This window comes from Streptomyces endocoffeicus, from assembly GCF_016741935.1.
GTDB lineage: Bacteria > Actinomycetota > Actinomycetes > Streptomycetales > Streptomycetaceae > Streptomyces > Streptomyces endocoffeicus.
This window is the reverse complement of the sequence record NZ_JAERRG010000043.1, coordinates 1-57,671: the sequence shown is the minus strand read 5'-3', so window position 1 is coordinate 57,671 and position 57,671 is coordinate 1. Positions and strand designations below refer to the sequence as shown.

The 57,671-nt window shown below is 69.8% G+C and carries 43 protein-coding genes and 2 pseudogenes; 12 read left to right on the top strand and 33 right to left on the bottom strand.

Features of this window, described 5'->3' with window-relative positions; translation table 11 throughout:
- Positions 1-38: 38 nt before the first annotated feature.
- The 10 genes from JK364_RS48745 to eccD all read right to left on the bottom strand — a co-directional run bounded on the left by JK364_RS48745 (position 39) and on the right by eccD (position 16,385).
- Positions 39-500: a tetratricopeptide repeat protein gene (locus JK364_RS48745; RefSeq protein WP_201857902.1), complete on the bottom strand. Its 462-nt coding sequence runs from the start codon at positions 498-500 to the stop codon at positions 39-41.
- A gap of 10 nt (positions 501-510) precedes the next feature.
- Complete coding sequence (gene dapB / locus JK364_RS48740; RefSeq protein ID WP_201857901.1) at positions 511-1,263, bottom strand: 4-hydroxy-tetrahydrodipicolinate reductase; 753 nt, start codon at positions 1,261-1,263, stop codon at positions 511-513.
- Between the two features lie 141 nt (positions 1,264-1,404).
- Positions 1,405-2,784: a M16 family metallopeptidase gene (locus JK364_RS48735; protein WP_201857900.1), complete on the bottom strand. Its 1,380-nt coding sequence runs from the start codon at positions 2,782-2,784 to the stop codon at positions 1,405-1,407.
- Positions 2,781-5,030 (bottom strand): polyribonucleotide nucleotidyltransferase, encoded by a 2,250-nt coding sequence (locus JK364_RS48730; RefSeq protein ID WP_201857899.1) that lies wholly within the window; start codon positions 5,028-5,030, stop codon positions 2,781-2,783. The genes JK364_RS48735 and JK364_RS48730 overlap by 4 nt, the downstream gene beginning before the upstream one ends.
- A gap of 405 nt (positions 5,031-5,435) precedes the next feature.
- Positions 5,436-5,723 (bottom strand): 30S ribosomal protein S15, encoded by a 288-nt coding sequence (gene rpsO / locus JK364_RS48725; protein ID WP_201857898.1) that lies wholly within the window; start codon positions 5,721-5,723, stop codon positions 5,436-5,438.
- A gap of 207 nt (positions 5,724-5,930) precedes the next feature.
- Entirely contained in the window at positions 5,931-7,988 is a 2,058-nt protein-coding gene (locus JK364_RS48720; RefSeq protein ID WP_201857897.1) for a serine/threonine-protein kinase, read from the bottom strand.
- A gap of 77 nt (positions 7,989-8,065) precedes the next feature.
- A complete protein-coding gene (locus JK364_RS48715; RefSeq protein WP_201857896.1) occupies positions 8,066-10,258 on the bottom strand; it encodes a protein kinase domain-containing protein in 2,193 nt (730 codons plus the stop codon).
- Between the two features lie 11 nt (positions 10,259-10,269).
- Positions 10,270-12,393 carry an outer membrane protein assembly factor BamB family protein gene (locus JK364_RS48710; protein ID WP_201857895.1) on the bottom strand — a complete coding sequence of 708 codons (2,124 nt, stop codon included), beginning with the start codon at positions 12,391-12,393 and terminating at the stop codon, positions 10,270-10,272.
- A 23-nt stretch (positions 12,394-12,416) separates the two neighbouring features.
- Positions 12,417-14,867 (bottom strand): outer membrane protein assembly factor BamB family protein, encoded by a 2,451-nt coding sequence (locus JK364_RS48705; protein ID WP_201857894.1) that lies wholly within the window; start codon positions 14,865-14,867, stop codon positions 12,417-12,419.
- A gap of 66 nt (positions 14,868-14,933) precedes the next feature.
- Positions 14,934-16,385 carry a type VII secretion integral membrane protein EccD gene (gene eccD / locus JK364_RS48700; RefSeq protein WP_230993694.1) on the bottom strand — a complete coding sequence of 484 codons (1,452 nt, stop codon included), beginning with the start codon at positions 16,383-16,385 and terminating at the stop codon, positions 14,934-14,936.
- Positions 16,386-16,565: 180 nt separating this feature from the next.
- On the opposite strand from eccD, the gene eccCa reads away from it, so the two are divergent.
- From eccCa to JK364_RS48680, 4 genes are all read left to right on the top strand, one after another.
- The gene (gene eccCa, locus JK364_RS48695) at positions 16,566-20,516 is read left to right on the top strand and encodes a type VII secretion protein EccCa (RefSeq protein ID WP_201857892.1); all 3,951 of its coding nucleotides are present in this window, start codon (positions 16,566-16,568) and stop codon (positions 20,514-20,516) included.
- Between the two features lie 102 nt (positions 20,517-20,618).
- On the top strand, positions 20,619-21,068 hold the full coding sequence (locus JK364_RS48690) for a type VII secretion target (RefSeq protein WP_201857891.1): 450 nt from the start codon (positions 20,619-20,621) through the stop codon (positions 21,066-21,068).
- 50 nt (positions 21,069-21,118) lie between these two features.
- Positions 21,119-23,428 carry a hypothetical protein gene (locus tag JK364_RS48685; protein WP_201857890.1) on the top strand — a complete coding sequence of 770 codons (2,310 nt, stop codon included), beginning with the start codon at positions 21,119-21,121 and terminating at the stop codon, positions 23,426-23,428.
- On the top strand, positions 23,428-24,120 hold the full coding sequence (locus JK364_RS48680) for a hypothetical protein (protein WP_201857889.1): 693 nt from the start codon (positions 23,428-23,430) through the stop codon (positions 24,118-24,120). The genes JK364_RS48685 and JK364_RS48680 overlap by 1 nt, the downstream gene beginning before the upstream one ends.
- Positions 24,121-24,187: 67 nt before the next feature.
- Here JK364_RS48680 and JK364_RS48675 read toward each other — a convergent pair whose 3' ends face one another.
- The 9 genes from JK364_RS48675 to eccB form a co-directional block, all read right to left on the bottom strand.
- Positions 24,188-24,499 (bottom strand): WXG100 family type VII secretion target, encoded by a 312-nt coding sequence (locus JK364_RS48675; RefSeq protein ID WP_201857888.1) that lies wholly within the window; start codon positions 24,497-24,499, stop codon positions 24,188-24,190.
- A gap of 98 nt (positions 24,500-24,597) precedes the next feature.
- Positions 24,598-24,972: a WXG100 family type VII secretion target gene (locus JK364_RS48670; protein ID WP_201857887.1), complete on the bottom strand. Its 375-nt coding sequence runs from the start codon at positions 24,970-24,972 to the stop codon at positions 24,598-24,600.
- Between the two features lie 132 nt (positions 24,973-25,104).
- Positions 25,105-26,346, bottom strand: a complete 1,242-nt coding sequence (locus JK364_RS48665; RefSeq protein ID WP_201857886.1) for a S8 family serine peptidase — start codon at positions 26,344-26,346, stop codon at positions 25,105-25,107.
- Positions 26,347-27,973: 1,627 nt separating this feature from the next.
- Positions 27,974-28,432 (bottom strand): DUF2563 family protein, encoded by a 459-nt coding sequence (locus tag JK364_RS48660; RefSeq protein ID WP_201857885.1) that lies wholly within the window; start codon positions 28,430-28,432, stop codon positions 27,974-27,976.
- Positions 28,433-28,750: 318 nt separating this feature from the next.
- Positions 28,751-29,236 carry a hypothetical protein gene (locus JK364_RS48655; RefSeq protein ID WP_201857884.1) on the bottom strand — a complete coding sequence of 162 codons (486 nt, stop codon included), beginning with the start codon at positions 29,234-29,236 and terminating at the stop codon, positions 28,751-28,753.
- 88 nt (positions 29,237-29,324) lie between these two features.
- On the bottom strand, positions 29,325-31,190 hold the full coding sequence (locus JK364_RS48650) for an alpha/beta hydrolase (protein ID WP_201857883.1): 1,866 nt from the start codon (positions 31,188-31,190) through the stop codon (positions 29,325-29,327).
- A gap of 7 nt (positions 31,191-31,197) precedes the next feature.
- Complete coding sequence (locus JK364_RS48645; RefSeq protein ID WP_201857882.1) at positions 31,198-31,662, bottom strand: hypothetical protein; 465 nt, start codon at positions 31,660-31,662, stop codon at positions 31,198-31,200.
- 89 nt (positions 31,663-31,751) lie between these two features.
- Positions 31,752-33,011, bottom strand: coding sequence for a type VII secretion-associated serine protease mycosin (gene mycP, locus JK364_RS48640; protein ID WP_201857910.1), 1,260 nt, complete (start codon positions 33,009-33,011; stop codon positions 31,752-31,754).
- Between the two features lie 21 nt (positions 33,012-33,032).
- Positions 33,033-34,595: a type VII secretion protein EccB gene (gene eccB / locus JK364_RS48635; RefSeq protein WP_201857881.1), complete on the bottom strand. Its 1,563-nt coding sequence runs from the start codon at positions 34,593-34,595 to the stop codon at positions 33,033-33,035.
- 182 nt (positions 34,596-34,777) lie between these two features.
- Between eccB and eccE the strand changes: the two genes are divergently transcribed.
- From eccE to JK364_RS48620, 3 genes are all read left to right on the top strand, one after another.
- Complete coding sequence (eccE, locus tag JK364_RS48630) at positions 34,778-36,121, top strand: type VII secretion protein EccE (protein WP_230993691.1); 1,344 nt, start codon at positions 34,778-34,780, stop codon at positions 36,119-36,121.
- The gene (locus JK364_RS48625) at positions 36,121-36,927 is read left to right on the top strand and encodes a hypothetical protein (protein WP_201857880.1); all 807 of its coding nucleotides are present in this window, start codon (positions 36,121-36,123) and stop codon (positions 36,925-36,927) included. Before eccE ends, JK364_RS48625 begins: the two co-directional genes overlap by 1 nt.
- A gap of 95 nt (positions 36,928-37,022) precedes the next feature.
- Positions 37,023-37,253: a DUF397 domain-containing protein gene (locus tag JK364_RS48620; RefSeq protein ID WP_201857879.1), complete on the top strand. Its 231-nt coding sequence runs from the start codon at positions 37,023-37,025 to the stop codon at positions 37,251-37,253.
- A gap of 72 nt (positions 37,254-37,325) precedes the next feature.
- Here JK364_RS48620 and JK364_RS48615 read toward each other — a convergent pair whose 3' ends face one another.
- A complete protein-coding gene (locus JK364_RS48615) occupies positions 37,326-39,140 on the bottom strand; it encodes a PQQ-binding-like beta-propeller repeat protein (RefSeq protein ID WP_201857878.1) in 1,815 nt (604 codons plus the stop codon).
- A 395-nt stretch (positions 39,141-39,535) separates the two neighbouring features.
- Here JK364_RS48615 and JK364_RS58540 point away from each other — a divergent pair.
- Positions 39,536-39,613, top strand: a pseudogene (locus tag JK364_RS58540) (SCO5717 family growth-regulating ATPase); the annotation flags it as partial.
- Between the two features lie 20 nt (positions 39,614-39,633).
- Here JK364_RS58540 and JK364_RS58535 read toward each other — a convergent pair.
- Complete coding sequence (locus tag JK364_RS58535; RefSeq protein WP_201857877.1) at positions 39,634-39,960, bottom strand: hypothetical protein; 327 nt, start codon at positions 39,958-39,960, stop codon at positions 39,634-39,636.
- A gap of 598 nt (positions 39,961-40,558) precedes the next feature.
- Between JK364_RS58535 and JK364_RS48605 the strand changes: the two genes are divergently transcribed.
- Entirely contained in the window at positions 40,559-42,922 is a 2,364-nt protein-coding gene (locus tag JK364_RS48605; protein WP_307841638.1) for a MinD/ParA family ATP-binding protein, read from the top strand.
- 250 nt (positions 42,923-43,172) lie between these two features.
- On the opposite strand, the gene JK364_RS48600 is transcribed toward JK364_RS48605, so the two are convergent.
- The 8 genes from JK364_RS48600 to rimP all read right to left on the bottom strand — a co-directional run bounded on the left by JK364_RS48600 (position 43,173) and on the right by rimP (position 51,489).
- On the bottom strand, positions 43,173-44,126 hold the full coding sequence (locus JK364_RS48600; protein ID WP_201857875.1) for a bifunctional riboflavin kinase/FAD synthetase: 954 nt from the start codon (positions 44,124-44,126) through the stop codon (positions 43,173-43,175).
- A 229-nt stretch (positions 44,127-44,355) separates the two neighbouring features.
- A complete protein-coding gene (gene truB, locus JK364_RS48595; RefSeq protein ID WP_201857874.1) occupies positions 44,356-45,303 on the bottom strand; it encodes a tRNA pseudouridine(55) synthase TruB in 948 nt (315 codons plus the stop codon).
- The gene (gene rbfA / locus JK364_RS48590) at positions 45,300-45,773 is read right to left on the bottom strand and encodes a 30S ribosome-binding factor RbfA (RefSeq protein ID WP_201857873.1); all 474 of its coding nucleotides are present in this window, start codon (positions 45,771-45,773) and stop codon (positions 45,300-45,302) included. The genes truB and rbfA overlap by 4 nt, the downstream gene beginning before the upstream one ends.
- A 97-nt stretch (positions 45,774-45,870) precedes the next feature.
- A complete protein-coding gene (locus tag JK364_RS48585; protein WP_201857872.1) occupies positions 45,871-46,167 on the bottom strand; it encodes a DUF503 domain-containing protein in 297 nt (98 codons plus the stop codon).
- Positions 46,168-46,289: 122 nt separating this feature from the next.
- Positions 46,290-49,433, bottom strand: a complete 3,144-nt coding sequence (gene infB / locus JK364_RS48580; protein WP_201857871.1) for a translation initiation factor IF-2 — start codon at positions 49,431-49,433, stop codon at positions 46,290-46,292.
- Positions 49,434-49,585: 152 nt separating this feature from the next.
- On the bottom strand, positions 49,586-49,873 hold the full coding sequence (locus JK364_RS48575; protein WP_201857870.1) for a YlxR family protein: 288 nt from the start codon (positions 49,871-49,873) through the stop codon (positions 49,586-49,588).
- 96 nt (positions 49,874-49,969) lie between these two features.
- The gene (nusA, locus tag JK364_RS48570; RefSeq protein ID WP_201857869.1) at positions 49,970-50,962 is read right to left on the bottom strand and encodes a transcription termination factor NusA; all 993 of its coding nucleotides are present in this window, start codon (positions 50,960-50,962) and stop codon (positions 49,970-49,972) included.
- Positions 50,963-50,964: 2 nt separating this feature from the next.
- Positions 50,965-51,489, bottom strand: a complete 525-nt coding sequence (gene rimP / locus JK364_RS48565; protein WP_201857868.1) for a ribosome maturation factor RimP — start codon at positions 51,487-51,489, stop codon at positions 50,965-50,967.
- Positions 51,490-51,626: 137 nt separating this feature from the next.
- Between rimP and JK364_RS48560 the strand changes: the two genes are divergently transcribed.
- The 3 genes from JK364_RS48560 to JK364_RS48550 are packed head-to-tail and all read left to right on the top strand — an operon-like array spanning position 51,627 to position 53,838.
- On the top strand, positions 51,627-52,301 hold the full coding sequence (locus JK364_RS48560) for a hypothetical protein (RefSeq protein WP_307841637.1): 675 nt from the start codon (positions 51,627-51,629) through the stop codon (positions 52,299-52,301).
- Positions 52,302-52,358: 57 nt separating this feature from the next.
- A complete protein-coding gene (locus tag JK364_RS48555) occupies positions 52,359-52,862 on the top strand; it encodes a ferritin-like domain-containing protein (protein WP_201857867.1) in 504 nt (167 codons plus the stop codon).
- A gap of 31 nt (positions 52,863-52,893) precedes the next feature.
- Positions 52,894-53,838: an aminoglycoside phosphotransferase family protein gene (locus JK364_RS48550; protein ID WP_201857866.1), complete on the top strand. Its 945-nt coding sequence runs from the start codon at positions 52,894-52,896 to the stop codon at positions 53,836-53,838.
- 125 nt (positions 53,839-53,963) lie between these two features.
- On the opposite strand, the gene JK364_RS48545 is transcribed toward JK364_RS48550, so the two are convergent.
- The 4 genes and pseudogenes from JK364_RS48545 to JK364_RS48530 all read right to left on the bottom strand — a co-directional run.
- On the bottom strand, positions 53,964-55,679 hold the full coding sequence (locus JK364_RS48545; protein WP_201857865.1) for a proline--tRNA ligase: 1,716 nt from the start codon (positions 55,677-55,679) through the stop codon (positions 53,964-53,966).
- Between the two features lie 212 nt (positions 55,680-55,891).
- The gene (locus JK364_RS48540) at positions 55,892-56,461 is read right to left on the bottom strand and encodes a GNAT family N-acetyltransferase (protein WP_201857864.1); all 570 of its coding nucleotides are present in this window, start codon (positions 56,459-56,461) and stop codon (positions 55,892-55,894) included.
- Positions 56,462-56,486: 25 nt separating this feature from the next.
- On the bottom strand, positions 56,487-57,332 hold the full coding sequence (locus JK364_RS48535; protein ID WP_201857863.1) for a GNAT family N-acetyltransferase: 846 nt from the start codon (positions 57,330-57,332) through the stop codon (positions 56,487-56,489).
- Between the two features lie 128 nt (positions 57,333-57,460).
- Positions 57,461-57,671: pseudogene (locus JK364_RS48530) on the bottom strand (flavodoxin-dependent (E)-4-hydroxy-3-methylbut-2-enyl-diphosphate synthase); the annotation flags it as partial.

The following is a 57,671-nucleotide window of genomic DNA, read 5'->3' as shown; positions in this document are numbered from 1 at the left end:
ATCCGATCCTTATCCGTACCGCCGCGGGCGGCCCGGGGTCAGCCCCCGGCCGCCCGCACCGGCTTGCCGTCGTGCAGGGCGATGGCGCGCTGCATCGCCTTACGGGCGCGCGCGGTGTCCCGGGCGTCGTGGTACGCCACGGCGAGCCGGAACCAGGACCGCCAGTCGTCCGGCGACTGCTCCGTCTCGGCCCGCCGTTTGGCGAAGACGGCGTCCGCCGAGTCCCGGTCGATCCGCCCGCCGGGCGTCCGCACCAGCTCGTCGACCGGGAGGCCGCCCTCCGCCTCCAGCTCCCGGGCCAGCCGGTCCGCGCTCCGCGCGAACTGCGTGGTCTGCCACAGGAACCAGGCACCGATGAGAGGCATCACCAGTACCGCCGCACCGAAGACGACGGTGACCGGGGTGCCCTCCCGGATCAGCAGCACCCCACGGTCGCCGACCAGTACGAAGTAGACGACCAGAACGGCCGCGAGAACGAAATATATGATCTTTGCGCGCACCGCTGTGCCCTCAGTCCAGATCGAGGAAGTGTTCCAGGCCGAAGGTCAGGCCGGGGGTGGCCGCCACTCGGCGGACGCCGAGCAGGATGCCGGGCATGAAGCTGCTGTGGTGGGTGGAGTCATGGCGGATGGTGAGCGTCTCGCCCTCGCCGCCCAGCAGGACCTCCTGATGGGCCAGGAGCCCGCGCAGCCGCACCGAGTGCACCGGCACCCCGTCCACGTCCGCGCCCCGCGCCCCGTCGAGCGCCGTGGCGGTGGCGTCCGGCTGCGGGGCGCAGCCGGCCTCCCGCCGGGCCTCGGCGATCAGCTGTGCGGTGCGCGCGGCCGTGCCGGAGGGGGCGTCCACCTTGTTGGGGTGGTGCAGCTCGATGACCTCGACCGACTCGAAGAACCGGGCGGCCTGGCGGGCGAACCGCATGGTCAGCACCGCACCGATGGAAAAGTTCGGCGCGATCAGCACACCGGTGGTCGGCGAGGCGTCGAGCCAGCCGCGCAGCCGCGCCAGGCGCTCGTCCGTCCAGCCGGTGGTGCCGACGACGCCGTGGATGCCGTGGCGGACGCAGAACTCGAGGTTGTCCATCACCGAGGCCGGTTCGGTCAGCTCGACCGCCACCTCGGCGCCCGCCTCGGCCAGGGCCTGGAGCTGGTCGCCCCGGCCCAGCGCGGCGACCAGTTCCAGGTCCTCGGCGGCCTCCACGGCTCGTACGGCCTCGGAGCCGATCCGGCCGTTGGCGCCGAGGACGGCCACACGCAGCTTGCTCATCGATCCTGTTTCCTTCGATCCGGGAGGCTCTGGCACGGACTGAACCGACGTACGGCCTACGCCGACGTACGGCCTACGCCGACGTACGGCCTACGCCGACGTACGGACTACGCCGGCTGACGGACTACGCCGGCTGACGGGCTAGGCGACGGCCTCGTCGAGACGCGCCGCCTGCTTGTCCTTCAGCGGGCCGATGACGGACAGCGAAGGACGCCGTCCCAGTACATCGCGCGCCACCTCGCGCACCTCGTCCGGGGTGACCTCCGCGATCCGCTCGAGCATGTCGTCCACCGACATCTGCTCGCCCCAGCACAGCTCGCTCTTGCCGATCCGGTTCATCAGCGCGCCGGTGTCCTCCAGGCCCAGCACGGTGGAGCCGGAGAGCTGGCCGACGGCGCGCCGCAGCTCCTCGTCGCTCAGGCCGTTCTCCGCTACCTGGACGAGCTCGTCGCGGCAGATCTTGAGGACGTCGTGCACCTGGCTCGGGCGGCAGCCGGCGTAGACGCCGAAGAGCCCGCAGTCGGCGAAGCTGGAGGTGTAGGAGTAGACGCTGTAGGCGAGGCCGCGCTTCTCCCGGACCTCCTGGAAGAGCCGGGAGCTCATCCCGCCGCCCAGTGCGGTGTTGAGCACCCCGAGCGCCCAGCGGCGGTCGTCGGTGCGCGGGATGCCGGGCATGCCGAGGACGACATGGGCCTGCTCGGTCTTGCGGTTCAGCAGCCCGACCTTGCCCGCCGTACGGATCGCACGGATGCCGGCGCGCGGGGCGACCGGGGCCGCGTCCGCGTTCGACAGGGCGCCCGCCCCGTCGAACGCGGCGTGCACCTGGCGTACGACGTCGTCGTGGTCCACGTTGCCCGCGGCGGCGACGACCAGGTGGGTGGGGTCGTAGTGCTTCCGGTAGAAGCGGGCGATCTGGTCGCGGCCCAGGGCGTTGACGGTGTCGACGGTGCCCAGGACCGGGCGGCCGAGCGGGGTGTCGCCGAGCATGGTGTGGGCGAACAGGTCGTGCACACAGTCGCCCGGGTCGTCCTCGGTCATCGCGATCTCTTCCAGGACGACACCGCGCTCCGCGTCCACGTCCGCGGCGTTGATCACCGAGCCGGTCAGCATGTCGCAGACGACGTCGATGGCCAGCGGCAGATCGGTGTCGAGCACCCGTGCGTAGTAGCAGGTGTACTCCTTGGCGGTGAAGGCGTTCATCTCGCCGCCGACCGCGTCGATGGCGGCGGAGATGTCCAGCGCGGTGCGCCGCCGGGTGCCCTTGAAGAGCAGATGCTCCAGATAGTGGGTGGCCCCGCCGAGCGTACGGGTCTCGTCGCGCGAGCCGACGTGCGCCCAGATGCCGAAGGTGGCCGAGCGCACGGAGGGGAGGGTCTCGGTGACGACGCGCAGGCCCCCGGGGAGGGTCGTCCTGCGGACCGTGCCGATACCGTTCTCGCCCTCGAGAAGCGTTTGGGTACGGGCGACGGCCCGCGCCTCCGAGGAGGTGCGGGCCGTCGTGCCGTCGTCGCGGGACGTCACTTGGTGGCTTCGTCCTTCGTCTGGGGCTTGGCCTCGGCGTTGGCCTCGTCCGCGTCCCCGCTCTCCTCGTCATCGAGGACCGGGATGAGGGAGAGCTTGCCGCGCTGGTCGATCTCGGCGATCTCGACCTGGACCTTGGCGCCGACCTTCAGCACGTCCTCGACGTTCTCCACGCGCTTGCCGCCGGCGAGCTTGCGGATCTGCGAGATGTGCAGCAGGCCGTCCTTGCCCGGGAGCAGGGAGACGAACGCACCGAAGGTGGTGGTCTTCACGACCGTGCCCAGGTAGCGCTCGCCGACCTCCGGCATGGTCGGGTTGGCGATGCCGTTGATGGTCGCGCGGGCGGCCTCGGCGGCCGGGCCGTCGGCGGCACCGATGTAGATGGTGCCGTCGTCCTCGATGGTGATGTCGGCGCCGGTGTCCTCCTGGATCTGGTTGATCATCTTGCCCTTGGGGCCGATGACCTCACCGATCTTGTCGACCGGGATCTTCACGGTGATGATCCGCGGCGCGTTGGGGGACATCTCGTCCGGGACGTCGATGGCCTCGTTCATCACATCGAGGATGTGCAGCCGGGCGTCGCGGGCCTGCTTGAGGGCCGCGGCCAGCACGGACGCCGGAATGCCGTCCAGCTTGGTGTCCAGCTGCAGCGCGGTGACGAACTGCTTGGTGCCGGCGACCTTGAAGTCCATGTCGCCGAACGCGTCCTCCGCACCGAGGATGTCGGTGAGGGTGACGTAGTGGGTCTCGCCGTCGATCTCCTGGGAGATCAGGCCCATGGCGATGCCCGCGACCGGTGCCTTCAGCGGCACACCGGCGTTGAGCAGCGACATCGTCGAGGCGCAGACCGACCCCATGGAGGTCGAGCCGTTGGAACTCAGCGCCTCGGAGACCTGGCGGATGGCGTACGGGAACTCCTCGCGCGTCGGCAGCACCGGCAGCAGCGCCCGCTCGGCCAGGGCGCCGTGGCCGATCTCGCGGCGCTTGGGGGAGCCGACGCGGCCGGTCTCACCGGTGGAGTACGGCGGGAAGTTGTAGTTGTGCATGTAGCGCTTGCGGGTCTCGGGCGCGAGCGTGTCCAGCTGCTGCTCCATGCGGAGCATGTTCAGCGTGGTGACGCCCAGGATCTGGGTCTCGCCGCGCTCGAACAGCGCCGAGCCGTGGACCCGCGGAATCGCCTCGACCTCGGCGGCGAGCGTACGGATGTCCGTGACGCCGCGGCCGTCGATGCGCTTCTTCTCCTTGATGACGCGCTCGCGCACCACGGTCTTGGTCAGCGCGCGGTACGCCGCCGAGATCTCCTTCTCGCGCCCCTCGAACTGCGGCAGCAGCTTCTCGGCGGCCACGCCCTTGACGCGGTCCAGCTCGGTCTCGCGCTCCTGCTTGCCCGCGATGGTCAGCGCCTGGGCCAGCTCGTCGCGGACGGCGGCGGTGAGCGCCTCCAGGACGTCGTCCTGGTAGTCGAGGAAGATCGGGAACTCGGCGGTCGGCTTGGCGGCCTTGGCCGCGAGGTCCGCCTGCGCCTTGCACAGGACCTTGATGAAGGGCTTCGACGCCTCCAGGCCGGCGGCGACGACCTCCTCGGTGGGAGCCTCGGCGCCGTCCTTGACCAGCTGGATGGTCTTGTCGGTGGCCTCCGCCTCGACCATCATGATCGCGACATCGCCATCCTCGAGCACCCGGCCGGCGACGACCATGTCGAAGACGGCCTCCTCCAGCTCGGAGTGGGTCGGGAAGGCCACCCACTGGCCCTTGATCAGGGCGACGCGGGTGCCACCGATGGGGCCGGAGAAGGGCAGCCCGGCGAGCTGGGTGGAGCAGGAGGCGGCATTGATCGCGACCACGTCGTAGAGGTGGTCGGGGTTGAGCGCCATGATCGTCTCGACGACCTGGATCTCGTTGCGCAGGCCCTTCTTGAAGGACGGGCGCAGCGGACGGTCGATCAGACGGCAGGTGAGGATCGCGTCCTCGGAGGGGCGGCCCTCACGGCGGAAGAACGAGCCGGGGATGCGCCCCGCCGCGTACATCCGCTCCTCGACATCGACCGTGAGCGGGAAGAAGTCGAGCTGGTCCTTGGGGTTCTTGGAAACGGTGGTGGCCGACAGCACCATGGTGTCGTCGTCCAGGTAGGCCACGGCCGAACCGGCGGCCTGACGGGCCAGGCGGCCCGTCTCAAAACGGATGGTGCGGGTGCCGAAGGTGCCGTTGTCGATGACCGCTTCGGCGTAGTGGGTCTCGTTCTCCACCAGGAAAATCTCCTCTTCTGCGTCCCTCGTCCGTGTGACGGTGGACGGTGGTGGAGCAGCGCCCCGGGCCTTACTGGCCGGCAGCCGGGCCGGTCTTCGATCGAAGCCACCGGAATTGCCAGTTCCGGGAGCCACTACCGAGGACCGGCTCCTGTGGCGCCGGTGCGGCGGGAATGAGGCGCTCCTCCTCGTTCGTTATGGCGTTGTTGGGACCAGACTACAAAGCTTCGGCCGTCATCACGACGGCTGTACTGTCCGGCCCCTACGGTACGTAGCGATGGCGCTACGCACCGGCGCGAAGACCGTACGGGTCAGCATTGGCTCACCTTTGGCCGAAACCGTACGGCGCCACGTATGGCAAAGGGAGCGGCCCCCGTCGCGGGAACCGCTCCCTGCCTTGGCGTCTTACTTGGCGCCCGCCGCACCGCGACGGATGCCCAGGCGCTCGACCAGCGCACGGAAGCGCGTGATGTCCTTCTTCGCCAGGTACTGCAGCAGGCGGCGGCGCTGGCCGACCAGGAGCAGCAGACCCCGGCGGGAGTGGTGGTCGTGCTTGTGGGTCTTGAGGTGCTCGGTGAGGTCGGAGATGCGGCGCGTGAGCATCGCGACCTGGACCTCGGGGGAGCCGGTGTCGCCCTCCTTGGTGGCGAACTCGGTCATGATCTGCTTCTTGGTAACGGCGTCGAGCGACACTCGGTACTCCTTGTTCTCGTCATCAGCCGCCGAGTGCCCCTGGTCGATGTCTCAGGGGATCTTCCGTGACTCGGGAGGCGGGGTCCGCTGGGCGCTGTCTCCCGAGACTCGAGGCCTCCGGGGACGCGTACGCAAACGGCCAGGACATAGGGTACCAGCGTCTTGGTGGGGGGCGTGTGGGGGTGGGCCGGCGGGGAGTGTCCGGGGCTAGAAGACGGGCATGGCGGTGAGGGTGCCGGACTGCAGAGCGAACACGCGGTTCCCAGCCGCCGCGAGCCGCCAGCCTCCCTCGGTCCCCGGACCGTACGGCCAAGCGACGCTTCCGCTGCGGACATCGACCGCCACCACGCCTTGGTTCCCGCGCTCATCGACAGCCGCCCACACACTGCCACCCTCGGCGACGGGGGCGTCAAGCGGGTGGTCGTCGGACGCGAACGGCAGCGTCCACATCTCCGCTCCGTCCCCCGCCCGCCGTGCCGAGAGGTCGGTGCCGTCCACGGCGTACACCACGCCCTTCCGCACGGCCGGCGCTGTCCAGCCGGTCCCGCCCTGACCGGCATGGGCCCACTTCTCCTCACCGCTCGCCAGGGCGAGCGCCCTCAGGCTCTTCCCTCCGAGGTAGACGACACCGTCCACGACGGCGGGGGCGAGGGCGGTGGGGGACCCCTGCTCACGCGGGCCCCAGGCGGTCCTGCCCGTTCGGGTGTCGAGGGCGGCCACGCCGCCGTCCGATCCGTGGATCACCAGGCGGCGGTCGGCGACCGCCGCCTGGGCCGGCGCCTTGGCGGATGTGGCCACGGGCGCCGGGACGGTCCACAGCGTGCGGTGCGAGGTGAGATCCACGGCGCGTATCCGACCGCCGCGGGTGGCGAGGTAGGCCGCGCTCTCGTCGGCGCCGAGCAGCACCGCCGCGTCGGCGCCCGGCACCGACCACCGCTTCGTGCCGTCCTTGGTGTCCAGTCCCAGCAGCGCCCCCTTGGCGTCGGCGGTAAGGATGACGTCGTCGGACGCGACGAGCACGCGGGCGGTGGTGGCGGCCGTGCGCTCGGAGGTCCACCGCCGCTTCCCGCTCCGCACGTCGTACGCGCGCAGCGCACCGCTGGAGGTCGCGACGACCACCAGGTCGTGGACGGGCAGCGGAGCGGGCAGATCGGTGCCGGAGCTCTCGGCGACGCGGACCGGACCCCACAGCGGCTGTGGCGCTGTTCCTTCGTCATAGCGCGACAGCGGCTCGGCCTCCCAGGGCCGCCCGCCGGACTCCGCCGCGTCACCGCGCAGCAGCCACCACGCGACGCCTCCCCCACCCGCCGCGAGCACGGCGCCGCCCGCGGCGAGCGTGCCGATGAGCCGCCGCCTGGAGGTGCCCGGCCGGTCGCCGGGCAGGGCGGCCATGCGCCGGGCGTCCGCCTCGCGCCGCGCGATGTCCTGCGCGAGCGGTCCGCTCCGCCAGACCCGGTCCGCGCCCCGGGGCGGCGCCAGTGCCCGGCCGATCCGGTCGAGACCGGGCCGGGCCCCGGGGTCCTTGGCCAGACAGGGCGCGACCAGGGGCCGCAGCGCCCCGGGCACCGCGCCCAGCTCCGGCTCACCGTGCACCACCTGGTACTGCACGGCGGCCACATGGCCGCCCTCGTAGACCGGCCGCCCGCCCGCCGCGTAGGCGAGGACCACTCCGAGGGAGAACACATCGCCCGCGGGGCCGGTCCGCTGGCCCAGGACCTGCTCGGGCGGGGCGTAGCCGGGGGTGGCGACGGTCTGCCCGGTGGTGGTCAGCGTCAGCCCGTGCTCGGGCCGGGCGATCCCGAAGTCGATGATCCTTGGGCCGCGGGAGGTCAGCACGATGTTGGACGGTTTGAGGTCCCGGTGGACCAGCCCGGCACCGTGGATATCGTGGAGCGTACGGACCAGCGCGGCTCCCAACGCCCTTACGGCGGGCTCCTCCAGGGCGCCGTACCGCTCCACGGCCTGGTCGAGCGTGGGTCCGGCGAGGAACTCCGTGGCGATCCACGGCCGCCCGCCCTCGGTCCGCGCCGCGAGCACCCGCGCCACCCCGTCGCCCCGCACGGCCTGGGCCGCGTGCGCCTCGCGCACGAAACGCTGGGCCATATGGGGGTCGTGGGCCACTTCGGGCCGCAGCACCTTGATCGCCGCGATCCGGCCCTCGGAATCCCGCCCCAGGTAGACCTGGCCCATGCCGCCCGCGCCGAGCACGCCGGTGAGGCGGTACGGGCCGAGGCGCAGCGGATCGCCGGTGCCGAGGGGTTTCATGGGAGAGGTCTCCTGGTCGATGAGGGGTTGATCGGATCAACGAGGCGGTGGGGCGGCCGGGCGGGCCAGGTGCCGGGTCATTCCAGCGGGATGGCGCAGACGGTCTTGCCATTGGTGATGACGACCAGACCTGCGCGGCCGTGCGCCCGCATCACGGAGGCGGACATGCCGTCCTTGTCACCGGAGGGCCCCTGGAAGGTCCATGCCGTGCGATGGGTGCGGAGGTCGACGGCTCTGGCCCAGCGGTCCTTCTCCGGCGAGGCGTAGAAGTACCTCTCGCCGACGACCGGAGTGGATTCATAGGCTTCGGAGGAGGCCGTCTGGTCGGCTGCCCCCTTCTCCTGCCACAGCAGCCGCCCGCTCTTCGCGTCCAGGGCGACGAGGCCGTTCCTCCGCTCGACGCTGTAGACCACACCGTCCTTGACGACCGGCGGGCCGTAGTGCTCCATCCGCGGGTCGTAGCTCTCCCTGGATGTGCGCTCCGCGCCGAACCGCCATGCGGTCGCGCCATCGGTGGTGCGCAGCGCGAGGAGCTCCCGACCACCGGTGAACACGTGATCGTCGGTGGCAGCGAAGGCCCTGTCCAGGGAGATCACCGCGTCGGATCCGAGCGGAATCCGCTTCGACCAGCGCTGGGCCCCGCTGTGCGGGTCGACGGCGATGGCCTCGTCCCCCGAGAAGCGCAGGAGTGTGGCACCGGCGGACGCCGCGGCGATGGGGTCGCTGGTACCCGGGGCGATGGCACGGGCCCAGAGCCGCTTCCCCGTACGCAGGTTGACGGCCAGACGCTTCTCTCCGCCCTTCGCAAATCCCTCGGCGAACAAGGTGCCGGCCATCACCGCGAGGAGTTTCGGTTCGAGGCCCAAGGAGCCGGTGCGAGCGATCGGGGTCTTGAGATTGCCCGTCTCGAGGTCGACGGGAGCGATCGCGGTGGCGCCACTCTGGTCGTCCGCCTCACAGGCGAGGAGCCGGTCCCCGTCGACGACGACGGGGACGGTCCGGTCGCTCTCCCCGCGCTTCTCGCCGGTCTTCGCGTCCACGCACAGGAACCCGTTGTCGTGGACGATGACGACATGGTCACCGACGATCAGGGCCTCGAGGTCCGTGGTCGCCTCGGGGACGGACATCTTCCACACCAGACGCGGGCCCACACCGGCGGGGCGGCGGGTGGAGCGGGGCGACGCGGCCGTACCGCCGTTGGATTCCTCCGGGCCGAGCCAGGCCCACGCCCCGGCCACCCCACCGGCGACGAGCGCGCCGCCGCCCACTGCCGCGATCAGCTTCCGCCGGGAGAGCGCGGCTCCCAGCCGCCGCGGCCCAGCGGTTTCGGTGCGGTGCTCCGCCTCCCGGGGAGCCGGGAGCCTGCTGGGCTGGGCCTCCCATACGGCCGTGCAGCGCCGGGCGATCTCCGCGAGGACCAGGTCCGGCAACTGGTCCGCGAACCGCCGGAGGTCACCCGCGTGATGCGTGCCCGTGCGGAGCCGCTCCCCCAGTTCCACGGTGCCGGGCCGCCGCCGGGGGTCCTTGGCGAAACACGGCTCCAGTACGGTGCGCAATTCCCCCGGCAGCCCGGACAGGTCGGGGTCGGTGTACCGCACCCGGTAGAGCAGATCGGCGGGCTGTCCGCCGCCGAAGGGCGGGCGGCCGGTGGCCACGAAGACGAGCACTCCGGCGAGGGCGAACACATCGCCCGCGGCGGTGTGTTCACCACCGGAGACCTGTTCGGGCGACATATAGGCGGGCGTTCCGGCCGCCGCGCCCGTACGGGTGAGCCGGTCGTCGCCCACCGCGCGGGCGATGCCGAAGTCGATGACCTTGGGGCCGAGTGCGGTCACCAGGATGTTGGAGGGCTTGAGGTCGCGGTGGACCACATCGGACCGGTGCAGCTGAGCGAGCGCGTCGCACAGGGCGGCTCCCAGCGCCCGTACGGCCTGCTCGGGCAGCGGCCCGGCGAGGGCGACCGCGTCGTCGAGCGGCGGGCCGAGGACGTATTCGGTGGCCAGCCAAGGCGTTGGGGCCAGCGGATCGGCGTCGATGACCCGTGCGCCGTACTGTCCGCCGATGACGCGTGCCGCGTCGGTCTCCAGCTGGAACCGGGTGCGGAATTCGGCCTGCTCGGCGTAGTGCGTGTGCACCGTCTTGAGGGCGACCATCCGCCCCTTGGGCGAGCGGCCCAGATAGACCGTGCCCATTCCGCCGCCGCCGAGCCGGGCGAGAAGGGTGTACGAACCGAGGGCTTGCGGATCGTCGTGGGTGAGGGGAGAGACCATCGGTATCCGTATCAGTCCACTGGCAGGGCGTAGAGGATGGTGCCGTTCAGGACGAGGACGATTCCGGGTGCGACGCCCACGACCTGGCCCGGCGCGGCGGCTTGTTGGCCCTTCCCGGCGAGTGCCGACCGCCACCGCAGCGAGCCGTCCGCCGCGTCCAGGGCCTCGATCTCCGCGTCGGTCACCTGGAAGACCGTGGCGCCCGAGTGGCTGACCGCGGTGTCGCCCCTCGTCCACGAGGATTCCAAGGGGGCGGCACTGCGGCGCCGCCAACGCGTGCTGCCGCTGCGCACATCGATGGCATAGGTGGTGGCGCGGGAGTCGGTGGCGTACACCGCCTGCCCATGAGCGGCCGGAGTGCCGGACACCCTCCCCTTGGTCTTGACCCGCCAGCGCTCCTTACCGCCGGCGAGGTGGTACCCCCTCAGCATGTGTTCGTCGCAGGAGACCAGGAGATCTCCCGGAGTCACCAGGCGCTGCTCGGCGCTCTCGTCCTTCATCCCGGCGAATTTTCGCGTCCACAGCTTCCGACCGCTGCGGCGGTCGAGGGCCAGATACGAGGAGGTGTTCTCGCCGTCGTCCCCTTGGCTCGGCAGGATGAGCATGGTGCTGAGCAGAAGCGCGGTGGTGTTGCCGTCTCCCTGATACGGAGCGGGGAGCGGCGCACGCCATATCTCCTTGCGCCGCGCGGAGTCGTAGCAGACCACCGCGTGGTCCTCCGTCCCCGTGCCCCCACTCGCGTACTTCCTGGTCAGGAACCAGCAGATGTCCTTGTCAGCCCCGAGGAATTGGTAGATCGCCGGGCCCTCCACTCCGTCATACCGCCGCTCCACCCCCTTGATGCGGCCCGTGGCGAGCGAGACCACGGAGAAGGCCGAGGTGTCCGGGGAGACGAAAGTGCCGTTGCCGAGAAGCGTGAGGGCGGACATGGGATAGAGCTTGTCGCGCGACCAGATCTTCTTGCCGGTCCGGAGATTGAGCGCGGTCACGGAGTCGGTGGTCCAGACGAGGGCGGTTTTGCCGCGCCAGAGCAGCGGTGGCTGCTGTGGCTCGCTCCCGAGGTCGTGACGCCACAGCGGAGCGGGCGCGATCCCGCGCCGAGCGGACGTCTCTCGCGATCCCGTCCCCTCGCCGACCGCCCGCCAGCCGGCCACTCCGCCCGCTCCGAGTGCGAGACCGACCGCTCCGGAGAGGCCGCCGACGACCACGGCGCGCCGGGAGCGACCCGGCGGTGGGGTGGCAGCCCCCTCCTCAGTGAGCGCGTGGGCAGCCATGGGAGCCTGCGCCGGATAGGCCGCGGCCTGCCGGGCAAGGGCCATCGCCACGGCATCGGGTAGTCGGCCGACGGCATCAGGCGCCGACGCCGCCCGGAGCTCCCGGGCCACCGTGCCCGGCCGGGGCCGCTGCCCGGGATCCTGCGCGAGACAGACCGCGAGCAGCTCTCTCAGCCCGTCCGGCAGTGCCGCGCGCGTCCCCTCGGCCACGTCTCGGCGGCCCGTCGCGGCGTAGCACAGCACGGCGCCCAGCGCGTAGACATCCCCCGCCGGGCTGGGCCGTTCACCCGCTCGCTGCTCCGGCGACAGGGTGAAGGCATCGACTCCGAGCGACGCGCCACGGCCCGGACCGTTCAGCACCGCCGCTCGCGCCAGCCCGTACCCGGTCAGCCGGGGTCCATCCCTCATGAGCAGCGTGGCCTGCGGCGAGATCCCGGCGTGAACGAGGCCGCCGGCATGCCAGTTGGCGAGGGCGTGAGCGAGCACCGCGCCGAGCGCGCGCACCGTGGGTTCGGGCAGCGGACCGTCGCACGCGGCCACCGCTGTGGGAAGCGGCAGGGCGGGAAAGCAGGCGTAGGCGACCCAGGGGAGATCCGCGTCCGGCCCGGCGACATCGATCACGGGAGCCGCGCAACCCCCGGTCAGGCGACGGGAGTTCTCACCCTCCGACCGGAACCGCACCCGGTATCCGGGGTCGTCGGCGAGGGTTTCGTGCGGCAGCATCAACACGGCCGTGCGGCCGGTGCGGTCGTCCCTGGCGATACGGCGGCGCGCGTCATCGGCCTGCCCACCGGCGTCCAGCGTGCCGATGATGCGGTACGGGCCGAGCCGCGACGGTTCGGCCAATCGCTGCGGTTCCATTCGCTCCTCCGGACAGCCGTGGCTCAGCTCAACGGCACGGCGTAGACGCTTCTCCCGCTGGTGACGACAGCCAGGCCGTCCGTCACGGCCACCCGGCGCCGCGCCGTGACGGATCCCTTGTCCGCCGCGGCACCGAGGTCCATGAAGCGCCACCGCAGGGCGCCGTCCTCGGCGTCGAAAGCGTCGACTTCCACGTCGTTCGCCGTGAGCACCGTGCGTCCGGACGGATCCACGGCCGTGTCGGGTGTACGCGCTCCGGACAGCGTCTTCATCGCGAAGGCGTAGGTCCGCTGCCAGCGCACCTCTCCCGTGGCCGTCGACAGCGCGTGGACCGCGTAGCCTCCGTCGGCGGCGTACACGACGTCGCCGTGCACGACCGGAGCGCCGAAGTCGGCGGTGCGCCCGGATCCGGCCTCGCCCTTGGCCGTCACGCTCCACGCGGAGCCGCCGCCGTCCGCCAAGCCGTATCCGCGCAAGGTGGTGCTGACAGCGGCGATGAGGGTGTCACGGCCATCGGTGGTCACCGGCCGTCCGGCGGTCACGCCCTCATAGGACCGCCGCCACCGGCGTGTCCCTCGTTCCCGGTCGAAGGCCAGGAACATCTCGCCCCGCACGACGAGGGTGTCCTTCGTCAGGTACCCCTCGTCGAAGCCCCCGGGCAACGGGCCGCGCCAGAGCTCTTCCCGCCCGGCGAGGTCATAGGCGATCACGAGACCATCGTCGGCCGCGCCGCTCCCCCGGCGGCCCGCCGCGAGCCAGACGGTCCCGCCTTCCACCGCCAGCAGGGCGGCGTACGGAGTGCGTCCACCCGGCCGGAAGCTCTTCGGCCACCACTGGATGTCGCCGGTTTCGGCGGACAGCGCGGCGAGCCCGTCACCCGGGACCAGGATCGAATCCTTACCGATGGGCAGAAGCCGTCCCCTGGGGCGGACGTCGTCCTGCGTCCAGAGTCGCTTGCCCGTACGGAGGTCGATTCCGGTGACGGCCGCGTCGTTCGCGACGACGGCGACCTTGTCCGACCAGATGAGCGGGGGGTGTGTCGGTGGCCCACCGGCGATGTCATGGCGCCACAGCGGTGTGGGCGGGGCGCCTGCGAGCCGACGACGGGAGTGGTTGGCCGCTGCCAGGCGCTCGGCCGGGGTGGGCGGCAGAGGGTCGTCCTCGGCGGTCGCCATCCACATCGCACCGCCGCCGAGCGCGAGACCGGCCGAACCAGAGGCCGCCCCGACGAGCAGGGCTCGCCTGGAGGGCCGTGCGGCATCCGGCCGAGGCGGACTCCCGGTGACGCCGGCGCCGTCCGGCAGGCGGGTCGGCGCATGCGGGGCGCCGGGCATGTCACCCCGGCCCGCGGCGATGGGGTCCGGCGCGCCCGGTGTCTCTCCCGGGTTCGGCGCGCCCTCCTTCAGCTTCAGCGGCGTGCGCACCGCCGACTCCGCTTCCGCCGGCTCGACTTCCGGCTCGACTTCCGCCGCCAGCGTCGCCGCGGACTGCTCGGCCAGTGCGACGACCACCGGTGCCGGCAGCCAGCCGGGGCTCAGCAGCGCCGCCGCCCTGCCAAGGCCCCCGTCCACCGCGGTCGAACCTGGCCCACCGGCCGGCATGGCCGCGGGCGGACCCGCGGACCCGCTGTCGAGCACCGTCGGCGTGGGCCCCGAGGACGCCGCCGTCACGCTCGCCGACAGCGGGAACCGCACGCCCCGGGTCAGCCCGTCCACCAGCGCCGCCGCCGTCGGGCGCTCCGCCGGGTCCGGAGCGAGACACGGGAGCACGATGCTCCTCAGCTCCTCCGGCAGATCGCCCGCCTCGGACAGCCGCCGCCCGGTCGCCGCGTACGCCAGCACCGCGCCCAGCGCGTAGACGTCCCCCAGCGGCCGTGGGCGCCCGCCCGCGATCTGCTCCGGAGGCAGGGCGTCGGCGGCCAACCCGGAAAGCCCCACTCGACTCTGCCCGTCGGGTCCCGCTGCCCGTACCGCGCCGAAACCTCCCAGCCACGGCCCGTCACTCGTCACGAAGACGGTCCCCGGCGCGATCCCCGCGTGGGTGAAGCCCGCCCGGTGGATCTCCGCCAGCGTCTCGGCCAGGGCCGCTCCCAGCGCACGTAAGGTCCGGACCGGAAGCGGCCCCCCACACATCTGCAACACGCCCGGCAGCGGCAGCATCGGGCGGTACGGAAACGCGCTCCACGGGGGTTCGGGCGCACTGTCGGAGATCTCGACGGGGGCGAGCCGGGCAAGCGGCCAAGCGCCGGCAAGCCGTCGGGCGCCCTCCGCCTCCGTCAGAAAGCGGCTGCGGTACGCCGCGTCCTCGGCGAACTCGGCAGACGGCGTGCTGATGAGCACCGTACGGACCCCACCGGCACTGCGAGCGAGAAAGAGGCGGGCGGCCTCCGCCGGGTCTTCCTCACCAGGAGCCAGCTTGGCGATGATGTGATACGGCCCGAGCCGCCGCGGGTCGTCCTCGCTCAGCGGTTCCACCCACGCCTCCCGAACTCCCCGGGCAGCCGTACGGTGGGCGCCCCTCCCGGAGGAAGGGCCAGGCACTCAGCCACTGGTCAGGCTCCGTGCCGAGCTGTAGACGTCCAGCACGGCGAGGCACAGGGGCACCAGAGCAAGCAGGAAGGCACTCTCGGCCAGGTCGGACAGACGTCCCCAGAAGGGCGACAGTCCGTTCTTCGGAATGATCAGCGCGACAGCGATGATCAAGCCGGCGCCCGCGATCACGGCCGCGGCGAGCCAGATCGTACGGATGTCCAGCGGTCCGCGGTCGTTCTCGGTCAGGAGCTTGAGAACCGCGTCGGCCGGTGGGTTGAGCGACAGTCCCAGGACGAGCAGGGCGAGGGCGAGCAGACCCGCACCGAAGACGGCGGCGACCTGGGCGGTGTAGCGGAAGAGGCGGGCGCGCAGCAGCATCGCCAGACCGGCCGCGAGCCCGAGGAGCTGCGCCCACGCGCCATCGGAGAAGCCCAGGACCGCGGCGGCACCGACGACGACAGCCGAGCAGCCACCGACCATGCCCAACAGCATCTCGTGGCCGCGACGGGTCTGGGCGGCGATGCGGTGAATGTCGAGGGGCTCGGCATCCGGACCGGCGTCGAGCTCATCGGCCGAGGAGTGGGGCGCGGCGTAACCGATGGGCAGACGGGCGACTCGAGCCGACAGACCCGGCAGGAAGGCGATCACTCCGATCGCGACGACGGCGCACACCGCGGCCGTCTCCGTGGCCTCGGTATCGGTGACGATCTCGCAGAAGGTGGCGAGGGTCCCGACGCTCGCCGCGAACACGGCGGCGACGAACGGAGCGTCGCCGCTGGGCATGACGACGACCAGGACAGCCGAGCCGACGAGCACGGTGACGCAGCCGAGCAAGAACTGGAGTCGTCCGACACCCTCCCCCGCGTCCAGGGCCAGGATCCCCGATCCAGCGATCATGAGATGGGGAAGGGCGGACAGGCCGAGGGCTATGGCGGAGGCTCGGTCTTCGTATACCCGCGCCCGCACCCCAGCCAGAGAAGTCAGCAACACGCCGACGGCGGCGGCGATGACACCCGGGAGGCCGTGCATGTCGTGCTTGACCGGATCGGCGAACCAGAGCACGAAGCCCATGAGGATGAGCAGCAGCGCCCCTCCGAGCAGCCCGGCGGCACGCAGGAACCGGTCGTTCCACAGCGTGCGGTCGCGCGTGACCGCGGAGGCGATCGCATCGGACACATCGTCATAGACGGCCGGGGGCAACGACTCGGCGAAGGGCCGCAGCGCCAGCAGTTCCCCGTCCAGAACTTGCTGGGCCAGGAGGGAGCGGCCGCTGTCCAGGACGGTGCCGTCGCGTCGGACCAGGTGATAGCCGGTGGGGGCGCCGGCCGGCTGCGTCTGCCCCGTCAGGCGCAGGATTTCCGGGTAAACGTCGGCGACAGGGATGTCCTCCGGAAGGGCGACATCGATCCGGCTGTCGGGCGCGACGACGGTCACCCTGCAGAAACCGGTTGTTGCGGACATACTCACGTGTAAGGCCCCCTGGTTCGGTCTGCGACATCGCCGGTGTCATGCGCGCGGCGGCCACCCTACCGGGGCTCAGGAGCCGATACGTCGATAGGATCGCTGACTCGCGGAGGGAGGCCGTCGCCACGGGGGTGCCGGACGAGAACTGTCCCTCCGTACGGAGGGATGAGGGATCCGGTGAGCCAGGTCGTCGTCAAGCGCCAGCCACGGGCTCTGCCGCCCGAGGTGCCGACCGAGGAACTCCGCCTCGAGCCACCCCCGGAACTGCCGCGCGGGCAGCAAGAAGGCATGCTGATGCAGCTGCTGCCGACGCTGGGCATGGGCTCGTCGATGGTCTACTTCTTCATGCCGGGTGCCGCCCCGATGATGAAGATCATGGGCGTGATGATGATGTTCTCCACGCTCGCCATGACCATCGCCATGATCATGCGGCACCGGCAGGGCTCTCAGGGCCAGCGGGCGGACATGCGCCGCGACTACCTCAAGTACCTCGCGCAGACGCGCCGAACCGTACGGCGCACGGCCCGGCGGCAGCGCGACGCCCAGTTCTATCTGCACCCCGCCCCGGAGCAGCTGTGGGCGATCGTCGCCGAAGGCGGCCGGGTGTGGGAACGGCGGCTGACCGACGACGACTTCGTTCAGGTACGGCTCGGGCTGGGCACGCAGCAGCTCTCCACGCCCCTCATCGCCCCCGAGACCGCCACCGTGGACGAGCTGGAGCCTCTGACGGCAGGCGCGATGCAGCGTTTCCTCGCCACCCAGGCGTCACTGGACAACCTGCCCATGGCGGTGTCGCTGCGCGCCTTCTACCACATGACCGTGTCCGGAGCTCCGGAGCAGGTGCACGGGATCGCCAGGGCGCTGATCGCCCAACTGGCCACCCTGCACTCGCCGGAGGACCTCGTCATCGCGACGGTCGCCTCGCCCGGCGCGGCGGAGCAGTGGGAGTGGACGAAGTGGCTCCCCCACGCGCAGGTGCCGGGGTCCTTCGACGGCGCCGGCTCGCGGCGGCTGTTCGGCGACTCCCTCGCCGAGGTGGAGGATCTGCTGCGGGGGCGGCTGGAAGGCCGTACCCGCTTCAGCAGGGAAGGGCAGCCGCTGCTCGACCAGCCGCATCTGGTGCTCGTGCTGGACGGAGCGATGGTGCCACCGGACTCGGCGTTCGCGGCGCCCGAGGGCCTGCAGGGCGTCACCGTCATCGAGGTCGTGGCGGGCGAACTCGACGAGCCGCGCGGCGGTCTGTCGATCGTCGTGCGGCCGGGCAAACTACAGCTGGAGTCGCAGGTCGCCGGGTACGACGGCATCCCCGACTCACTGTCCGTGGAAGCGGCGGAGGCGCTCGCGCGGCAGCTCGCGCCGTTGCGCATGGGCGGGGACGACGACGATGAGCCCCTGCTCGCCAACCTCGACTTCACCGAGCTGCTGGGGCTGGGCGACGCCGGTTCGGTGGATGTCTCCCGCACCTGGCGGCCCCGTTCGCTGGCCGAGCGGCTGCGGGTGCCGATCGGCGTCTCGGAGGACGGCTCCCCGGTCATGCTGGACCTCAAGGAGGCGGCGCAGGAGGGTATGGGCCCGCATGGTCTGTGCGTCGGCGCGACGGGCTCGGGCAAGTCGGAGCTGCTGCGGACACTGGTGCTGGGGCTGGCGGTCACGCATTCGTCCGAAACTCTCAACTTCGTCCTCGCGGACTTCAAGGGCGGCGCCACCTTCGCGGGCATGTCGGAGCTGCCTCACGTGGCCGCGGTCATCACCAACCTCGCCGATGACCTCACACTGGTCGACCGCATGCGTGACTCGATCACCGGTGAGCTGCAGCGCCGTCAGGAGCTGCTGCGTTCGGCGGGCAATTACGCGAACATGCACGACTACGAGAAGGCGCGGGCGGCCGGGGCCCCGCTGGAGCCCCTGGCATCACTCGTTCTGGTGATCGACGAGTTCAGCGAGCTGTTGACGGCGAAGCCGGACTTCATCGAGATGTTCATCCAGATCGGCCGCATCGGCCGATCGCTGGGTGTGCATCTGCTGCTCGCCTCGCAGCGGCTGGAGGAGGGCCGCCTGCGTGGCCTGGAGACGTACCTCTCCTACCGCATCGGTCTGCGCACCTTCTCCGCCGCCGAGTCCCGTACGGCCCTGGGAGTGCCGGACGCGTACCACCTTCCCTCCGTGCCCGGCTCCGGCTATCTGAAGTTCGGCACGGACGAGATGACCCGCTTCAAGGCGGCGTACGTCTCCGGCACGTACCGCACAGGCCCCGCGCAATTCGACAGCGCGTCCCTGCCCGTCGAGCGCCGGCCGGTTCTGTTCACGGCCGTCCCGGTCCCGGTGACGTACGCCGCCCTGGACCCGGAGCGGTTGACCGCCCCGGCTCGGCCCGAGGACGACGCGCTGGCGGAGACGGTCCTGGACGTCATCGTGAGCCGTATAGAGGGTCAAGGTCAGCCCGCCCACCAGGTCTGGCTGCCTCCTCTGGACGAGGCGCCTTCGATGGACGAGCTGCTGCCGCCGCTGGCCCCCACGCGCGAGCGGGGCCTGCAGTCGGCGGACTACGCCAGGCCGGGCGGTCTCGTCGTTCCCCTGGGCCTCATCGACAAGCCGTTCGAGCAGCGGCGCGACATCCTCTACCGCGACTTCTCCGGCGCCGCTGGCCACATGCTGGTGGTGGGCGGCCCGCAGTCCGGCAAGTCCACCTTGATGCGCACACTGGTCACGGGCTTCGCCCTCACCCACACCCCCGCCGAGGTGCAGTTCTACGGACTCGACTTCGGTGGCGGAGGTTTGAGCGCCATCGCGGACCTTCCGCATGTGGGCGGGGTCGCCTCCCGTCTGGACCCCGAGAAGGTGCGGCGGACCATCGCCGAGGTCTCCGGTGTTCTGGCCCGGCGCGAGGAGTACTTCCGCGCCAAGAACATCGACTCCATCGGCACCTACCGACGCCAGCGAGCGGCCGGGCAACACGCCGACCAGGGCTGGGGCGATGTCTTTCTGATCGTCGACGGCTGGGGCAACTTCAAGGCCGAGTACGACATGCTGGAAGGCATCGTCACCGATATCGCCGGCCGCGGGCTCGGCTACGGCGTCCATGTCGTCATCACCGCCTCCCGCAACATGGAGGTCCGCGCGTCGCTGAAGGATCAGCTGCTCAACCGGCTGGAGCTGCGTCTGGGTGACACGATGGACTCGGAGTTCGACCGCAAGGTCGCCGCGAACGTCCCGGTCGGCGTCCCCGGCCGCGGTCAACTCCCGGAAAAGCTCCACTTCATGGGCGCTCAGCCACGTATCGACAAGGGCAATGACCCCGACACCATGACGGATGCGACGACCGAACTGGTCCGCGCGGTCAGCGCGGCCTGGACCGGCCCGCCCGCCCCGCGCGTGCGACTGCTCCCGCGCAAGCTCCGCGCGGACGAGCTCCCCAAGGGCTTCGAATACCCGCAGCACGGCATTGCGATCGGCATCGACGAGACTAACCTGGAACCGGTATTCGTCGATTTCGAGACCGACCCGTTCTTCGTCATCTTCGGTGAAAGCGAATCGGGCAAGACATCGCTCATCCGCCTGATCGCCAAGCAGATCATCGAGCGGTACGGCCCGGAGGAAGCGAAGATCGTCGTCGGCGACTACCGCCGTTCCCTGCTCGGTGTCATCCCGGACAGCCATCTCCTCGAGTACGCCCCGATCGCATCGGCCCTGGAACTCCACGCCAATGCGCTGAACGGGCTGATGGAACGGCGTGCCCCCAAGCCGGACATCACCCCGCAACAGCTCCGCGACCGCAGTTGGTGGACCGGCCCCCAGTTCTTCGTCATCATCGACGACTACGAACTGGTTTCCACCAGCAGCGGCAACCCGCTGGCAATCCTCACCGAGAACCTGCCTTTCGCCCGCGACGTCGGCATGCGTTTCATCATCGCCCGCAATTCCGCGGGCGCCTCCCGTTCGATGTTCGAGACCTTCATGCAGCGGGTGAAGGAACTCGGCGCCCAGGGCATGGTGCTCTCCGGCGACCCCGGCGAGGGCGATGTCTTCGGCGGAGTCCGCCCCCGGCCCATGCCGCCCGGCCGCGGCTTCTTCGTCTCCCGTAAGCGCGGGGTACCGCTGACCCAGGTGGGGTGGCTGCCGGAGCAATAGGGCCGCGTGTGCGGGGGCTGCGGTCCGCGCAGCCCCCTGCTAGCTTGACGTCTTACGTCAAGCTAGCAGGCTCGCTTTGCGACCTGAGCCACAGGGGGAATCATGTCGTTCGAGGATGAATGGGCCGAGATCAGGGCCGAAGCCTCAAAGCAGCAGGAAACCCATACGCGGCTCAATCAGCTCGACGATGGCAATGGCGGCCGGGGAATTCCACAGAAGAAGCTGAAGGTCACCGCTTCAGTGCTGCGCAGCAAGGCGGGCAAAGTCGACCACGTGAGCACCGGCTTCGCCAAAGCAGACAATGAGACCATGACCGAGACCGGTCAGGTGAAAGCGAGCCTCAAGGGCTTCGACTCCGCAGCGGCTTTCGCCACCTTCCAGGAGCGGTGGCGGGACCAGATGCGTTACGCCCAGGGCCTCCTGACGCAGGGCCTGGCGGGTCCGTTGAGGGACGCGGCCACGCACTTCGAGGTGACCGACAAGGGCGTCGGCGAGCAGATCGACCGCGGGAAGAAGAAGCAGGACGGCGGCCAGGACAAGGTCGCCAGGTAGCACCTGCCCCTCCCTCGGAACGACGGTCCCAGCTCAAGGCGGAAGCACTTATGGTCACGTATCACTCGCTCATCACCGTCGACCTCACCCCACTCTCCGAAGCGGTCGGCAAATGGCGCACCCTGCCGGGGAAGTTCCGGCAGGTCGGCACGAATCTGCGCACTGAGGTGCAGACCCCCCTGACCAACTCGGATTGGGAGGGCGAGGCGGCGGATTCGGCTTTCACGAGGATGCAGAAGGCGGCGAAAGAGATCGAATTGGCCGCCTGCGAAGCCGAGGACGTGCATGGCCTGCTGCACGACGCGTATACGGCGTTCAAGGGCGCCAAGAAGAAGCTCCAGGAGTACAAGAAGGAAATCGAGGAGGCGAAGCACCTCGCCATCGATGACACCGGGCACGTCTCCTACAAGCCGACGAACCTCGATGACCTCACGCCGATGCAACAGGGGCTGCAGGCCAAGAACTTCAGTGAAGTGGTGGGGGACTACAACGGTTACATCAGCGAGGTCGTCGCCAACGCCACCACGACCGACGAGATTCTGGCATGGGCACTGACGCAGGACGGCAACGGCCGGAAGGAAGGATTCTCCGCCGACGGGTACAACAGCACCAAGGACGCCAAGGCGGGTCGCGAGCAGGCAGGCAAGGACCTCAAAGAGGTCGAGAAGCTGGTGCGGTCCAAGAAGAACCTCAGTCCCACCGAGATCGCCCGGGCGAACACGCTTCTCTCCCGGCACGAGGGCGACCCCTACTTCTCCGAGAAGTTCGCCACCGACCTCGGGGCGAAGGACACCCTGGAATTCTGGCAGCACGTCACGAATGGCCAGCAATTCGGCGACGAGCGCACCAAGAACCTGGAAAAGCTCCAGAAATCTCTCGGCTATACCCTCGCCACCGCCTCTCACTCCAACAGCGATGAGATGAAGCAGTGGAAGAAGGAGGTCATCAAGCTGGGGCCCCAGCGTGTCATGGACACCGACTGGGAGGCCGGGACGCGTGATCCGGGGTCGTATGGCTTCCAGGTGATGAGCAGCCTTCTGCGGTACGGCGAGTACGACAAGGACTTCCTCGTCGACTACGGCAAGGGCTATCCCGATCCGCACAGCAAGGACGGCCGTACCGGCGGCCTGTTCGAGTTCGACCGCAAGCACAAGGACGACCTCAAGGACCTCTACTGGCCCGACGGATACGAGACGTACGTCAACTTCGGTGAGGACAATGACCACGGAGTCGACCCCATGGCGGGCTACATGGAGTCGCTGGGGCACAATCCCGAAGCGGCCCAGACGATTTTCCACCGCGACCGCTTTGAACAGGATGCGCGCGTCCCGCCGAACGACGATCTCATGTATCTCCTCAAAGAGCGCAAGTGGTTGAACGGGAACTTCTACGCCGACGACGGCAAGGGATACGGCTACGACGAACTGGGGCACGCCTTCGAGGCTGCCGCGCTGGGGCATCCGTACGACCAGCCCGAGTTGGGTCTCCACCGCAACCCCGCCAGTGTCAATGTCGCGACGCAGCTGATCAGCGTGGTCGGCGACAACTCCGGCATCCTCGCGGACAAGGCCGGCCTCAGTGACAGCTTGGCCCGCGTGGGCGCCGGCTACATCGACAATCTGGACTGGGCCACGGCCAACCACGGCGATGCCGAATCGGGGGCGAAGACCCGCGACGCGGCTTTCGGTGCACTCGGCCCGTCCGACATCTCCGTCGCCAATGAGACAGCCAAGAACTTCCTGTCGGCGGTCGGCAGAGATGACGGCGGCTACCAGATTCTGTCAGCAGCCCAGCACGACTTCACGACAAACGTCCTGAAGGCCCACCCGAATGCGGACGACCCTCTCACTCTGGCTCTGGGCACCGGCGCGGAGACGCAGGGCATCCTGGACGAGGCCCGCTCGGACGCCATCATGAGCGATGCGAACGACAGCAAAGAGGAGAAGGCGAGGAAGCTGTCGGAGGCGGGAGAATGGCAGAAGTACCGGACGAGTACCGGGATCAGTACCGTCACCAGCCTCGTCACCGTTCCGTTCGAGGCGGCCAAGGCCACGCCTTTCGTCACGCCCTTCGTCGACGCCGCCACCGGTGCCATCGACACCCAGACCGGCATCAACATCGACCGGGAGATCGAGAAACAGCAGAAGGAGTTCGACGCCAAGGTCGACGCGGACGCTCACAACATGCAGAAGAAGTTCGTCGAAGCGAGCCAGCGTCGTTCGGTCAACCCGCTGGATGCCTACATCGCTGCCCATCCTGGACTCGACGACAGCCCTTGGTACAACGAGGCCAGCGAGCGCGTAAAGGCCGGCTACATACGTGGCGTGGGTGACGCCCAGCTGACCGGGAGCGGCAGTTGATGGAGCGAATAGAGCCGACAGGAGAGATCGTGCTACGCAATTTTCGTCTGACTCTTGGGCGACTGGCGGCCCTCGCCTGCACGTCTGTCATCGCCGTCACGAGCTGTGGCGGTGGCGACGACGAATCAGGCTCTCCGAAACCGACCGCGAAGCCGACCGCAAACGCCGGGCTCATTCCCGTCGCCCAAGCCTGCGATGGTCTGTTCGATGAGGCCATCGCGAAAGAGGCTCGGGAGCCGAACGGACCGAGCAAGGTCTATCCGGTCAAGACCAAGAGCTTCAGCCAGGTGGCAAAGGCGCTGCAGGAGGACTCAGCCAGGAGAAGCACGCCCGAGGAACTCTGTAGCGTGACGGACAAGGCTGACGGCAAAGAACTGCTCGCCATCACCGTGGCGTGGACTCCCCAATCACCCCCATCGGGCCACTCGGTGCACTACACGACCACCGTCGGTCCGGAGGATGCCGGCAGGCTCGTCGTCGCGTGTGACCTCGACAGCGGCGGGACGGAATCCGGAGGGGGCCGTTCCCTGGAATTCGCCATGCGCGACTACTTCACCGTCAGCGACCACTCGCACGCCAAGCTGCTCATCGCCTCGGCGAAACAGATAACGTCGACGTTGGGCTGCCGGGAAGATCCTGAATATCCGGATCCGAAGGTTGTGGCACCGCCGCCGAAACGGGGGCTGCGCTAGAACGTGAACATGGGGGTGGGCAACCGCTGAAGCGGTTGCCCACCCCCATGTTCTTGCGACCGCACCCTCAGAAGGTGATGTCCTGGAACAGCTGGGCCGACTTCTTGTCGGTCGCGTGGTAGTCCATGCTGCCGGTCCTGACCTTGGTCGCCACCTCTTTGAGCGTGGTCTCGATGTGGTTGGCGCGCGTCTTGAACTGCCTCTCGGCGGCGAGCATCATCTGGTGAGCCTCGCCCTCCCAACCGTCAGTGACGGCCTTGACCGAGGCGATGATGGTCTCGATCTGCTGGCTCACCACCCTGGCGCCGCGCTCGAGGTCACCGGCGGTGTCCTCGAGCGAGTTGTATGTGACCTTGATGTCCATCCCGTCACCGGACACTTATGCTCCACCCCTCGTAGTGTCTTGATGGTTGTCGATCGTTACTGCCGTAAGGGTCTGCCCTCGCAAAGACCTTCCGCGACGGCGCCCTCAGCCGACTAGAACTGGTCGACCTTGCTGTGGGCCAGGCCATCCGCACCACTGCCGAGCTGCCCGCCCGCCGCGCTGCCATTGACGTCAACGCTGCGGAGCTGCGATGCGATCTCGGTGTCGTTGGCACCACCGGAACGGTGCGTGAGCTGCACCGCCTCGTGGATGTTGACGATCAGCTGACGCAGGGCCTCGTGATCCTCATTGAGGCTCATCTGCGCCCTCCGGAATGCGCTTCCGCCCTGACCGGTCCACGCCGCCTCCACCGTGTCGATGGCGTTGATCAGCGTGCGCAGGTTCTGCGAGAGGTCCTCGCTGACGCGACCGAGGTCACCCTCGAACTTCTTGAAATGTGCGTCGCTTATCCGCTGCGAGCCCGACATCTTTCCACCTTCCCCCATGATGTGTTGGTGAGCCGAGCTGGGGATTCTTTCGTCAGCTCACCACTCTGTGGAGTTCCCTACCCGACATGGCAGGAAGCGTATAGCTGTAGTTGGTGCTCGTGCTGGTGCTGGTTACGGCCTGGCCATCGTTCCGCCACGGCGCCGCACGACGGTGAAGGCGACCACGGCCCCGACGACCACGACAACACCCGCACCCAAGGCGACCCAGAGCGTCGTATTACCGCTGTCGTCGCTCGCTTTGGCCTCCGCTGCGGGTTTCTTAGCGGCTTGCTCATCCGATGCGGGGGGCTGTGAAGCATCCCCCGCCGGCTTAGACGCCGACTCGGAAGGCTTTGGTTTCGTCGCTCCCTCACGAGCGAGCAACGGATTTGTGTTCGCCGGCCCCGGATCCCCTTCGCCATCGAGGAGCACCTTGCGAGGCCGAACCGAGCCATACCCGAGGTAACTGCTCGGGATGTCACCGGTCTTGGGCTTCGCGGCGGTCTGCATCATGACGCGGAGGACTTGATTGTTGGTCCACTTGGGGTGCTTGGACCAGATCAGGGCGGCGGAGGCGGAGGTGATGGCGGTGGCTTGGCTAGTGCCACGAGACGTGCAGACATTGTTCCCGCAGCGTATGGGGATCTCATCCCCGATTGCGACCATTCCTACCTGATCACCCGAGTTCGACCACTTCGTTGCCTTGCCTTCACGGTCGATCGCACCCACACCCACAACACCTGGAAATCCAGCTGGATAGGCCACTTCATTGGCCTTGTCGCCGGCATTTCCTACAGAAGCGAAAATGAGGCTGCCTTTTTTGATGGCATATTTGACAGCTGAGAGCGTCCGAGGGAGCTGACTGCTTACAGCGTCTGACCCTTGCGAGACATTGATGACTTGTGCCCCATGGTCCGCCGCGTACCGAATGGCCCTGCCCACGTTCCCATCCGCAGAATCGACCCGCGCGTCCAGCACATCCTTTACAGGAAGGATCTTGGCCTCAGGAGCCAGTCCTTGGATACCACCGCCAGCTCCCGTGCCAGCGATCAGAGCGGCGATGTTTGTTCCGTGACCATCCGCGTCTTTATGTGCGCCCGTCGGGTTATGCGACATATCCGCGCCTTCGAGCACTTGCCCCTGTAGCTCTGGCAACGCCTTAACACCCGTGTCGATGACGGCGACGGTGACCCCCTTACCCTTACTCACCTTCCACATGTCGTCGGCCTGCATGTCCTTCAGGTACCACTGCTGAGAGCTGATGTCCTGTGCAGCTGCTGCGGGCGCGATACCACCCACCGCCATGAGGCCGGCTCCGAGGGTCGCCAGAGCCGACAGGGAGCGCCGCCGCGCTCCGTACTTCTGAAATGGCATAGGTGAGTGCTCTCCTCGGCATTGCACAGGGATCTGTCGATCTAATCGATGACCGGCGGGACCGTGTCCCGCCGTCCACCCGACCAGCTCTCTTCGTCTTCCTGAAGGTAATCGGGCCTGGAGCCGGAGGGTTCCGAGCCGTTCGGGGCTGTCCTGCCAGACCGCGGCATCGGCTCAGGCTCCTCCTGGTTACCCCGCACAAGCCCGGATCCCCCTGGGGTGAATTCGGACTGCGTTCCGCGTCCAGAACGCGTACCGCTGACGGGACCTCCCGACTCCGATGCGAGCCGCCGACCCTGGCCACCACCGCTCCCGGGCGCGTGCGCACCCCCCTCGGCGGACACACCGCTCGCGCCCAGGGGACCACGCCTGGGCGGGATGCCGTGTTCGTCTCCGACGACCGTGCCCTTCGGCAAACGCTGTCCATTCGCGTTGTTCGGTCCTCGTGGACTGTCCACGGTCCCACCCGGCTCTGAGGCGAGCCGTCGGCCCGGCCCGCCGTTCGCGGGCGGAGGCGTGCCTTTGAAGCCGTGCGTGGCGGGCCCCATCGGCCCACGCCTCATGAGCCCTTGTTCTTCTCCGATAACCCTGCCTCGGGGAATCCGCGGAGTGTTGGTTTGCCCCGGTGGGCGAGCCTGTTGCCCGCCGTGAATACCGTCAGGCAACCCGGTTCGAGGAAGGCCCGTCGGCCGAGGCTGCTTTGCAGCGCCTTGGTAGGGAGGGAGGGGCTCTCGTACGGGATTACCCCCACCGCGCATGGGCGGCGGGGCGCTTGGCAGGAGCGGCCTGGGTCCGTTTGGCACCACAGGATTCACGTGCCGCTCGGGCGCATCCTGCGGTGGCGAAGCAGGAAGCTTGCTTGGGTCGATGACGTCAGGCGAGGGTAGCGTGTTCGTGGAGTCAATGCTCGTCCTGGCATCTGGCACAACATCCGGCAGCCCCTCCACGCCCAAGTTGCCGTGTCCTGTGGAGGCCACTCCTGGGTGCTGGACGAGGTCCGGCCCACCAGTGGAATGAGAGCGAGCTGCGAACGGCGCAGCGGAAGCTGGGCTTTGTCCACCTGCGTTTCCGTTCGCAGACGGCGATGCACCCGATGGCCCTGGATTGCCTTCGAAGTAGTTCCCGAACTCAGACGGCAAGGGCGGAAAGTTCGGCTCCTCAAGATCATTGATCTCGGTATGCGCCGTCTCGTAGTACGAGTCCAGCTTGTCCATCTGCTGGAGCGCTTCCAGATGGTGCTTGTCCGCGACCACCTTCTCAGCGTCACTCTTGTGCTTCTTGTCATCGGCCGCCGTCGGGGCCGGCATCGCCGCCTTGACCTCGGTCAGGCCTTGGCCCGCAGCAGTCATATGCACGCCGACGAGCAGGGTGTAGTCGGCCATCTTGTGGGTCTGCTTTGCCACCTCACGACCCCACTCGCGGAAGGCGTCGGCGCCCTCGCCCTCCCAGTGCACCCGCTCAGCGTGTGCCTTGAGTTCCTCCGCGATGGCGCTGATGTCGTCGAAGGCAGCCGTCAAAGCGGCCCCGACGTCGGTCAGCGCGCCCGGCTTCGCGGTCGCGACCATGTTGTAAAGCTCGTCGTGCGACCGATCCTCGAACTTCCCTCCGGCCATCTACCCTCTCCCCCTCACAGCGCGTCGCCCCCGACCTCTTTGCCGCCGTGATTCCCACTCTGACCCGCGTGCTTCTCGGGCTCGCGGTAGTACTTCCGCGTACGTGTCTGGATCTCCCGCATTCGACGGGCCTGCTCGGCGTCCATGCCGTCGTAGCCGCGCTCGGCGACGATCGCCATGAGGCCCATGGCCTCGATCTGGTCGCCGAAGGACTTGGACAGGGTCTCCAACCGCGCATGGACCTTCTCATAGAGGTTGGCCAGGTCGTCAGCGGAGGTGAACCCGGTGCCCGAGCCGTACGCGTCCCGGGTGATGGACTGTTGCGAGATCGTCTTGCGCGATGCCGGGGACTTATCAAGGTCGGTCAGGACCTTGTCCAGGCGCTTCTTGAACTTGGCAAGCGTCTCGGCTTCCTTGACGAGCTTCTTGCCGAACGGCGTCTGTGGCTCAGACCCCGGCTCTATGGGCCTCACGCTGTCCCTCCCCGTATGACACCAACGATGTCCTAAGCCACTCTATCCATCAGCGTTGGACACCCCAACTGCCCCGTAGCTGTGGGTCGTCGACAGTTCAGTAACGACCCCCGCCCCCAAACGACGCATACGAGGCACACGTCACATCTGATGACACTAACGACTTCACCACAGGCGCACATGAGTACGCATACCTATTTCGCAGGATGACGGCACAGCTGTGCTGCCTGACGGCCCCAGACCAGGCGGCCCGGCACGGTACGGCTGTGCACGGTGGGAGGTGGACCGGAGCGGAGCCTCTGCCTCAAGTCGTATGGGTCAGTACTCGTCCACGGTGTGACCGTCGGGGACCTGGAAGCAGGCCGAGGTCAGAAGCACATAGATCAAGGACTTGGGCGCTTTGGACCCGGTCTTATCACTCTCGTCGTAGAGATGGATGCTGACCGAGTACTGCTTCTTCGTGGAATCGGCGATGAGCTCAGGGCTTTTACTCGGGCTCTTGTCCGGCCCGTATTTGATGATCTTCCAACCCTTCTGCGGGAGATCTTCCTTGAGCCTCGACATTGCCTGCTTCATGTCCTTGACCGGCACGCCCCACAGAGACCAAGCATGGTTGATCTTGTAGAACTTTACCTCATCCTTGCCACCACAACGGGCAACCGATGGCCCCGACTTACTCGTCTTCGCGCGCAAGTCAATCACATCAAAGATTGCACTGGAAAGACCAGCCGCTTCTTCCTCCGCGTCAGCAACCTTTCGTGTCTTCGGCGTGTAGCCCAGCTCATCCTTCTTCTTGTCACTCATTCCCGAGCACCCTGCCAATGCAACTACCGCCGCCAGAGACATGATAATACCGAAGGGCGAAAGGATACCCATTCGGCTACGTGCGGAGCTAGTCACTGATTTGCACCTTGTCATGTCGCCCCACCACCACGTTGGCCTGGTTGAGTAGACTTTGCGAGCTGTCTTCGTCATCCAAGTCGTAATCCCAATAGCCACTGTGCCCTTCAGTGTCGGTGGTCATCTGATGCGCCCCGAATTCGGCATCAGCGGGAATGATGGGCATGTCCGCGTCGTGCCAGAAGCGACCGCTCTTGTCACCACCGTGGAATGCACGGCCGAGTTCAGGCACTGGATCTCCGTCAGCGTACTCGTTCCAGACATGCCCCTTGGGTACATCCAGATCCTCTGCACTGCCGACCTGGACACCCGGGCTTCCCGCAAAGATGATGTCGTCCGCGTTCAGGTCGCCCTGACGTGCTGCGGAACCGATGAGGGTGGAGCCATAGGAATGGCCTATCGCGGTGACATGGCTGTCCGTCCCCGACTCACTTGACGCGTTCAAGCCATCGACGAACTGGTTGAACGCGGGTGCGCCAGTATTGGCGTACCCGGGGCGAGTGGCGTCCGTGACAATGTTCTGCGGCGCGTCGTAGCCGAGCCAGGTGATGGTCGAGACCTTTTGCCCCGGCGCCAGCGGTTCGGATGCATGCCACAAGTTGGTCATGCGGTTGACATCCCCGTGAATTTTACTGAGGTTCGAGGTTGTGCCAGGGACATAGACGGCAGTGTGGTCGGCCGTGTCCGGATTGCCGTTGGCGACAATCGCACGCCCTCGACCTTCGGGGCTGAAACCGAGCAGGTATGCCTCCGGCAATCCATTCCGACCGGTCTGATCAAATCGATCCTCAATGGCGGCCATGCCCTTCAGGGCGCCTTCCAGGCGTTTCTTCTCGCCTTCGTACTTATGGTGCCAGTCGAGCCACTCCTGGGTGTACGCCGTAGTATTGGGACCGAGATCCCTGAATTTCGTGGGTTCCTTTGGAATAGCATCAAGCCGGATCTGGTAGTCGGCTCGCTTTTCCGCCAGGTCAATACGGTTCGCTTCGTCACGGACATCCGCGGGAATACCATCAAGTTTGCCGAGGCCAGCCGGGTACATGGCGGCATAGTCGGCCTTCTCCTGGTCGGAAAGACCCTTCCACCACTTCGCATTGTCCTTCGGACTGCCGTCCTTGGGCGGATGCTTGATGTCGTCTAGGTAATCTTTCGCTCCGCTGCGGACACCGCTCGTGTCGCTCTGGGCGTCGGTCCAGTCGTAACGGGAAACGTGCAGATCGTCATCGGCCTTCAGCTTGCGTAGCTTCGGGGCCCACTTCTCGTCCGCCTGCGTGGCGTCGTAGACGGCTTGGGCGATGCGGTTGGCGATGGCTACCGCACGGCCGAAGTTGGGGTTGGGGTGGATGTTCGCCGCCTGGCGCTCCAGAGCGTCGGCAGCGTCGTTCGCGTCGCCGGTCGGGTCGATCGGCTGGTTCGTCGGCTTGCCCTTGGCACTGCCCGTGACCGTGCCGCCCTCCGGCACTTTGCCGTCGGCCTTGTCGCCGCCCGCCGGGTAGCTCACCGAGCCATCAGAACCCACCGTGAACTTCTCCGCCTCGGCGTCCTCCACAGCGGCGTCGAGCTTGTGCTTGGCTGCTAGGAGTTCATAGGCCAGAGAATTGAGAGCGGTGGTGATGAGAGCGCACTCGACCTGGGTGTAGTGGAAGTTCGTCGCCAGCTTCCGGAGCTGCACCACAGCGGCCTCAGCAGCCTCACCTTCGAGAACGGCTTGGCCATCGACCGTTTTCCGCATGCCTGCGATGATCTGACTCTCGACGTCATCCTTGGCTTGACTGGCCATGTCGCCGACGGTCCTATAGCCGCCTGCGGCATCCTCGAACTCCGACGGCTTGAGAGACTTGAGCGTCGCGTAATCCACCGCCGCGTCACCGACCCCGGCTGTCGCCGCCGACAGGCTTCGTGTCCTTGTACAGGGCATCCAGCCCGTCGAACGCACCCTTGGTGGCCTCGTCGTTCTTGTACTGGTGATCCCCGGCCTTCTCAAGCCGGTCCTGAATCGCCGCGCACTTCCCGCTCACGCCCTTCAGGTAGCGTTTCCAGGAGTTGTAGAGCTCCCGCTGAGCCGCCGCGCTCTCAATGCCGCCGCCGCTCTTGCTGCCCGCGCCCAGGCCGGTCTGCTCCTCCTCCAGCTTCGTCAGAGCGGTCTTGATGTCCCCCCGGAGCTTGCCGACACTGCGACCGGCTGTGCTCCAAGCCTTCTTGCTGGACTTCACCCCGCCCGATCCGCCTTGCGCCCAGCCGGGCTTGTTGTCCGCGCTCGCGAGACTCATCCCGGTGTCACCGGACGCCTCCCGCTTCATCTGCGCCCATTCCGCCTCGAACGTCGACATAAGCTCCCCGATTCCCCGGCCTCGCACGACTCACAGTTACGTCAAATAGCCCAGTGTAGAAGACACTTCATACACCTCCATGAGTACTTCTACTCAGCCATGCCGGAGCGCCGACGCCTCCGTTCGTTGAGAACCGCCGCCAGGCCCGCGATGCCCGCCACCACGATCGCGGCGGCGCCCACGGAGTACGTCGCGAGGCGCTCCTTGCGCTCCTGAAGGGTCTCGCCCAGGGGCATGGGGGCGGGGTCGGGCGCCGCGACGTCGTGGGCGGCACCCTTGTCCAGGGTGACGTGGTCGATGCGGGTTTCGTCGTCGGTGAGGGCGCGGACGGGGTCGACGACGCCCCAGCCGATGAAGCGGTCATGGTGGTTGACGGCGCGCTCGGCGGTCTGCTCGATCTGGGCGACCACCTCGTCCTGGTGCCAATCCGGGTGCTTGGCGCGGATCAGGGCGGCGACGCCGGCGACGTAGGGCGCGGAGAAGCTGGTGCCGTTGTCCACGCATTGGCCGCCCTTGGGAACGGTGGAGACCATTTCGACGCCGGGACCGGCGACATCGACGAAGTCGCCGGACTGGGAGAAGGGGGCGCGTTCGTTGTTGCGGTCCGAGGCGCCGACGGCGAGGACGCCGTCGTAAGCGGCCGGGTAGGTCTTCTTGACCTTGCCGTCGAGACCGTCGTTTCCGGCGGAGGCGACCACGACGACATCCGCTTGCAGTGCGCGCTCAACGGCTTGCTGCAGTGTGCTGTTTGTCTGGAGTGGCTTGACGGTGTCCTGCGAGATATTGATGACGCGGGCTCCCGCGTCCACCGCCCAGTCGATGGCCGTGGCCATGGTGTCGGTGGTGCCGGAGCCCTTTTCGTCGTTCTGCCGGATCGGGATGATCTTGGCTTTCGGAGCGATGCCGACGAATCCCGTGCCCGAGTGTGGGCGGGCGGCGATGATACCGGCGACCTTGGTGCCGTGGCCGACCGAGTCGTCCGTCCCGTTGCCCTTCTTCCCCTTGGACAGGCTTTTCTTGCCGCCCTTACGGACCTCCTTGCCCTTGCTGGTGTCGACGGCGTCCTTGAGCTGAGGATTGGTGTTGTCGACGCCGGTGTCGATGACGGCGACTTTGATCGGACGGCCCTTCGAGTCCAGCCCCTTGGTGTCCTGCCACAGCTGGTCGAGCATGACGCGCTGGAGGGACCAGGGGGTGCCCTTTATCTGTTTGGCGGGATAGGTGCATTCACCACTGCCCGCGAGGGACAGATCCGGCGCCGCGGAGGCCGATGTCGGTCCGGCCGCCGCCGTCAGTGCCGTGAGGACAGCCGCCGCCGACAGGGCGAGGGGCTTGCTGGTGCGCCGCATATGTTCGGGCTTCCTCATGTCCTATGAACCCTGGGGCTGCTTGGCGCTGTTGGCGTCGAGGCGTGGACCCGTGGGCAGGAACTCCGACCAGTCCGCGGGTACCGGAATCGGGTTGACGTCCTGGTATCCGAGGCTGCGCTGGGCCTTGTTGACGTCCTGCTGGGTCTGCGTGGCCTTGTCCTTGTCGGAGCCCTCATCGCCGATTTTCGACTTGCCGGAATCGCTGTCGTTGTTGGACTGGACCGAGTAGCGAAGGCCGGTGTCGGTCACCAGAAAGACCGGACCGTTCTTGATCTGTTTGCCGCTCACCTGGCGGTAGAGCACTCCCGACCCGGGGGTCACATAGGCGCTGGTAGCACCGTCCGGGATGGTGGCCGGGAAGTCCTTGCCCGCCCAAGTGGCCACTCTGGCACCGCCCTTGGCGGTCACCCCGTCCAAGATGCTGCAGCTGGTGTCCCGGGCTCCGCTGCCCAGCGCGGGATCGACGGAATTGGCCTGGCTCGGGATTTCGCTGGGCCAATGGTACTTGCCGTAGAAATCGTTCTCCGTGTCCGGGTTGAAAGACGGGGCTGCCACACGCTTGGCCATACTCGCCTCATTGATGGCGGTCTTGCTCCTGAGCAGGAGCTTGGCCACGAACTCCGAGACACGCTGGACCTTTCCCTGCAGCACCACATACTTCTGGGTGCCGGCTCCGGTGGGCGCTTCGAGTACCATGCCGACCCGGTTCGCCTCGCCGAGGCTCGGGACCCCGGCGTCATCGCCGATCCGGCCCGGGACCTGCGGAAAGTCGATCGGTGCCCCGTCCCTGAAGGTCGCCAGCCAGTCCCTGGTGACCCGCTGTGGCTTCGCGCCGTCGTGAAAGATCGAACGCAGCAGAAGATTGGTGTCCGAGGCGGACTTGGCCTTCCAATCCGGGCCGCCGATCAAATACTTCACGCCCCGCGGATCGACGAGATAGCGGGCGCCGTCCTGGCCCTGCGCATAGAGGGCCTGGCCACCGTGGAGCGCCTGGGATCCGCGCAGCTTCTTGAGCTTCGGGTCCCGGTCGGAAAAGAGGAAGACGGCCTTCTGGGTGGTGTTCCCATTGCCGCCCGGCTGTTCACAGACCGCCCATGTCATGCGCTTCTTCGCCTCGTCCGCGCTGGGGATGCGGTCCGGTGCGTAGGGAATGCCGATCGTGGGGCCACGCGGGATGTGGCCGTCGTCCAGCTCCGACTCCTTCACCTTGATGACGCTGGACTTCTCGGGGTCGAGAAGGAGCTTGGCGGAGGCCAGGTTCAGCACGGGGTGGAGTTGGGGCTTGCCACCGGTCTTGAGGATGACGTACCGAGTGGTGGAGTCACTGCCGACGATCACATGCGATTCCGGCGTGTCCCACCCCTTGGGGGCGACGGGCTTGAACATGCCCCAGGCGCCGAAACCGGCGAGGATCAGGGCCCCGACGACGACTCCGGGAAGGACCGCGCGCAGCGGACGCGGCGCACCCTCCTCCGTGCCGCTCGGCGTGGGTTGCAAAAAGGCGGCGACTGTCCGCTTCTTCGCATAGATATAGGCGTTGAGTTCGTCCCGCCGTGATGCCATTTTTAGCCGCTTCTCCCCGCTTTTCGGCCTCGGTAGTCAGGTGGCCTGCCCTCGGTCCTGGTGTCGTACCGACCCTCTACTATGCCGGTAGTGAACTGGCTCATGCCGCCCGGGGACGCACACCGGGGGCGAGGACGACCGGGCCGTTCGGGCCGGTTTCGGACATGAGGGGGCTGACGGGGATGGCTGCCGCAACGCGCGCACGTACCGCGAGGAGCGCGTCCGGCCGAAGAGCACCGAGCGGACCCCGTCCGCCCGCGCCCGCTGACGCGCCCCCGACAGCGGCCCCCATCGCCGCGGCAACCCCTCGCACGGCGTCCCGGCCCGGCAGCATCGGCCCGCTGCGGCTGCAGCAGTTCGTGCTGATCGAGGTGGCCGCGGCGATCGTGGTGGCAGCAGGGGTCGTCAACAAATTTCTGCTGGTGCCCGCCGGAGTCGTGGGTGTCGTCCTGGTTCTGCTGGCCGTGGTCACCCGTCATCAGCAGCCGATACCGGAGTGGCTGAGCACCGCGCTCGCGCTGCGCAGGCGCCAGCGGCAGGCGGCGAAGCCGCTCGACGCGGGCGCGGACCCCGGTTTCACGCCCGCCCTGGAGTGCGAACCGGCCCTGCGCACCTATACGTTCACCGATCGCGAGCGGCGCATGGTCGGCTTGGTGGGCGACGGCACCTTTCTGACCGCGATCCTGCAGGTGGACGCCACGGACTCACCGCTGCGCCCGCACCGTACGCAGCGTCCGCTGCCGCTTTCGCTGCTGCGCGACGCCATGGACGTCGACGGAATCCTGCTGGAGTCCGTCCAGGTGGTGCAGCATGCGTTGCCGGCGCCCGCGCCCCATCTGTCGGCGCAGACGGTGCCCGTGCGCAACTACGGGCCGCTTCAGGAGCAGACCGGCGCGCCCGCGGTCCGTCTGACGTGGGTGGCGTTGAAGTTCGACCCGGAGCTCTGCCCGGAGGCCGTCGCGGCCCGGGGCGGAGGCCTCGAGGGCGCGCAGCGGTGTGTGCTGCGGGCGGCGGATCAGCTGTCGAGCAGGCTGCAGGGAGCGGGCTTCGGCGTGACACTCCTGCCGGAAGAAGGCGTGACGGCGGCGATCGCCACCGCCGCGAGCGTCAACCCGAGGGCGACGGCGCAGGCCCGGCAGACCAACACGCTCAGCCGACGCACGGTCGAGAGCACACGGGCCTGGCGCTGCGACGACCGGTGGCACACCACCTACTGGATCAGCAGGTGGCCACAGTTGGGACCGGGAGCCACGCCCCTTCCCCAATTGGGCGCGCTGCTGACCTCACTGCCCGCACTCGCGACCACGCTCAGCCTCACCCTGCGACGGGGCGGGACGCAGAGCGGCCGGCCCGCGCCCACGGTGAGCGGGCATGTGCGGATCACGGGGCATAGCGCGGACGACCTGGTCGCGATGAGACGAGAGCTCCAGCGCACCGCCCGTGGGGTGCGGGTGGGGCTCGCACGGCTGGACCGCGAGCAGGTACCCGGCGTACTCGCCACTCTGCCCCTGGGAGGGACCCGCTGATGGCCATGCCGACGACCGTCTCGGGCGGCCCTTCTTACGCCCCGGCCTCCGCGCCTGGCCATACGCCCGGTCAGCCGGACGAGCCCGTGGCTCCCGCCCCGCGCAGGACTCGACGGGGATTCGGGCTGATCGGACCCCGGCGTCAGCGGCATGAGCTCCCCCCGGAGCAGTTCGACGCGCTGGCGCTGCCGATCGGCGACGACGGGGTGGTGATCGGTGTCGGCGCGCGGGACCAACCCGCCGTGCTGGGCCTGCACCGTCCCACGCCCTTCAACGTGGTCCTGGTCGGCGGGCTGTGGACGGCGCAGGTGATCGGGTTGCGAGCGGTGGCCACGGGTGCCCGGGTCACCGTGGAGACCGGCCGTCAGCAGATGTGGGCGTCATTGGCGCAGGCCGCGAACGGCGGGTACCAGAGCATGACGCTCCACGATGTGGGACGTGTGCCACCGCAGGGGCCGTCGATCGGCAGCCCCGTCCTGGTGATCCGTGACGCGGGCATGCGACCGCCGCGCGGGCGGGTTACTTCGGCGCCGTGGCAGTCCGTGCTGACGCTTCTGCCCTACCTGAGCCCGGTCGCCCCCCGGCTCATGGAGAACGCGGACCTGGTGGGCGTCCAGCGGGTGTCCCCCGAGGAGGCCGCCCAGGTCGGGCGGATCATGGGGCTGCCGTCCACGGATGTCGAATCACTGTCCACGCTTCCGGACGGGGTCACTCTTTGGTGTGATCGTCAGTCACGGCTCTACGTGGCGACGCATCCGACGGATATCGAATCCGGCCTGCTGGGCGGGGCTCGCCGCATGGACTGACGGTGTTCGATTGCCGCCGCGCACACGGTGGATGAGACTGTCAGCCAAGCACCAGGCGGGCTTGTTTCCGCGGTACCCGAAGGGATTCTCCACCGATGGCCGACGCCAAAGAGAAGGAAGAGCTGTACGCCCTCGACATCTCCGATGTCGAGTGGCTCAGCGCACCTGGCAGCAGCTCCGAGGACCGGGTGGAGATCGCCTACCTGGCGAACGGAGCGGTGGCCATGCGGAATTCCACCGACCCCGAGACCGTGCTGCGCTACACGGAGGCCGAATGGCGAGCCTTCGTCCTGGGCGCGAGGGACGGCGAATTCGATCTGAGCTGAGGAGCTCGGGCGCGGGGGCGGACACCGGTCGGTGTCCGCCCCCGCGGTCATGTCCCACCGCTCGTCCGCCGCTCAGCGGCCGAAGGCCATCAGGAGGTTTTCGGCGGTGGTGTCGGTGCCGGTGATGCGGTTGGTGGCGATGTAGAAGTTGCCGTTGCGGTAGGTGTGAGTGGCCGAGTAGAAGTCGCGCTCTGCTTTTTGGGTGGCTTGGGGGAGGCGCAGGAGGGTTTTGGGCTTGCCGCCGTTGGAGCCGATGCGGACGATTTGGCCGGGGGTGGCGTATGAGGGCTTTTCGTAGGCGATGAGGTTCTTGCCGTCCATGTTCAGCGGGAGCAGGAGCCGTTCGGCCACCTTGACCGCCCATTTCCGCTTGCCGGTGGTGAGGTCGAAGGCGTGGATCTCGTTTGCCGAGCCCATGCCGTGGTCCTGGGTCATCTCGGTCGGCAGGTAGAAGGTGTCGGCGGAGACGGCGACGCCCTCGCAGTTGCCCATGTTGGTGCCGAAGATGTCCGTGCCGCACTCCGGCTGGTAGGACTGCTTGCCCAGCGCGAGGGTCGAGCGTTCCTTGCCCTTGTCCGAGAGGGCCAGGATGCCGCCGGAGCGTCGGTCCTGGTCGATGAGGGCCACCACAGCGGGGCTGCTGGAGAAGATGTTGCTGACCTTGAAGCCCTTACGGACGGTGTAAGTCCACTTGATCGTGCCGCTGGAGGTGAGCTGCTGGACCTTGGCGGTGCCATTGGTGCAGGAGTAGGCGCGCAGCAGGACCTTGCCGCCCCCGTAGCCGTCAATGGAGCAGCCCGCACTCGGCTTTTCGGGTGAGACTTCCCTGCCGTCGCTGACCTTGATGACGGCGGAGCCGCCGAACCAGGCCATGCCGACGAGATTGCCGCTCTGCGCCATGCCCACGTTCGTGTAGCCGCCGCCCATGGCGCCACTCTCGGGGGCGGGGTGGTCCCAGAGCTTGACGCCCTTGTTGAGGTCGATCAGGGCGAGTTGGTTGCAGGAGTCCTTCCCATGGCCTTCGTAGGCGACCATGACCTTGCCGTCGGTCGTGGAGCTGGGAGCGGCGCAGACCGCCTTGGGGAGTGAGAGGGTCCATTTGCTGCCCCCTTCGTCCTTGTACGCGACGATCTTGTTCTCGACCGTCTTGACGACATAGCCCTTCATCGCCCAGAAGCCGGGCACTTCGAGGTTGCTCTTGCTGACCTCGGGCGCGGGCTTCCGGTAGAGGACCTTGGCCTCGCCCGCCCGGCGCTGGTCGTTGGGATCGCTTTCGCCGCTGCCGCGGCCGCCGGTGCTGTCGCCGTCACCGGTCGTCGGCTCGGGCGTCGGGCCCTGTGTCCTGGGGTGGCTCGGGGTGGTCGTCGTGGGGCTCGCGGCGGGATTCTTACCGCCGCCATCGCCCCCCATCGCGGCATACACCCCGCCACCGGCCGCGAGCAGTACCGCCACCGCCGCGCCGATGATGACGGCCTTCCGCTTCGGGGCTCGGCCGCTGCCGGTGGGCGGAGGCGTGCCGTACGGCCCGCCGGGCGGTGGGGTGTACGGACCGCCGTACTCCGGCTGGCGCGCGTACGGGTTCTGGGTGTACGGGTTCGACGGGTCCGGGCCCGGGGGCGCGCCGGGCGGTGGTGGGGGCGGGCTCGACGGGAGGGCGCCGGTGTCCCATATCTGGGGCGGAGTGTGGCCCGTCGACGGAGCTGACGGGGGCCTCTGGGGCGCGGTGGGAGGCGTGGTGGGCGGCGTGGGTGGTGTCGGAGGTCTCCGCGGCGGGCCGAAGCCGCCCTGGCCGCGCTCCTGGGGTTCCGGGGGCTCCTGAGGCTCTGGGGGCGGCGGGCCGAAGCCGCCGGAGGGCGGCTGGTTGGGTGGCTGGGGCGGCTGCGGCATCTGCGCCTACCTCTCACACGAGTCCACCGACCGGTCGGCGCCGCGATCCGGTCGGCGGCGCCGGCCGGAAAGGGGTGACATGGTCGCAGGTCCCACTGTGCAACGGCATTCGAGCGGGGATTCTTTGTACCACCGGACGCTTGGACTTCTCCCCGCGGTTGCCGGGTACGTACCGCCGTAAGGCACGGTGAGGTCTCGGACAGCCTCGAGTGCGCGGATGGGCCTGCCCTCGCGGCGGTCATGGTGATTAGTCTTGGGGTACCCGGTGGAGCGCCCGTTCAGGGGTCGCCGGCGTCACAAAAGGGGAAAGCCGAACGGTCGGACGACAGTAGCGATCGGCAACAGATCGGCCTCGCCAAGAATTTCAAGGGTGTTCGACCACACCAGGAGGCATTGTGAGCAGCGATCGGGACGAGATCCGCACGGGCGGAAACCCACCCGGCGATGATCGGTCCGACGCGGAGACCGAGCACACGGGCGAGTTCACCATCGACTACACCCCACCCGCCTGGTACACGCAGAACGCTTCGTCGTCGTCCTCACCGTCCTCCACGGCCCCCACGCCGACCGGCGGTTCCGGAGGAGCCGGGACGGGTGCCGGTGCGGGGATGCCGGGTCCGCCGCCTCCGCCGCCCACCGGCAATCCGGTGCCCGTGCCGGGGGTGCCGGAGCCGAGCGGTTTTCCGGGTGCCTGGCCGCCGCCGGCCCCGGCGCCCTCCTCCGATGTCGCGTCGGACGCCTCCGAGGTGCAGGAGGTCCCCGGGCAGAGGGGGGACGAGCCACGGTCGGAACCGGAGAGCAGAGAGTCCGACTCGGGCATTCGTATGTCGTCTTTGTCTGACTCTGGGTCGGATTCGATTGATGCCGCGCCCGCGGGTGACAGCGTTGCGGGCGGCGGCGTTTCGGACAGTGCTGAGCCCGAGAGCTCCTACGAGTCTTCGGCTCCGGCTGCCGATGTCGAGGCCGAGGATTCTGCGGCGGCTTCCTCTTCCGCTTCCGCTCCCGTCGATGACGACTTCACGCTGGCGCCCGCCGCTGCTCCGCAGGACGGCGACGCCTTCCGGCCGGACTCGGAGTACGCCTCCGAGGCGGGCTCCGACGAGGGCGAGAACGGCGATCTGGGCAGCCCCTCCACCGTGCGGTTCTCCACCGCCTCGCTGCGGCGCGAGATCGCCGAGAGGCGGAGTGAGGACTCCGGCGCCGGGGTCGCTGATTCCGGTTCCGGTTCTCCTTCGGGCTCCGGCGCCGGGGTCGCTGATTCCGGTTCCGGTTCTCCATCCGGCTCCGATTCCAGTTCCGGTTTTCCTTCCGGCCTCGATTCCGGGTCTGGGACTGGGTCTGGGGCTGGGTTTGCGTCGGGTCCCGGGCCGGACGGCGATTCCGGCTCCTCGGACTCGGACGACCGTACCGACGACAGCGTGCACAGCGAGGGCACGCTGCGCTTCTCCACGGCCGCGCTGCGGCGTGAGATGGAGGAGCTGAGGCAGGCGAGCGTCGCCGAGCCTCAGGACGCGGTTCCCGAGGACGCCGTTCCCGAGGACGCCGTGCCGCCGAGCGCGCCGACGCCCGAGCAGCCCGCCACCAGCTGGGCCCCGCCGCCCGTACCGCAGGCGGGGCTGCCGCCCCTGCCGCCGGACTTCCAGCCCGCGGCGCCCGAGGACGCCCCGCCGGCTCCGGGTCCCGCTCCGGTTCCGGAGCAGCGTACGGACGGGCCCGCCACACCCGGTGCCGGAGTGCCGCTCCCGCCGCAGGACACCTCCTGGGCACCTCCCCCGCCCCAGACACACGGTCAGCCCGGGCAGCCCGCCGCCGGGCAGGGGCCGGGGCCACAGGGCGGATACGGCTTTCCGCGTCCCGGTGAGGGCGTTCCGGGTGCGATCCCCGGCCAGCCCGGTCCGGCCCCACTGCCGCATCAGGCCCCGGGGGCGCAGCCCCCGACGGGCAACGTGCCCGGCCCGCAGGGCGGTTACCAGCAGCCCGGCCCGGGCATGCCGGGTCCCGGTCCGCAAGGCGCCCCGGCTCCGCAGGGGCCCCACTACGGCTACCCGCCCCCGGGGGCCCAGCCCACGCCCGGTCCGGGCGGTCCGGGACAGGGCCAGGGGCCGACGCCCGTCCCGGGCGGCTACGGCTTCCCGCAGCCGCCCGCCCCGGACCAGCAGGGCCAGGGCCCGTACCAGCAGCCCCCCGCACAGCCCTACCCCACGCCCCAGCCGGGGCAGGCCGAGCACCCCGGACAGCCCGGACAGCCGATGTACCCGGGCCAGCCCGGTCAGCCCGGTCCGTACGCGCCGAACGGCCCCGTCCAGGGGCAGCCGCCGCATGGCCCCCAGGGTCAGGGTCAGCAGTTCCCCGGGCAGCAGGGTCCGGGCGCGCAGAGTGGGTACGGCTTCCCGCAGCCCGGCGACGGCGTTCCCGGACCCGTGCCGGGGCAGCCGGCGCACCCACAGCCGTATGACGGGTACGGCTACCCGCGCCCGGACGCCCAAGCCGCCCCGGCGGCCCCGGCCGACCCCCGTACCGGCGGCTGGCCGACCGTGACGCCCGACCAGCGGCGCCAGGCCGGAGGCGCGGGGGCGCCGCTCGGGTACACCGCCGCGGTCGAGCTCTCCTCGGACCGGCTGATCAAGGGCAAGCAGAAGCCGAAGAAGAACACCCCCGGCCCTTCCCGCTTCAAGCTCGGCGGCAAGAAGGAGGAGGCGGAGCGGCAGCGCAGGCTGGAGCTGATCCGCACGCCGGTGCTCTCCTGCTACCGCATCGCGGTGATCAGCCTCAAGGGCGGTGTCGGCAAGACCACGACGACCACCGCCCTCGGGGCGACCCTGGCCATCGAGCGCCAGGACAAGGTCATCGCGATCGACGCCAACCCGGACGCCGGCACCCTCGGCCGACGGGTCCGCCGGGAGACCGGTGCGACCATTCGCGACCTGGTCACGGCGATCCCGTACCTCAACAGCTACATGGACATCCGGCGGTTCACCTCACAGGCGCCGTCGGGGCTGGAGATCCTCGCCAACGACGTGGACCCGGCGGTCTCGACGACGTTCAACGACGACGACTACCGCCGCGTCATCGACGTCCTGGGCAAGCAGTACCCGATCATCCTCACCGACTCGGGCACGGGCCTGCTCTACAGCGCCATGCGCGGCGTCCTCGACCTCGCCGACCAGCTGATCATCATCTCCACGCCCTCGGTGGACGGCGCGAGCAGCGCCAGCACCACCCTGGACTGGCTGTCCGCGCACGGCTACGCGGATCTGGTCTCGCGGAGCATCACGGTGATCTCCGGGGTCCGGGAGACCGGCAAGATGATCAAGGTCGAGGACATCGTGTCCCACTTCGAGACCCGCTGCCGCGGGGTGATCGTCGTGCCGTTCGACGAGCATCTGTCGGCGGGCGCCGAGGTGGACCTGGACATGATGCGGCCCAAGACCCGTGAGGCGTACTTCAACCTCTCGGTCATGGTCGCGGAGGACTTCACCCGCGCCCAGCAGGAGCAGGGACTGTGGACGGGCGACGGAGCGGCCCAGCCGCCGCAGGTGGCCCCGCCGATGCCCGGACAGGCCCAGCAGCCCTACCCGGGCGCCTACGCGCCTCAGCAGGGCCAGCAGCCGCAGTACCCCGGGTACCCGCAGCAAGGCGGCCAGCAGGGCTGGCAGCAGTCCTACGAGCAGGGGCAGCAGCCGCAGCCCGGCCAGCCGTGGCAGCAGGCCCAGCCGGGGCAGCCCCAGCCTGGCCAGTCCGGGCAACCGGAGCAGCCCTGGCAGCAGCCCCCGCAGCAGTAGCGCGCGAACAGGCGAATGCGCCCCGTGGGCCGGTGCTCCGGTCCACGGGGCGCATTCGCGTTCTCCCGTTCACCACGCGGCGCAGGGCGCCCGGCGCACAGCGGCACCGCACAGCGCGTAGCCGCACCGCACAGCGCACAGCCGCACCGCACAGCGCGTGGCGCCCGCCGTACGCCTTCAGCGACTCCCGTACGCCCTCAGCGACACCCGTACGGGCAGCCGACGCCGTACGGGTCAGCCGACGTACGCCTCAGCGGCTCCCGTGCTCCTCCACAAGCTCCCGCGCCCGCTTCACATCGGCCGCCATGCGCTCCAGCAGCGCCTCGATCGAGTCGAACTTCTCCTGGCCCCGCAGATAGGCGAGGAAGTCGACCTCGACATGGAGTCCGTACAGATCCAGTCCGACCCGGTCGATCGCATACGCCTCGACCGTCCGCTCGGTCCCGTCGAACTGCGGATTGGTGCCGACCGAGATCGCCGCGGGCATCGCCTCGCCCTGCGCCGTCAGCCAGCCCGCGTAGACGCCGTCGGCCGGGATCGCGGTGTGCGGCAGGGTCTCCAGGTTGGCCGTCGGGAAGCCCAGTTCACGGCCGCGCTGCGCACCGCGCACCACCACGCCCTCGACCCGGTGCGGCCGGCCCAGGACCTCCATCGCGCCCGTGACATCGCCCTCCGCGACCAGGCGGCGCACCAGCGTGGAGGAGAACGGCTCGCCGCCGCCCGCCTCACCGCGCTCGTACAGGTCGATGACCTCGACCTCGTAGTCGTAAGTGGTGCCGAGCTCGCGCAGGAACGCCACGTTCCCGGCAGCCTTGTGGCCGAAGCGGAAGTTGGGGCCCTCCACCACGACCCGGGCGTGCAACTTGTCCACCAGCACCTTCACCACGAAGTCGGCGGGGGTGAGCCGCGAGAACTCCGCCGTGAACGGCAGGATCAGCACCGCGTCCACGCCCAGCCCGGCCATCAGCTCCGCGCGCCGCTGGTGCGTGGCCAGCAGCGGTGGATGGCTGCCGGGCCGCACGACCTCGCTCGGATGCGGGTCGAAGGTGACCACGACCGCCGGTACGCCCAGCTCACGCGCCCGTGCCACGGCACGGCCGATGATCAGCTGGTGTCCTCGGTGCACCCCGTCGTAGGAACCGATGGTGACGACGCTGCGCCCCCAGTCCTCGGGGATGTCCTCCAAGCCACGCCAGCGCTGCACTTTGCCCGCTCCTCGCCCGAACCTTTGTCTGTCGACTTCGCAGGTCTAAGACTGCCATGCCCCGGGCGCCCGCCTCGCATCGGTGGCCGCCTCGAGCACCCGGACCGGCCGGAAAGCCACGGTAGGCGGCCGGTCCCGGCGCGTGCAACGCGGCCCGGAGTCGGCAACGACACACCGGCGCCGCGTCGGCCGGGCCGGGGCTCCGACGGCTCCGACCGCGGCAACGGCGTCATACGAAGACGGCCAGGCTCTTCGCCTTGCCCTTCGACTCCTCCACCAGGGCCAGAAAGCGCCCCTCCGGCCCGAAGACCGCGACCGGCCCCGGCCCCGGCCCCGGCCCTGGTCCTGGCCCCGACCCCGTCTCCCCCGACGGCATCTCGATCCGCACCCCATTGCCCAGCAGCCGGGCCTGACGCTCGTCCACGTCCCAGCGCGGGAACGCGGCGGCCGCCGCCTCCGCGATGGGCAGGATCTCCAGCGACTCCTCCAGCCGCTCCAGCGTCCTGGCCGCCTCCAGCCCGTACGGACCGACCCGGGTCCGGCGCAGGGCCGTGAGATGGCCGCCCACACCGAGTCCGGCGCCCAGGTCGCGCGCCAGGGCCCGGATGTAGGTGCCGGAGGAGCACACCACCGTGACGTCCAGGTCGAGGACGGTGGTGCCGTCCTCCGCCTTGGCCTCGCGGCGGTCGTGGAGGACGAAGGAGGAGACGGTCACCGGCCGCGCCGGGATCGCGAACTCCTCGCCCTCCCGCGCCCGTGCGTAGGAGCGCTTGCCGTCGATCTTGATGGCGCTGACCTTCGACGGCACCTGCTGGATGTCCCCGGTCAGCTCCTCGATCCCGGCCCGGACGGCGCCCGGGTCGACCCCGGCGGCGCCGTCGGAGGCGGTGATCTCGCCCTCCGCGTCATCGGTGACCGTGGTCTGCCCGAGCCGGATGGTGGCCCGGTACTCCTTCTCCGTCAGCGCCAGATGACCCAGCAGCCGGGTGGCCTTCTCCACGCCGACCACGAGCACGCCCGTGGCCATCGGATCCAGCGTCCCGGCGTGGCCGACCCGCCGGGTGCCGGCGAAGCGGCGCAGCTTGGCGACGACGTCGTGCGAGGTGAAACCGGCCGGTTTGTCCACGATCACCAGGCCGTCCGGTGCCCCGGAACCGGCCCTGCCCTTGCGTGTCATGCGTCCGCTGAACCCTTGCCGTCCGTGCCGCCGGGCTCCTCGTCGTCCTCCTGGCCGGGCTTGCGGTACGGATCGGCCTCGCCCGCGTAAGCGGCGCCCGAGGACGCCTCGCGCACCTGGGCGTCCGCCTCCCTGGCCTTGGCGAGCAGATCGTCGATGGTGCGGGCGTTCTCCGGGAGCGCGTCCGGGACGAACGTCAGGGTCGGGGTGAAGCGCACCCCCGTCTGGCGCCCGACCTCCGACCGCAGCACGCCCTTGGCGCTCTCCAGGGCCGCGGCGGAGGCCGCCCGCTCCTCGTCGTCGCCGAAGACCGTGTAGAAGACGGTCGCCTCCCGCAGATCACCGGTGATCCGGGTGTCCGTGATGGTCACATAGCCCAGCCGCGGGTCCTTGATCCGCCGCTGCAGGGTCTCCGCGACCACGACCCGGATGCGGTCCGCCAGCTTGCGTGCCCGCGCGGTGTCGGTCATGCGTCTTCTTCTCTCTTCTTCGCGTCAGTTCTTCGCGTCAGTTCTCGCGTCGGTCATCGATGGCCACCGGCGGCTTGCGACCGCCGGTCCGGCCCCCTCATTCATCATCGCCACCGTGGAACCGCCGTCGCACGGACAGCAGCTCCACCTCCGGCCGCGCCGCCACCAGCCGCTCGCAGCGGTCGAGCACCTCCGCGAGGTGGCCCGGGTCCCCGGAGACCATCGCCAGGGCGATCTGGGCCCTGCGGTAGAGGTCCTGGTCGCCGACCTCCGCCACGCTCACCGCGAATTTGCGGTGCAGCTCGGCGACGATCGGGCGGACGACGGAGCGCTTCTCCTTCAACGACCGTACGTCGCCGAGAAGCAGGTCAAAGGACAACGTCCCTACATACATGCGGTCCGGGTCAAGCCACCCGTGGGGCCTTTGTGATTGCGGGCTTCTCGCACCGTACACGCAAGGGCCGGGGCCGATCGACGGAAATTCCTCCGCCGATCGGCCCCGGCCGCCGCCGCTTGTCAGCCGCGCGGCTTCTCGCGCATCTCGTACGTCGCGATGACGTCGTCGATCTTGATGTCGTTGTAGCTGCCGAGGTTGATACCGCCCTCGAAGCCTTCCCGAATCTCGGTGACGTCGTCCTTGAAGCGGCGCAGGCCCTCGATGTTGAGGTTCTCCGCGATGACCTTGCCGTCGCGGACGAGACGGGCCTTGGTGTTCCGCTTGACCTCGCCGGAGCGGATGAGCACACCCGCGATGTTGCCCAGCTTGGACGAGCGGAAGACCTCGCGGATCTCCGCCGTACCGAGCTCGACCTCTTCGTACTCCGGCTTGAGCATGCCCTTCAGGGCCGCCTCGATCTCCTCGATCACCTGGTAGATGACCGAGTAGTAGCGGACGTCCACGCCCTCGCGCTCGGCCATCTGCGTGGCACGCCCGTCGGCGCGCACGTTGAAGCCGATGACGATGGCGTCGGAGCCCGTCGCCAGGTCGATGTCGGTCTCGGTGACCGCACCCACACCGCGGTGCAGCACCCGCAGGTCCACCTCTTCGCCGACGTCGAGCTGGAGCAGCGAGGACTCGAGAGCCTCCACCGAACCGGACGCGTCGCCCTTGATGATGAGGTTGAGCTGCTGGACCTGACCGGCCTTGAGCACCTTGTCCAGGTCCTCCAGGGAGACCCGGCGGGTGCGCTTGGCGAAGGCCGCGTTCCGCTCGCGGGCGGCGCGCTTCTCGGCGATCTGGCGGGCGGTGCGGTCCTCGTCCACGACGAGGAAGTTGTCACCCGCGCCGGGCACGTTGGTCAGACCGAGCACCAGGACCGGGGTCGCCGGGCCGGCCTCCACCACGTTGTTCCCGTTGTCGTCGAGCATCGCCCGGACGCGGCCGTACGCGTCGCCGACGACCATCGTGTCGCCGACCCGCAGGGTGCCGCGCTGGACCAGCACGGTGGCCACGGCGCCGCGGCCGCGGTCGAGGTGGGCCTCGATCGCGATGCCCTGTGCGTCCTGCTCCGAGTTGGCCCGCAGGTCGAGCGAGGCGTCGGCGGTGAGGACGACGGCCTCCAGCAGGCTGTCGATGTGCAGACCCTGCTTGGCGGAGATGTCGACGAACATGGTGTCGCCGCCGTACTCCTCGGCCACCAGGCCGTACTCGGTCAGCTGACCGCGCACCTTGGTCGGGTCCGCGCCCTCGACGTCGATCTTGTTGACCGCGACCACGATCGGCACATCGGCCGCCTTGGCGTGGTTCAGCGCCTCGATCGTCTGGGGCATCACACCGTCGTTGGCCGCCACCACGAGGATCGCGATGTCGGTCGACTTGGCACCACGGGCACGCATGGCGGTGAACGCCTCGTGACCCGGGGTGTCGATGAAGGTGATCCTGCGCTCTTCGTCGTTGACCTCGGTCGAGACCTGGTAGGCACCGATGTGCTGGGTGATGCCGCCGGCCTCGCCCGCGACCACGTTGGTCTTGCGGATCGCGTCCAGCAGTCGGGTCTTACCGTGGTCGACGTGACCCATGACGGTCACCACCGGCGGACGCGCGGAGAGCATCTCCTCGCCGCCCTCGTCCTCGCCGAACTCGATGTCGAAGGACTCGAGAAGCTCGCGGTCCTCCTCCTCCGGGCTGACGATCTCGACGTTGTAGTTCATCTCGTCGGCGAGAAGCTGAAGCGTCTCGTCGGAGACGGACTGCGTCGCGGTGACCATCTCGCCGAGGTTGAGCATGACGGCGACCAGCGACGCCGGGTTGGCGTTGATCTTCTCCGCGAAGTCGGTGAGAGAGGCACCCCGCGACAGCCGGACCGTCTGGCCGTTGCCGCGCGGCAGCATCACGCCGCCGACCGACGGGGCCTGCATGGCCTCGTACTCCTGGCGCCTCTGCCGCTTCGACTTACGGCCACGACGCGCCGGACCGCCGGGACGGCCGAACGCACCCTGTGTGCCACCGCGGCCACCGGGACCGCCGGGACGGCCGCCGAAGCCGGGACGGCCACCGCCGCCACCGAAGCCGCCACCGCCGCCGGGACCCCCCGGACGGCCGGCGAAACCGCCGCCGCCACCGGGACGACCGCCGCCGCCACCACCGGGACGACCGGCGAAGCCGCCGCCGCCACCGGGACGACCGCCGCCGCCACCGCCGGGACGACCGCCGCCACCGGGACCGCGACCGCCACCGCCGCCGGGACCCGGACGCGGGCCCGCGGCCGGACGCTGCGGCATCATGCCCGGGTTCGGACGCGCGCCACCGGGACCCGGACGCGGGCCGCCACCCTGGGCGCCCTGCGGACGGGGCATCTGGCCCGGAGTCGGACGGGGACCGCCGGGACCGCCCTGGCCACGGCCCGGACCGCCCTGGCCGCCGCCCTGCGGACGGGGACCGCCGCCGGGCTGGCCGCCGGGACGCGGGGCGCCGCCGGGACGGGGCGCCTGCGGGCGCGCCATACCGGTGGAGCCACCGGAGGTGAAGGGGTTGTTACCGGGACGGGGACCGGCCGGACGGGGACCGCCCGGACGCGGACGCTCCTGACCCGGACGCGGGCCACCACGGCCACCACCCTGGCCGCCCTCGCGCTGACCGCCCTCACGCTGGCCACCCTCGCGCTGACCGCCGTCGCGCTGGCCCGGTGCGCCCGGACGGGCGCCGGGGCGCGGACCGGGACCGGGAGTGGCACCCGGCTTGCCGGGCGCGCCCGGCTTGGCCGCGGCGGGCTTGGCCGCGGGGGCCGGCGGCGCGGTGAACTCGGGCTGCGCCGGAGCCGCCGGCGCGGGGCCCGGCTTGGGGCCGGGGGCCGGACGGGCCGCCGGAGTGGGACGCGGGCCCGGAGTGGGCGCCGCGGAGGGAGTGCCGCGCTGACCCTCGGGGGCACCGGCCGGCTTGGGGCCGGGCGCCGGGGGCTTGGGGGCGGCCGGACGGGCCGCCGCAGCCGGACCCGGGGTCGGCGGCTTGGGCGTCGCCTTGCGCGGCGCCGAGGGCTTACCAGCGGCGCGGCCGGAGCCGTTGCCACCCTGGAAAGCGTCAGTCAACTTGCGCACAACCGGCGCCTCGATCGTCGAGGACGCCGAACGTACAAATTCACCGAGTTCCTGGAGCTTGGCCATGACGACCTTGCTCTCAACTCCGAACTCCTTGGCGAGTTCGTATACCCGGACCTTAGCCACTTCGCTCCTTTTAGGTCCGGGTTGTCGCCGGACCGTCGCTACTTCATGGGCGTACTCATCGCGTACTCATCGAGTGCTCATCGCAATCTCGACCTACTTCCGACTCGCGAGGTACCTGACCGCACGGTGTCCCGTGCCGTTCTTTCAACTACTCAGGGTGTCGCCTGTTCACCCTGCTCGACAAACCGGCGGAGCGCCGTGGTGTCGAGCGCTCCCGGCCCCCTGAAGGCCCGGGAAAAGGCCCGGCGGCGAACCGCCAGGTCAAGGCAGACCCGTGTGGGGTGAACATAAGCACCCCGACCGGGGAGCGTACCGCGCCGGTCGGGGACACAAACACCCTCGACAGCCACGATGCGCAGCAGATCGTTCTTGGCCGCCCGATCCCGGCATCCCACACAGGTTCTCTCAGGGCAGGCACCAGCTCGCGTGCGGCCAGACACTGCTTAAGTCTACCTCCCCGTACGGACCTCACTCCCTGGGGGGAGTGATCGAACCGTCACTCGATTTGGCCCGGATCCCGGGGGATCCGGCCTGAATCAGCCTTGATCACCCGACTGCTCGGTGTCCGGCCGGATGTCGATCCGCCAGCCGGTCAGCCGCGCCGCCAGCCGGGCGTTCTGCCCCTCTTTGCCGATGGCGAGCGACAGCTGGTAGTCCGGCACGGTGACCCGGGCCGAGCGGGCCGCCAGATCGACCACCTCGACCTTGCTCACCCGCGCGGGTGACAGCGCGTTCGCCACGAGGTCAGCGGGGTCGTCCGACCAGTCGACGATGTCGATCTTCTCGCCGTGCAGTTCGGCCATCACGCTGCGGACCCGCCCGCCCATCGGGCCGATACACGCGCCCTTGGCGTTCAGCCCCGCACGGGTGGACCGGACAGCGATCTTGGTGCGGTGGCCCGCCTCACGGGCGATCGCCGCGATCTCCACCGAGCCGTCCGCGATCTCCGGCACCTCGAGCGCGAAGAGTTTCTTGACCAGATTGGGATGCGTACGCGAAAGGGTCACCGACGGTCCGCGCACGCCCTTGACGACTCGTACGACATACGTGCGCAGCCGGGTGCCGTGGGCGTAGTCCTCGCCCGGGACCTGCTCCTGCACCGGCAGGATCGCCTCGAGACGGCCGATGTCCACCAGCACGTTCTTGGGGTCCTTGCCCTGCTGGACGACGCCGGCGACGACATCGCCCTCCCGCCCCGCGTACTCGCCGAAGGTGATCTCCTCCTCGGCGTCCCGCAACCGCTGCAGGATGACCTGCTTCGCGGTCATCGCGGCGATCCGGCCGAAGCCGGAGGGGGTGTCGTCGAACTCCTGGGGCTCCTGCCCCTCCTCCAGATCCTCGGCGTCCTCGCGGGCCCACACGGTCACATGGCCGGTGTCGCGGTTGAGCTCCACGCGGGCCCGGCGGCGGCTTCCCTCGGTGCGGTGATAGGCGATGAGGAGGGCCGATTCGATCGCCTCGACCAGCAGGTCGAAGGAGATCTCCTTCTCTCGCACCAGACCCCGCAGGGCACTCATGTCGATGTCCACGGCTACGCCTCCTCCTTGCTCTCGTCGTCGTCGCCCGCGGCCTTGTCCGCGGACGTGCGGTTGAACTCGATCTCCACCCGGGCCTTGGAGATCTCCTCGAAGGCCAGCCGCCTGGCGGTGGGCTTGCGCCCCTTCACACCGGGGACCTCCAGTTCGAGACCCTCGTCGTCCACCGAGACGATCCGGGCCACCAGCTCGCCGCCGTCGGCGAGGCGCGCTCTCATGAGGCGGCCGGTGGCACGGCGGTAGTGGCGCGGCTCGGCCAGGGGGCGCTCGGCGCCGGGGGAGGTGACCTCGAGGACGTACGCGGTCTGGCCCATCGCGTCCGTGTCGTCGAGGGTCTTGGAGATGTCCCGGCTCAGCTCCGCACACGTGTCCAGCTGGACGCCGTCGTCGGAGTCCACGACCACTCTCAGCACGCGCCGCCGCCCGGCCGGTGTCACCTCGACCTCTTCCAGATCCAGGTCTCGCGCGCTGACGAGCGGTTCCAGCAGTCCGCGCAGCCTCTCGCTCTGGGTGGTGCTCATCCGGGTGACTCCTCGGCCGCGTGTGCTGTTGTGGGAAGGTCGCGTGTCAGGTCAAAGCCTATCTGTTCCGGCGGCGGGCTGACGATTCGGTGGCCGCTGCCGGGCAGACGGCCTCGGCGCGGGTACGCTCGCCTGCTGTGATCACTACCGGCGGCCAGGAGCGGCCGCAGCCCGGAAAGAGGAACGTGTCGATCACCACTCCCCCACCCCGTGACACAGCCCTGCCCGACGCGTCCGCCGTGTCCTCAGCGTCCGCCGCGTCTCCCGCGTCCGCCGCCGCTTCGGCCTGCGCCGCGCCGGTGACCCGGCGGCGGAGTCTGCTGCTGGGCGGCGGGGCGCTGGGAGCCGTCGCGCTGCTGAGCGGCTGCTCCGACGACTCCGGTTCCCGGCGCGAGGCGGACGGCGGGGCGGACGTCGCGCTGCTGCGGGCGCGGGGCGCACGGGACTCCACCGCACTCCTCACGCGCTACGACGCGACCGTGGACGCGCATCCCGCCCTCGCGAAGCGGCTGGCGCCGCTGCGGGAGGAGACGGCCCGGCATGTCGCGGTCTTCACCGCCGAGGGCCGGTCCCCCTCCCCCTCCGCGACCGTGTCGCGCTCGCCCTCGGCGGGCGGACGGCGGATGCCGAAGGTCCCCGGGGACGAGAAGCGGGCCCTCTCCGCCCTCGCCCAGGCCGAGCGCCAGACCGCCGACACCCGCACCGCCGCGCTCGCCACCGCGCCACCCGAGCTGGCCCGGCTGCTGGCCTCCGTCGCGGCCTGCGGCGCCGCCCACGTGTATCTCCTCACGCAGCGCGACACGGACTCGTGATCACGCTCGGGACCACCGTAGTGATCACGCTCGGGACCACCGGGAAGGGGTACTGACATGGCCGCTCGAGCAGACCGCACGGCCGTCGGCGAACGCGCCGCGGCGCTCAGGGCCGCGCAGGCGGCGCTCGCCGCCGAGCACGCCGCGGTGTACGGCTACGGCGTCGTCGGCGGGCGGATCGGCGACGACCGGCTCGCGGAGGCGCGCGAGGGCTACGCCGCGCACCGCGCGCGCCGGGACGACCTCGCCCGCACCGTGCACGACCTCGGCGGCCGCCCCACCAGCGCGGCGCCCGCCTATGCCCTGCCCTTCGCGGTGCCGGACGCGCCCGCCGCGGTGCGGCTCGCCGCCGAGCTGGAGAACCGGGTCGCCGCCGTCTACGCCGACCTCGTACGGGCCTCGACCGGATCCCTGCGCCGCCAGGCGGCGGGCGCGCTGCGGGAGGCGGCGGTCCGGGCGGTGCGCTGGCGGGGCGGCGGCGTAGCCTTCCCTGGGCTCACCGAACACGCCACCCCGGCCACTCCGTCGGCGTCGCCGAGCGGTGGGTCGGACGGGGTGTGACCACATTGATGGTGGAGGGGACAGCTCAGGAATGGCATCGGCACCACGGCCCGACGGCCGCGATACGGACGGCGTCCACGTGCCGAAGCGGCTTCTGGACGCGCTGAGCGACGACCCCGCGAGCGCCGTGCGGAGCTGGCTGGACGCCCTCCCCGGGACGGCCGAGCGGCAGCTGGCGGCCTGGGAGCTGACCCTGGAGCGGGTCGCGACACCCGGGGGGCGTCGCGGGCTCGTCGCGCTCGTACGGCAGGCGGACGGCACCCCGGCGGCGCTGAAGTTCCCGGTCCCCGGCCCGGACGCGGACCGGGAGCGGGCCGCCCTCGCGCATTGGAACGGCTGGGGCGCGGCCCGGCTGCTGCGCGCCGCCCCGGACACCGGTGCGCTGCTGCTCGAGCGGCTGCACGGCGCGGTGTCGCTGCGCTCGCTGCCCGAGCCGAAGGCGCTGCTGGAGGCGGCGGGCACGGTGCGGCGGCTGTGGGTGCCGCCGCCCGAGGGGCATCCGTTCGCGTCGGTCACCGGGCGTACCGAGGAGGAGCGGGAGATCCTGCGGGTGCTCGGCGCCGGGGGCTGGGCGGCGGAGGCCCGTCCGCTCACCGACGAGGCGCTGGAGCTGCGGGCGGCGCTGCCCGCCGAGCCGCCCGAGGAGGTGCTGCTGCACGGCGCCTTCCGGCAGGGGAAGGTGCTGTCCGGGGAGCGCGCGCCCTGGCTCGTGGTGGGTCCGGCGCCGGTCGTGGGCGAGCGCGCGTACGACCTGGCGCGGCTGGTGCTCGACCGCTGCGAGGACCTGGCCGCGGGACCCGGCCCCGCCGCGGCCGCGCGCCGCCGGGTCGCCAAGCTGGCGGATTCCCTGGACGTCGACCGCGACCGGCTGCGCGGCTGGTCCCTCTACCGTGCCGTCGAGACGGGCCTGCGCCACGCCGCCGCGGGCGACCACCGCCGCGCGGAGCTGCTGCTGGAGTTCGCGGGCTGGCTCTGACGGGGCCGCCCGGCTCGGCCGAGTGCGGCTTTCGTCTCGCGCCTCCGGCGCGATCGGGCAGCGGGCGGGGGCGGGGCGCGCGGGCTTCGCCGCCCGGTGCCGCGCCCCCGGCGCCGCCGCGGTCGTCAGCCGGTGGTGGTGAGGCGGGCGATGGCCTCGTCGATGGGGAGGTCCTCGCGCTCGCCCGTGCGGCGGTCCTTCAGCTCGACCACGCCGTCCTTCGCGCCGCGGCCCACGACCAGGATGGCCGGGACGCCGATCAGCTCGGAGTCGGTGAACTTCACGCCCGGGGAGACACCGGCGCGGTCGTCGACCATGACGCGCAGGCCCGCCGTGCCCAGCTTCTCGGCGAGGTCGAGGGCCATCTCGGTCTGGAGGGCCTTGCCCGCCGCGACGATGTGGACGTCGGCCGGGGCGACCTCGCGGGGCCAGCAGAGGCCGGACTCGTCGTGGGTCTGCTCGGCGAGGGCGGCGACGGCACGGGAGACGCCGACGCCGTACGAGCCCATCGTGACCCGCGTCGGCTTGCCGTTCTGCCCGAGCACATCGAGCTGGAAGGCGTCGGCGTACTTGCGGCCGAGCTGGAAGATGTGGCCGATCTCGATCGCCCGGTCCAGCTCGATGCCCGCACCGCAGCGGGGGCAGGGGTCGCCCGGCTCGACCACGACGACGTCCAGGTACGCGTCGACCTCGAAGTCACGGCCGCAGACCACGTTGCGCGCGTGGGTGTCGGGCTTGTTGGCGCCGGTCACCCAGGCGGTGCCGGGGGCGACACGCGGGTCGGCGATGTAGCGGAAGGACTTGCCCGCCAGGCCCTGCGGGCCGACGTAGCCGCGCACCAGCTCGGGGCGGCCCTCGAAGTCCTCGGCCGTGACGAGCTCGACGACGGCCGGGGCCAGGTGCTCGCCCAGCTTGCCCAGGTCCACCTCGCGGTCGCCGGGGACGCCCACCGCGGTGATCTCGCCGTCGATCTTGACCAGGAGGTTCTTCAGGGTGGCGGAGGCCGGGACGCCGAGGTACTCGGCGAGGGTCTCGATGGTCGGGGTGTCGGGGGTGTCCAGCTCCTCGAGGGGGCCGTGCCCGGCGCCCTCGACCGGCGGCACGGTCACCGTGACGGCCTCGGTGTTCGCGGCGTAGTCGCAGTTCGGGCAGTCGACGAAGGTGTCCTCGCCGGCCGCCGCCGGGGCCAGGAACTCCTCGGAGGCCGAGCCGCCCATCGCGCCGGAGACCGCGGAGACGATGCGGTAGTCCAGGCCGAGGCGCTGGAAGATCCGCTGGTACGCCTCGCGGTGCAGCCGGTAGGACTCGGCGAGGCCCTCGTCGGTGGTGTCGAAGGAGTACGAGTCCTTCATCAGGAACTCGCGCCCGCGCAGCACACCGGAGCGGGGGCGGGCCTCGTCCCGGTACTTGGTCTGGATCTGGTAGAGCATGACCGGCAGGTCCTTGTAGGACGTGCACTGGTCCTTGACCGTCAGGGTGAAGATCTCCTCGTGGGTCGGGCCCAGGAGGTAGTCGGCACCCTTGCGGTCCTTGATCCGGAAGAGCAGATCGCCGTACTCGTCCCAGCGGCCGCTCGTCTCGTACGGCTCGCGGGGCAGCAGCGCGGGCAGGAGGACCTCCTGGGCGCCGATGGCGTCCATCTCCTCGCGGACGATCCGCGCGACGTTCTCCAGGACCTTCTTGCCGATCGGCAGCCAGGTCCAGATGCCCGCGGCGGCGCGGCGGACGTACCCGGCGCGGACGAGCAGCTTGTGGCTGGCGGTCTCGGCGTCCGCCGGGTCTTCGCGCAGCGTCTTCAGCATCATCGTGGACATGCGCTGGACGTTGACGGCGTGGGCCATGGAGTCTCTCCTGCGTGCGATGGGATGTTCAGGAGGTTAGCCGCACGGGCTGGTTTCCCGGAAATGCGTAAGGCTCCGCGACGGCGCCCAAGCGCTCCGCTGGAAGTGTCGCGATGCGTCGTCGACCGACTGCGGCGCCGTCGTGGCTGGTCCCACGCGGCGGAGCCGCATATCGACACAGCCGCGGCGGAGCCGCACATCGACACACCTGCTCAGTGTCGGCGCAGCGGCAGGGGGGCGCCCATCACGGCGTACGGGCTCGGGGCGCTCGGGAAGAGCACGGGGCGGGCGAGGTCGCGGTAGCCCAGTGAGCGGTAGAGCGCGCGGGCCGGGCTCTCGGTGTCGATCGCGGACAGGATCGAGCGCGGCTCGCCCGCGCCGTCCGTGATGGTCGTGATCAGCCGCCGGCCGATGCCGCGGTGCTGGTACTCGGGGTGGACGTGCAGCTCGGTGATGACGAACGAGTCGTCCAGCCAGTCCTCGTGCCCGGCCGCGCGCAGATACGGCTGGACGACCGTGGACCACCAGTGGGTGCGGTTGTTGGGCATGCCGTAGACGAAGCCGACGAGCCGGCCGGAGGGCGTGGTCGCGCCGAGCGCGCGGGCGCCGGGGCTCTTGAGGTGGCGCAGCACGATATGGCGTCGTACGCCGACCTCCTCGTCCGTCAGCCCGAAGGCGACGGCCTGGACGTCGAGCGCTTCGTCCACGCGTGCGGCGAGGTCGAGCGACCCGACGACGACGTCTTCGGGTTCCGGGGTCCGCCCCCCGGGGAGATGCAGCATGGGCGGCACCCTACTGGCCCGTCGATCAGAACAGCACACTCATGAACGCGCCGACTTCCCGGAAGCCGACCCGGCGGTACGCGGCGCGGGCCGCGGTGTTGAAGTCGTTGACGTACAGGCTCACCACCGGGGCGACCTCGCTCAGCGCATAGCGCAGCACGGCCGCCATTCCGGTCTCGGACAGGCCGCGGCCGCGGTACTCGGGGGCCACCCATACGCCCTGGATCTGGCAGGCGTGCGGGGTGGCCGCGCCGATCTCGGCCTTGAACACCACCCGGCCGTTCTCGACCCGGGCGAAGGAGCGCCCGGCGGTGACGAGCTCGGCGACCCGCGCCTGGTAGAGCAGTCCGCCGTCGCCCGCGAGCGGCGAGACACCGACCTCCTCGGTGAACATCGCCACGCACGCCGGCATGATCACGTCCATCTCGTCCTTACTGACGCGGCGCACCAGCGGATCGGGCGGGACGTCGGCGGGCATCGAGCTGGTGACCATCAGCGGCTGACGGGCGCGGACCTCACGGGCCGGGCCCCAGCTGGGCTCCAGCAGGGACCACAGTCCGGCGGTGGTCTCGGCGGGGCCGACGATCGAGGAGCAGCGGCGGCCCGCCCGGCGGGCGCGCTCGGCGAAGCCGCGCACCGCCTCGGGGGTGGCGCAGATGGGCACGAGGTTGGCCCCGGCGTAGCAGAGCGACTCCAGCCGTCCGCCGGAGTACCAGCCCCACATCTCGCCGCCGAGCCGCCACGGGTCCAGGCCGGCGACCTGGACGCGGGCGGCCACGAAGGCGTTCGAGACGGGGTCGCGGTCGAGCACCGCAAGGGCCGCGTCGAGCTCATGGGGCTCGAGGACCCTGGTGGTGGACGTGGTCAGCACGTGTCGGTCTGCCTCACGTGGTGCGGGCCCGCGGGCCGGGGACGTCGATCCTCAGACTCTACCGCGCAGGCCAAGAGGGCCCCTCACCGCCTTTTCCAGGGGCCCTGTGCGCCTCCCCCCGGGGCGCTTCAGCCGCTGACGGAGACCTCGGGCTCACCGGAGGCGATGCCGTCCTTCTCCATCTGCTCGGCGATCTTCATGGCCTCGTCGATCAGGGTCTCCACGATCTTCGACTCCGGCACGGTCTTGATGACCTCGCCCTTGACGAAGATCTGCCCCTTGCCATTGCCGGAGGCGACGCCCAGGTCCGCCTCGCGCGCCTCGCCGGGGCCGTTGACG

Coding starts and splice junctions, on each gene's coding strand:
- dapB (WP_201857901.1), bottom strand. CDS start 1,263: ATGAGCAAGCTGCGTGTGGCCGTCCTCGGCGCCAACGGCCGGATCGGC.
- JK364_RS48720 (WP_201857897.1), bottom strand. CDS start 7,988: ATGAAACCCCTCGGCACCGGCGATCCGCTGCGCCTCGGCCCGTACCGC.
- JK364_RS48715 (WP_201857896.1), bottom strand. CDS start 10,258: ATGGTCTCTCCCCTCACCCACGACGATCCGCAAGCCCTCGGTTCGTAC.
- JK364_RS48710 (WP_201857895.1), bottom strand. CDS start 12,393: ATGGAACCGCAGCGATTGGCCGAACCGTCGCGGCTCGGCCCGTACCGC.
- eccD (WP_230993694.1), bottom strand. CDS start 16,385: ATGTCCGCAACAACCGGTTTCTGCAGGGTGACCGTCGTCGCGCCCGAC.
- JK364_RS48690 (WP_201857891.1), top strand. CDS start 20,619: ATGTCGTTCGAGGATGAATGGGCCGAGATCAGGGCCGAAGCCTCAAAG.
- JK364_RS48685 (WP_201857890.1), top strand. CDS start 21,119: ATGGTCACGTATCACTCGCTCATCACCGTCGACCTCACCCCACTCTCC.
- JK364_RS48680 (WP_201857889.1), top strand. CDS start 23,428: ATGGAGCGAATAGAGCCGACAGGAGAGATCGTGCTACGCAATTTTCGT.
- JK364_RS48670 (WP_201857887.1), bottom strand. CDS start 24,972: ATGTCGGGCTCGCAGCGGATAAGCGACGCACATTTCAAGAAGTTCGAG.
- JK364_RS48665 (WP_201857886.1), bottom strand. CDS start 26,346: ATGCCATTTCAGAAGTACGGAGCGCGGCGGCGCTCCCTGTCGGCTCTG.
- JK364_RS48655 (WP_201857884.1), bottom strand. CDS start 29,236: ATGAGTGACAAGAAGAAGGATGAGCTGGGCTACACGCCGAAGACACGA.
- JK364_RS48645 (WP_201857882.1), bottom strand. CDS start 31,662: ATGTCGACGTTCGAGGCGGAATGGGCGCAGATGAAGCGGGAGGCGTCC.
- mycP (WP_201857910.1), bottom strand. CDS start 33,011: ATGCGGCGCACCAGCAAGCCCCTCGCCCTGTCGGCGGCGGCTGTCCTC.
- eccB (WP_201857881.1), bottom strand. CDS start 34,595: ATGGCATCACGGCGGGACGAACTCAACGCCTATATCTATGCGAAGAAG.
- eccE (WP_230993691.1), top strand. CDS start 34,778: ATGGCTGCCGCAACGCGCGCACGTACCGCGAGGAGCGCGTCCGGCCGA.
- JK364_RS48625 (WP_201857880.1), top strand. CDS start 36,121: ATGGCCATGCCGACGACCGTCTCGGGCGGCCCTTCTTACGCCCCGGCC.
- JK364_RS48620 (WP_201857879.1), top strand. CDS start 37,023: ATGGCCGACGCCAAAGAGAAGGAAGAGCTGTACGCCCTCGACATCTCC.
- JK364_RS48615 (WP_201857878.1), bottom strand. CDS start 39,140: ATGCCGCAGCCGCCCCAGCCACCCAACCAGCCGCCCTCCGGCGGCTTC.
- JK364_RS58535 (WP_201857877.1), bottom strand. CDS start 39,960: ATGCCCGAGTCGGACTCTCTGCTCTCCGGTTCCGACCGTGGCTCGTCC.
- truB (WP_201857874.1), bottom strand. CDS start 45,303: ATGACACGCAAGGGCAGGGCCGGTTCCGGGGCACCGGACGGCCTGGTG.
- rbfA (WP_201857873.1), bottom strand. CDS start 45,773: ATGACCGACACCGCGCGGGCACGCAAGCTGGCGGACCGCATCCGGGTC.
- JK364_RS48585 (WP_201857872.1), bottom strand. CDS start 46,167: ATGTATGTAGGGACGTTGTCCTTTGACCTGCTTCTCGGCGACGTACGG.
- rimP (WP_201857868.1), bottom strand. CDS start 51,489: ATGAGCACCACCCAGAGCGAGAGGCTGCGCGGACTGCTGGAACCGCTC.
- JK364_RS48555 (WP_201857867.1), top strand. CDS start 52,359: ATGGCCGCTCGAGCAGACCGCACGGCCGTCGGCGAACGCGCCGCGGCG.
- JK364_RS48550 (WP_201857866.1), top strand. CDS start 52,894: ATGGCATCGGCACCACGGCCCGACGGCCGCGATACGGACGGCGTCCAC.
- JK364_RS48545 (WP_201857865.1), bottom strand. CDS start 55,679: ATGGCCCACGCCGTCAACGTCCAGCGCATGTCCACGATGATGCTGAAG.
- JK364_RS48540 (WP_201857864.1), bottom strand. CDS start 56,461: ATGCTGCATCTCCCCGGGGGGCGGACCCCGGAACCCGAAGACGTCGTC.